58 protein-coding genes and 2 riboswitches (1 of these 60 cut by a window edge) are annotated in these 53,442 nt (G+C 63.5%); of the genes, 34 read left to right on the top strand and 24 right to left on the bottom strand.

Annotated features, from left to right (window positions below):
* Positions 1 to 171, bottom strand: the beginning of a protein-coding gene (gene mutY / locus FEZ63_RS22970) for an A/G-specific adenine glycosylase (protein ID WP_150949331.1). 945 nt of this gene lie to the left of the window's left edge; the window shows 171 of its 1,116 coding nt (coding positions 1-171); its start codon is at positions 169 to 171; the stop codon falls past the left edge of the window.
* A gap of 58 nt (positions 172 to 229) precedes the next feature.
* On the opposite strand from mutY, the gene FEZ63_RS22975 reads away from it, so the two are divergent.
* From FEZ63_RS22975 to FEZ63_RS23015, 9 genes are all read left to right on the top strand, one after another.
* Positions 230 to 742 carry a DUF721 domain-containing protein gene (locus FEZ63_RS22975; RefSeq protein ID WP_150949334.1) on the top strand — a complete coding sequence of 171 codons (513 nt, stop codon included), beginning with the start codon at positions 230 to 232 and terminating at the stop codon, positions 740 to 742.
* A 73-nt stretch (positions 743 to 815) separates the two neighbouring features.
* On the top strand, positions 816 to 1,454 hold the full coding sequence (locus FEZ63_RS22980; RefSeq protein WP_150949336.1) for a DsbA family protein: 639 nt from the start codon (positions 816 to 818) through the stop codon (positions 1,452 to 1,454).
* Positions 1,455 to 1,499: 45 nt separating this feature from the next.
* Positions 1,500 to 4,958 carry a chromosome segregation protein SMC gene (gene smc, locus FEZ63_RS22985; protein ID WP_150949339.1) on the top strand — a complete coding sequence of 1,153 codons (3,459 nt, stop codon included), beginning with the start codon at positions 1,500 to 1,502 and terminating at the stop codon, positions 4,956 to 4,958.
* A gap of 208 nt (positions 4,959 to 5,166) precedes the next feature.
* Positions 5,167 to 5,541, top strand: coding sequence for an AtpZ/AtpI family protein (locus tag FEZ63_RS22990; RefSeq protein ID WP_150949342.1), 375 nt, complete (start codon positions 5,167 to 5,169; stop codon positions 5,539 to 5,541).
* A 58-nt stretch (positions 5,542 to 5,599) separates the two neighbouring features.
* Positions 5,600 to 6,331 carry a F0F1 ATP synthase subunit A gene (locus FEZ63_RS22995; protein ID WP_420846325.1) on the top strand — a complete coding sequence of 244 codons (732 nt, stop codon included), beginning with the start codon at positions 5,600 to 5,602 and terminating at the stop codon, positions 6,329 to 6,331.
* Between the two features lie 55 nt (positions 6,332 to 6,386).
* Entirely contained in the window at positions 6,387 to 6,611 is a 225-nt protein-coding gene (locus FEZ63_RS23000) for a F0F1 ATP synthase subunit C (protein ID WP_150949349.1), read from the top strand.
* Positions 6,612 to 6,734: 123 nt separating this feature from the next.
* Positions 6,735 to 7,283: a F0F1 ATP synthase subunit B family protein gene (locus FEZ63_RS23005; RefSeq protein WP_150949352.1), complete on the top strand. Its 549-nt coding sequence runs from the start codon at positions 6,735 to 6,737 to the stop codon at positions 7,281 to 7,283.
* A gap of 10 nt (positions 7,284 to 7,293) precedes the next feature.
* Complete coding sequence (locus FEZ63_RS23010; RefSeq protein WP_150949355.1) at positions 7,294 to 7,779, top strand: F0F1 ATP synthase subunit B family protein; 486 nt, start codon at positions 7,294 to 7,296, stop codon at positions 7,777 to 7,779.
* Positions 7,780 to 7,849: 70 nt separating this feature from the next.
* Positions 7,850 to 8,506: an HAD family hydrolase gene (locus FEZ63_RS23015; RefSeq protein ID WP_150949358.1), complete on the top strand. Its 657-nt coding sequence runs from the start codon at positions 7,850 to 7,852 to the stop codon at positions 8,504 to 8,506.
* Between the two features lie 344 nt (positions 8,507 to 8,850).
* Here FEZ63_RS23015 and gcvPB read toward each other — a convergent pair whose 3' ends face one another.
* Genes gcvPB through gcvT form a run of 5 tightly spaced genes read right to left on the bottom strand, consistent with a single transcriptional unit; the run spans position 8,851 to position 13,801 of the window.
* Entirely contained in the window at positions 8,851 to 10,419 is a 1,569-nt protein-coding gene (gene gcvPB / locus FEZ63_RS23020) for an aminomethyl-transferring glycine dehydrogenase subunit GcvPB (RefSeq protein WP_201274267.1), read from the bottom strand.
* A complete protein-coding gene (gene gcvPA, locus FEZ63_RS23025) occupies positions 10,419 to 11,759 on the bottom strand; it encodes an aminomethyl-transferring glycine dehydrogenase subunit GcvPA (protein ID WP_150949365.1) in 1,341 nt (446 codons plus the stop codon). The genes gcvPB and gcvPA overlap by 1 nt, the downstream gene beginning before the upstream one ends.
* Positions 11,760 to 11,771: 12 nt before the next feature.
* Complete coding sequence (locus FEZ63_RS23030) at positions 11,772 to 12,245, bottom strand: OsmC family protein (protein ID WP_150949368.1); 474 nt, start codon at positions 12,243 to 12,245, stop codon at positions 11,772 to 11,774.
* A gap of 13 nt (positions 12,246 to 12,258) precedes the next feature.
* Positions 12,259 to 12,633: a glycine cleavage system protein GcvH gene (gene gcvH / locus FEZ63_RS23035; protein WP_150949371.1), complete on the bottom strand. Its 375-nt coding sequence runs from the start codon at positions 12,631 to 12,633 to the stop codon at positions 12,259 to 12,261.
* Between the two features lie 19 nt (positions 12,634 to 12,652).
* Positions 12,653 to 13,801 (bottom strand): glycine cleavage system aminomethyltransferase GcvT, encoded by a 1,149-nt coding sequence (gene gcvT, locus FEZ63_RS23040; protein WP_150949375.1) that lies wholly within the window; start codon positions 13,799 to 13,801, stop codon positions 12,653 to 12,655.
* Between the two features lie 54 nt (positions 13,802 to 13,855).
* Positions 13,856 to 13,956, bottom strand: a riboswitch (glycine riboswitch).
* A 1-nt stretch (position 13,957) separates the two neighbouring features.
* Positions 13,958 to 14,048: riboswitch (glycine riboswitch) on the bottom strand.
* 166 nt (positions 14,049 to 14,214) lie between these two features.
* Here gcvT and FEZ63_RS23045 point away from each other — a divergent pair.
* The gene (locus tag FEZ63_RS23045) at positions 14,215 to 15,522 is read left to right on the top strand and encodes a hemolysin family protein (RefSeq protein ID WP_150949379.1); all 1,308 of its coding nucleotides are present in this window, start codon (positions 14,215 to 14,217) and stop codon (positions 15,520 to 15,522) included.
* 30 nt (positions 15,523 to 15,552) lie between these two features.
* Here FEZ63_RS23045 and FEZ63_RS23050 read toward each other — a convergent pair whose 3' ends face one another.
* Both FEZ63_RS23050 and FEZ63_RS23055 read right to left on the bottom strand, forming a co-directional pair.
* Positions 15,553 to 16,143 (bottom strand): hypothetical protein, encoded by a 591-nt coding sequence (locus FEZ63_RS23050; RefSeq protein ID WP_244622949.1) that lies wholly within the window; start codon positions 16,141 to 16,143, stop codon positions 15,553 to 15,555.
* A gap of 33 nt (positions 16,144 to 16,176) precedes the next feature.
* Positions 16,177 to 16,650, bottom strand: a complete 474-nt coding sequence (locus tag FEZ63_RS23055; RefSeq protein WP_420846326.1) for an invasion associated locus B family protein — start codon at positions 16,648 to 16,650, stop codon at positions 16,177 to 16,179.
* Between the two features lie 373 nt (positions 16,651 to 17,023).
* Between FEZ63_RS23055 and coxB the strand changes: the two genes are divergently transcribed.
* From coxB to FEZ63_RS23090, 8 genes are all read left to right on the top strand, one after another.
* A complete protein-coding gene (gene coxB / locus FEZ63_RS23060) occupies positions 17,024 to 17,881 on the top strand; it encodes a cytochrome c oxidase subunit II (protein ID WP_150949386.1) in 858 nt (285 codons plus the stop codon).
* A 30-nt stretch (positions 17,882 to 17,911) separates the two neighbouring features.
* Positions 17,912 to 19,531: a cytochrome c oxidase subunit I gene (gene ctaD, locus FEZ63_RS23065; RefSeq protein WP_150949389.1), complete on the top strand. Its 1,620-nt coding sequence runs from the start codon at positions 17,912 to 17,914 to the stop codon at positions 19,529 to 19,531.
* 134 nt (positions 19,532 to 19,665) lie between these two features.
* Positions 19,666 to 20,622, top strand: coding sequence for a heme o synthase (locus tag FEZ63_RS23070; RefSeq protein ID WP_150949513.1), 957 nt, complete (start codon positions 19,666 to 19,668; stop codon positions 20,620 to 20,622).
* Between the two features lie 5 nt (positions 20,623 to 20,627).
* On the top strand, positions 20,628 to 20,783 hold the full coding sequence (locus FEZ63_RS25320; protein ID WP_201274268.1) for a hypothetical protein: 156 nt from the start codon (positions 20,628 to 20,630) through the stop codon (positions 20,781 to 20,783).
* A gap of 7 nt (positions 20,784 to 20,790) precedes the next feature.
* Entirely contained in the window at positions 20,791 to 21,390 is a 600-nt protein-coding gene (locus FEZ63_RS23075) for a cytochrome c oxidase assembly protein (RefSeq protein WP_150949392.1), read from the top strand.
* 94 nt (positions 21,391 to 21,484) lie between these two features.
* Positions 21,485 to 22,351, top strand: coding sequence for a cytochrome c oxidase subunit 3 (locus FEZ63_RS23080; protein ID WP_150949395.1), 867 nt, complete (start codon positions 21,485 to 21,487; stop codon positions 22,349 to 22,351).
* A gap of 145 nt (positions 22,352 to 22,496) precedes the next feature.
* The gene (locus tag FEZ63_RS23085) at positions 22,497 to 22,868 is read left to right on the top strand and encodes a DUF983 domain-containing protein (protein ID WP_244622950.1); all 372 of its coding nucleotides are present in this window, start codon (positions 22,497 to 22,499) and stop codon (positions 22,866 to 22,868) included.
* Positions 22,865 to 23,650, top strand: coding sequence for an SURF1 family protein (locus tag FEZ63_RS23090; protein WP_244622951.1), 786 nt, complete (start codon positions 22,865 to 22,867; stop codon positions 23,648 to 23,650). The genes FEZ63_RS23085 and FEZ63_RS23090 overlap by 4 nt, the downstream gene beginning before the upstream one ends.
* On the opposite strand, the gene FEZ63_RS23095 is transcribed toward FEZ63_RS23090, so the two are convergent.
* On the bottom strand, positions 23,615 to 23,968 hold the full coding sequence (locus tag FEZ63_RS23095) for a hypothetical protein (protein ID WP_150949401.1): 354 nt from the start codon (positions 23,966 to 23,968) through the stop codon (positions 23,615 to 23,617). The genes FEZ63_RS23090 and FEZ63_RS23095 overlap by 36 nt on opposite strands.
* Before the next feature lie 223 nt (positions 23,969 to 24,191).
* Here FEZ63_RS23095 and FEZ63_RS23100 point away from each other — a divergent pair, with 223 nt between their 5' ends.
* From FEZ63_RS23100 to FEZ63_RS23115, 4 genes are all read left to right on the top strand, one after another.
* On the top strand, positions 24,192 to 24,722 hold the full coding sequence (locus FEZ63_RS23100; RefSeq protein WP_244622952.1) for a GNAT family N-acetyltransferase: 531 nt from the start codon (positions 24,192 to 24,194) through the stop codon (positions 24,720 to 24,722).
* Between the two features lie 78 nt (positions 24,723 to 24,800).
* Complete coding sequence (gene thrC, locus FEZ63_RS23105; RefSeq protein WP_150949407.1) at positions 24,801 to 26,216, top strand: threonine synthase; 1,416 nt, start codon at positions 24,801 to 24,803, stop codon at positions 26,214 to 26,216.
* Positions 26,213 to 27,496 carry a M16 family metallopeptidase gene (locus tag FEZ63_RS23110; RefSeq protein ID WP_150949410.1) on the top strand — a complete coding sequence of 428 codons (1,284 nt, stop codon included), beginning with the start codon at positions 26,213 to 26,215 and terminating at the stop codon, positions 27,494 to 27,496. Before thrC ends, FEZ63_RS23110 begins: the two co-directional genes overlap by 4 nt.
* Positions 27,497 to 27,735: 239 nt before the next feature.
* Positions 27,736 to 30,570: an EAL domain-containing protein gene (locus FEZ63_RS23115; protein WP_420846327.1), complete on the top strand. Its 2,835-nt coding sequence runs from the start codon at positions 27,736 to 27,738 to the stop codon at positions 30,568 to 30,570.
* A 9-nt stretch (positions 30,571 to 30,579) separates the two neighbouring features.
* Here the strand turns inward: FEZ63_RS23115 and FEZ63_RS23120 are convergent, their stop codons facing one another.
* Positions 30,580 to 31,191, bottom strand: a complete 612-nt coding sequence (locus FEZ63_RS23120) for a YqgE/AlgH family protein (RefSeq protein WP_150949414.1) — start codon at positions 31,189 to 31,191, stop codon at positions 30,580 to 30,582.
* A 188-nt stretch (positions 31,192 to 31,379) separates the two neighbouring features.
* Here FEZ63_RS23120 and FEZ63_RS23125 point away from each other — a divergent pair, with 188 nt between their 5' ends.
* Both FEZ63_RS23125 and FEZ63_RS23130 read left to right on the top strand, forming a co-directional pair.
* On the top strand, positions 31,380 to 32,117 hold the full coding sequence (locus FEZ63_RS23125; RefSeq protein ID WP_162419829.1) for a protein-disulfide reductase DsbD domain-containing protein: 738 nt from the start codon (positions 31,380 to 31,382) through the stop codon (positions 32,115 to 32,117).
* A gap of 36 nt (positions 32,118 to 32,153) precedes the next feature.
* Complete coding sequence (locus FEZ63_RS23130) at positions 32,154 to 32,636, top strand: peroxiredoxin (RefSeq protein WP_150949420.1); 483 nt, start codon at positions 32,154 to 32,156, stop codon at positions 32,634 to 32,636.
* Positions 32,637 to 32,696: 60 nt separating this feature from the next.
* Here FEZ63_RS23130 and rnhA read toward each other — a convergent pair whose 3' ends face one another.
* Genes rnhA through ispH form a run of 3 tightly spaced genes read right to left on the bottom strand, consistent with a single transcriptional unit; the run spans position 32,697 to position 35,095 of the window.
* Positions 32,697 to 33,170: a ribonuclease HI gene (gene rnhA / locus FEZ63_RS23135; protein ID WP_150949423.1), complete on the bottom strand. Its 474-nt coding sequence runs from the start codon at positions 33,168 to 33,170 to the stop codon at positions 32,697 to 32,699.
* A complete protein-coding gene (locus tag FEZ63_RS23140; RefSeq protein ID WP_150949426.1) occupies positions 33,167 to 34,132 on the bottom strand; it encodes a homoserine kinase in 966 nt (321 codons plus the stop codon). Before FEZ63_RS23140 ends, rnhA begins: the two co-directional genes overlap by 4 nt.
* A 3-nt stretch (positions 34,133 to 34,135) precedes the next feature.
* Positions 34,136 to 35,095: a 4-hydroxy-3-methylbut-2-enyl diphosphate reductase gene (ispH, locus tag FEZ63_RS23145; protein WP_150949429.1), complete on the bottom strand. Its 960-nt coding sequence runs from the start codon at positions 35,093 to 35,095 to the stop codon at positions 34,136 to 34,138.
* 145 nt (positions 35,096 to 35,240) lie between these two features.
* On the opposite strand from ispH, the gene FEZ63_RS23150 reads away from it, so the two are divergent.
* From FEZ63_RS23150 to FEZ63_RS23160, 3 genes are read left to right on the top strand one after another with little or no spacing between them, the layout of a single operon-like run.
* Positions 35,241 to 37,088, top strand: a complete 1,848-nt coding sequence (locus tag FEZ63_RS23150) for a monovalent cation:proton antiporter-2 (CPA2) family protein (RefSeq protein ID WP_150949434.1) — start codon at positions 35,241 to 35,243, stop codon at positions 37,086 to 37,088.
* Entirely contained in the window at positions 37,088 to 38,467 is a 1,380-nt protein-coding gene (locus FEZ63_RS23155; RefSeq protein WP_150949436.1) for an MATE family efflux transporter, read from the top strand. The genes FEZ63_RS23150 and FEZ63_RS23155 overlap by 1 nt, the downstream gene beginning before the upstream one ends.
* Positions 38,468 to 38,490: 23 nt before the next feature.
* Complete coding sequence (locus tag FEZ63_RS23160) at positions 38,491 to 39,255, top strand: DUF937 domain-containing protein (RefSeq protein ID WP_150949440.1); 765 nt, start codon at positions 38,491 to 38,493, stop codon at positions 39,253 to 39,255.
* 66 nt (positions 39,256 to 39,321) lie between these two features.
* Here the strand turns inward: FEZ63_RS23160 and FEZ63_RS23165 are convergent, their stop codons facing one another.
* A complete protein-coding gene (locus tag FEZ63_RS23165) occupies positions 39,322 to 39,669 on the bottom strand; it encodes a DUF1127 domain-containing protein (protein ID WP_150949444.1) in 348 nt (115 codons plus the stop codon).
* Between the two features lie 209 nt (positions 39,670 to 39,878).
* Between FEZ63_RS23165 and FEZ63_RS23170 the strand changes: the two genes are divergently transcribed.
* Positions 39,879 to 40,769 carry a LysR substrate-binding domain-containing protein gene (locus FEZ63_RS23170; RefSeq protein ID WP_150949448.1) on the top strand — a complete coding sequence of 297 codons (891 nt, stop codon included), beginning with the start codon at positions 39,879 to 39,881 and terminating at the stop codon, positions 40,767 to 40,769.
* Here FEZ63_RS23170 and FEZ63_RS23175 read toward each other — a convergent pair whose 3' ends face one another.
* The 5 genes from FEZ63_RS23175 to FEZ63_RS23195 form a co-directional block, all read right to left on the bottom strand.
* Positions 40,770 to 41,741 carry a DMT family transporter gene (locus FEZ63_RS23175; RefSeq protein ID WP_150949450.1) on the bottom strand — a complete coding sequence of 324 codons (972 nt, stop codon included), beginning with the start codon at positions 41,739 to 41,741 and terminating at the stop codon, positions 40,770 to 40,772.
* A 150-nt stretch (positions 41,742 to 41,891) separates the two neighbouring features.
* A complete protein-coding gene (locus FEZ63_RS23180) occupies positions 41,892 to 42,602 on the bottom strand; it encodes a L,D-transpeptidase (protein WP_150949453.1) in 711 nt (236 codons plus the stop codon).
* Between the two features lie 70 nt (positions 42,603 to 42,672).
* Entirely contained in the window at positions 42,673 to 43,755 is a 1,083-nt protein-coding gene (gene arsB / locus FEZ63_RS23185) for an ACR3 family arsenite efflux transporter (protein WP_150949457.1), read from the bottom strand.
* 127 nt (positions 43,756 to 43,882) lie between these two features.
* The gene (locus tag FEZ63_RS23190; RefSeq protein WP_150949459.1) at positions 43,883 to 44,407 is read right to left on the bottom strand and encodes an arsenate reductase ArsC; all 525 of its coding nucleotides are present in this window, start codon (positions 44,405 to 44,407) and stop codon (positions 43,883 to 43,885) included.
* On the bottom strand, positions 44,400 to 44,756 hold the full coding sequence (locus FEZ63_RS23195; protein ID WP_150949461.1) for an ArsR/SmtB family transcription factor: 357 nt from the start codon (positions 44,754 to 44,756) through the stop codon (positions 44,400 to 44,402). Before FEZ63_RS23195 ends, FEZ63_RS23190 begins: the two co-directional genes overlap by 8 nt.
* 251 nt (positions 44,757 to 45,007) lie before the next feature.
* Here FEZ63_RS23195 and FEZ63_RS23200 point away from each other — a divergent pair, with 251 nt between their 5' ends.
* The 6 genes from FEZ63_RS23200 (at position 45,008) to FEZ63_RS25060 (ending at position 49,312) form a co-directional block, all read left to right on the top strand.
* Positions 45,008 to 45,781, top strand: coding sequence for an ABC transporter permease (locus FEZ63_RS23200; protein WP_150949463.1), 774 nt, complete (start codon positions 45,008 to 45,010; stop codon positions 45,779 to 45,781).
* Entirely contained in the window at positions 45,774 to 46,568 is a 795-nt protein-coding gene (locus tag FEZ63_RS23205) for an ABC transporter ATP-binding protein (RefSeq protein WP_162419830.1), read from the top strand. The genes FEZ63_RS23200 and FEZ63_RS23205 overlap by 8 nt, the downstream gene beginning before the upstream one ends.
* Positions 46,565 to 47,527 carry an ABC transporter substrate-binding protein gene (locus tag FEZ63_RS23210; protein ID WP_244622953.1) on the top strand — a complete coding sequence of 321 codons (963 nt, stop codon included), beginning with the start codon at positions 46,565 to 46,567 and terminating at the stop codon, positions 47,525 to 47,527. Before FEZ63_RS23205 ends, FEZ63_RS23210 begins: the two co-directional genes overlap by 4 nt.
* A complete protein-coding gene (locus FEZ63_RS23215; protein ID WP_150949467.1) occupies positions 47,524 to 48,147 on the top strand; it encodes a hypothetical protein in 624 nt (207 codons plus the stop codon). The genes FEZ63_RS23210 and FEZ63_RS23215 overlap by 4 nt, the downstream gene beginning before the upstream one ends.
* A complete protein-coding gene (locus tag FEZ63_RS23220) occupies positions 48,144 to 48,779 on the top strand; it encodes a hypothetical protein (protein WP_150949469.1) in 636 nt (211 codons plus the stop codon). The genes FEZ63_RS23215 and FEZ63_RS23220 overlap by 4 nt, the downstream gene beginning before the upstream one ends.
* A gap of 119 nt (positions 48,780 to 48,898) precedes the next feature.
* Complete coding sequence (locus FEZ63_RS25060) at positions 48,899 to 49,312, top strand: response regulator (protein WP_162419831.1); 414 nt, start codon at positions 48,899 to 48,901, stop codon at positions 49,310 to 49,312.
* Positions 49,313 to 49,318: 6 nt separating this feature from the next.
* Here FEZ63_RS25060 and FEZ63_RS23230 read toward each other — a convergent pair whose 3' ends face one another.
* The 5 genes from FEZ63_RS23230 to FEZ63_RS23250 form a co-directional block, all read right to left on the bottom strand.
* Positions 49,319 to 49,753 carry a c-type cytochrome gene (locus FEZ63_RS23230; protein ID WP_150949473.1) on the bottom strand — a complete coding sequence of 145 codons (435 nt, stop codon included), beginning with the start codon at positions 49,751 to 49,753 and terminating at the stop codon, positions 49,319 to 49,321.
* A 211-nt stretch (positions 49,754 to 49,964) separates the two neighbouring features.
* Entirely contained in the window at positions 49,965 to 50,726 is a 762-nt protein-coding gene (locus tag FEZ63_RS23235; RefSeq protein ID WP_150949476.1) for an ABC transporter permease, read from the bottom strand.
* Positions 50,723 to 51,649: an ABC transporter ATP-binding protein gene (locus tag FEZ63_RS23240; protein ID WP_150949478.1), complete on the bottom strand. Its 927-nt coding sequence runs from the start codon at positions 51,647 to 51,649 to the stop codon at positions 50,723 to 50,725. The genes FEZ63_RS23235 and FEZ63_RS23240 overlap by 4 nt, the downstream gene beginning before the upstream one ends.
* 416 nt (positions 51,650 to 52,065) lie before the next feature.
* Positions 52,066 to 52,683 (bottom strand): glutathione S-transferase family protein, encoded by a 618-nt coding sequence (locus FEZ63_RS23245; RefSeq protein ID WP_150949480.1) that lies wholly within the window; start codon positions 52,681 to 52,683, stop codon positions 52,066 to 52,068.
* A 31-nt stretch (positions 52,684 to 52,714) separates the two neighbouring features.
* The gene (locus tag FEZ63_RS23250; protein WP_150949482.1) at positions 52,715 to 53,347 is read right to left on the bottom strand and encodes a LysE family translocator; all 633 of its coding nucleotides are present in this window, start codon (positions 53,345 to 53,347) and stop codon (positions 52,715 to 52,717) included.
* Positions 53,348 to 53,442 lie beyond the last annotated feature (95 nt).

Here is a 53,442-nt window from a genome sequence, read left to right on the forward strand (position 1 = left end):
TACCGCTGTCACGGTGGTCTGCTGCAGCATGATCTCGGAAAGCCACACCCGATAAGGATCCGGGACTTCGCCGGCCTCGGCGCGCCAGGGCAGGCTGCGCCGGTGGCGGTCGTACCACGCGAGCAGATCTGGGCTTTGAGGCTTGGAGGCGCGCGGCGCGAGCGTTAGCATGAGGATGTGGATAGCGATCCTGATCGAATAATCCAGACCTGCTTTGGATCAAATGACCATGCGTAAGCCGAGACCCCGGGCGAAGCCGCTTGCCGATTTCGTCGATGTTTGCCTTGGCCCCAGCCTGGCCAGGCAAGGCTTTGCCACGTCCGACGTGATCGTTGCGTGGGCCGACATCGTGGGCGAGCGTCTGGCGGAATTCACGCAGCCCTTGAAGATCGAGTGGAAGCGCAAAGGGCCTAATGCCGACCCGGAGGCAAGGCCCGAGCCCGCGATTCTCGTGGTGCGCACGGAAAGCGCCTTCGCCCTGGAGATGCAGCATCTGGCCCCCATCGTCATCGAGCGCGTGAACACCTATTACGGCTGGCGCTGCATCGGCCGCATCGTGCTCAAGCAAGGACCGGTGCGGCGGGCCGAGAAGCAACGGCCCGTCGTGCCCGTTTTGAGCGAGGCGGACCGCAAACGGGTGAAGGCTGCGACCCAGCCCATCGAGGAGGATGCCCTTAGGCTTGCCCTCGACCGGCTGGGACAGGCCATCGTCGGCCAGCCCTCGGCGCGCACGAAAGCGTGACGAACGTGGGCTTGCCACAAAACCGATCTCCCTCTACCGCAAGACGAAATATCCTTCAGGAGCCTTTTCAACGATGATCACCCGGCGCCAAACGCTTCAGCTTCTCGGAACCGCCGCCGCAACCGTCCTCGTGGCATCGAGCCTGCCGGCTTTCGCCCAGAACGTCGCGGTCTCCGATCTCGCCGTCCCCGGCCCGCTCGGCGATGTCGCCCAGGGACCCGCGGATGCCAAGGTGACGATCATCGAATACGCGTCGTTGACCTGCTCCCACTGCGCCAACTTTCACAAGACGACCTATCCGGAGCTGAAGAAGCGCTATATCGACACCAACAAGGTGCGGTTCATCCTGCGCGAATTCCCCCTCGATCCGCTCGCCACCGCGGGCTTCATGCTGGCGCGCTGCGACGGCGAAGGAAAATATTACCCGGTCACCGATCTGCTCTTCGAGCAGCAGAGGAATTGGGCTTTTACCGAGAAACCCCTCGATGCCCTGCGGCAACTGATGCGTCAGGCCGGTTTTTCACAGGAGAAGTTCGAAGCCTGCTTGCAGGATCAGAAACTTTATGACGCGGTGAACGCTGTGAAGAACCGCGGCGTCGACCAGTTCAAGGTGGACTCGACCCCGACCTTCTTCATCAATGGTCAGCGTCATCCCGGAGCCCTTTCAATCGATGAGATCGAGAAGATCATCAAGCCGCTGCTCGGAGAGTAAGGTCTCCGCTCCTGCCCTTCCCGGGCGGGCAGGAAGGTCGCGTCGATGAAGCTGACTCGCCTTCGCATCGCCGGGTTCAAGACCTTTGTCGAACCGATGGACTTCCTGATCGAGACCGGGTTGACCGGGGTCGTCGGGCCGAATGGCTGCGGCAAATCGAACCTTGTCGAGGCGTTGCGCTGGGTCATGGGAGAGAACTCCCATAAGAACATGCGCGCCTCCGGCATGGACGACGTCATTTTCTCCGGTTCGGGAGGCCGACCGGCCCGCAACACCGCCGAGGTGATGCTCACCATCGACAATGGGGAGCGCACCGCGCCGGCGGCTTTCAACGACGCCGACATGCTGGAAATCTCGCGCCGGATCGAGCGCGAGGAAGGCTCGACCTATCGCATCAACGGCAAGGAAGTCCGCGCCCGCGATGTGCAGATCCTGTTTGCCGACGCGGCGACAGGCGCGCGTTCGCCCTCTCTTGTGCGGCAGGGCCAGATCAGCGAAATCATTTCGGCGAAGCCCCAGTCGCGCCGCCGCATTCTCGAGGACGCCGCCGGCATCGCCGGGCTCCATGCGCGCCGGCACGAGGCGGAACTGCGCCTCAAGGCGGCGGAGGACAATCTCCTGCGCGTCGAGGACGTGCTGCGCGAACTCGAAACCCAGGTCGACAGCCTGAAACGGCAGGGGCGGCAGGCCTCCCGCTACAAGAACCTGTCGGCCGAGATCCGGCGTCTCGAGGCTCTGCATTATGCCATCGGTTTCGCCGATGCGCGCGAACAGGCCGCGTCCTCCGAGCGTCAGGCCGCCGAAGACCTGAAGACCGTCGCCGACCGCACCGAGGAACAGACCAAGGCGGCGACGGCGCAAGCCATTGCGGCCCACGGCCTCCCGGCCCTGCGCGACGCGGAGGTCAAGGCGGCAGCAGCCCTCCAGCGCCTCACTCATGCCCGCAACGAACTCGAATCCGAGGAGCGGCGCTCCAAGGAGCGGGTGACCGAGCTCGAACGCCATATCGGCGACCTCAACCGCGATCTCGCCCGCGAGGCAGCACAGCGCACGGACGCGCAAGGCTCCATCGAGCGGCTGCAGGCGGAAGCCGACGAGATTGCGCTCACCACCGAGGGCGCCGGCGACGCGCGTGCCGAGAGCGAAGACCGGCTGCGCGTTGTCGAAGCGGAATTGGCTGAGGCCGAGACGTCGTTGAGCGCCCTTCAGGCCCAGACATCGGATCTCAACGCCCGCCGCGCCGCGCTTGAGCGCGCAATCCGCGAGGAAATGGAGCGCGCGGCTCGATTCGCTTCCGAGAAACAGCGAATCGAACGCGATATCGCGGCGCTTTCCGCCTCCTCCGACGATTCGCCGCCCGTCGATCTTTTGCGCGAAGACATGGCGATCGCCGAGGACGCGGTGCAACAGGCCGAGGAAGCGGTCCTGTCCGCCCGCGAAGAACTCGCCGCCGCGCGCGACGCCGAGAATCGCCTGCGCCAGCCTCTGAATGAGGCCGAGCGCAAGGCGCAGCAGCTTGAGACCGAGGCGCGCACGCTGGCGAAACTTTTCACGTCGGAAACCGGCGACCTGTGGCCGCCCGCCCTTGACCAGATCACCGTCCAGAAGGGCTATGAGACGGCTCTGGGTGCGGCTTTAGGCGATGATCTCGACGCCTCCACCAATCCGTCCGCCCCCGCTCACTGGGCCGAAACCGGCGCGGGTGAGGACGATCCGCGCCTGCCCGAAGGTGCCGTCGCGCTGGCATCGGTGGCGCGTGCGCCGGCAGCCTTGCAGCGCCGCCTGAAGCAGGTCGGCATCGTCAGCAAAGCCGATGGTTTGCGGCTGCGCGGAACATTGAAGCCCGGCCAGCGCCTCGTCTCGCCGGAAGGCGATCTCTGGCGCTGGGATGGTTTCACCACTGCGGCCGAAGCGCCCTCCGCCGCTGCGCGGCGGCTTGCCGAAAAGAATCGCCTCGGCGATCTGGAACTGGAGGCGGCGGAAGCGCGCGAAGCGGTTGGGCATCTTCGCGCCGAGGCGGAAGAATCGCTCGATGCGGTGCGGCGCGCAGCCGCCCACGAAATGCAGGCGATCGAGGCCGCCCGGCAGACCCGCCAGGCCCTCGACGGCGCCCGCGCGCGCCTTGCTCAAGCCGAGCGGCGCGAGGCGGAGCTTGGGCAGCGGCGCTCCGCTCTGCAGGAGGGTCTCGCACGGCTGTCCGCGAGCGAGAGCGAGGCCATCGAGCGCGTCCGCGATGCGGAAGGCGCGCTGGAGGATCTGGCGCCCGGCCCCGATCTCGAAAACCGGCTTCTGGAAGAGCGCACGCGCGTGGCCGAGCGCCGGGCCGCCGCCTCGGAAGCCAGGGCCGCGCTGCAATCGCTTGTGCACGAAGCCGAGTTGCGTCGCCGCCGGCAGGAATCCATCGCAGCCGATATTCGGCTCTGGACCGACCGCACCGAGCGCGCCGCCCGCGCGCTGGAAGACCTCGGCGAGCGGCTGGAACGGGCCCAGGACGAGCACCAGCGCCTGCTGGAAGCGCCCGACACCTATCTGGCGCGCCGCCGCGCCCTGATGGCTGAGGTCGACGAGGCTGAACTGAAGCGCAAAGAGGCAGCCGATCATCTCGCCGACGCGGAGACCAATCTCGCCGAAACCGACCGGACCGCGCGGGCGGCGCTCGAGGCCCTTGCGGCGGCGCGCGAGGCCAGGGCCGGATCGCAGGCGCGGCACGAGGCGGCGGTCCAGCGCCTCACCGAGATCACGCACAGCATCGCCGAAAATCTCGAGACCACCCCGGCCGGGCTGATCGAACTCGCCGGGCTGCAGGAAGGCGTCGAATTGCCGTCGCAGCACGAGATCGAATCAAAGCTGCACAGCCTCAAGAGCGACCGCGAGCGCCTCGGCGCCGTGAACCTGCGCGCCGACGAGGAGCTGACGGATCTCGAAGGCAAGCACACGGGCATCGCCACCGAACGGGACGATCTGGTGGAGGCGATCAAGCGTCTTCGGCAGGCCATCGGCAGCCTCAACCGCGAAGGCCGGGAGCGGCTGCTTGCCGCCTTCGACGTGGTCAACGGCCACTTCAAGGAGCTCTTCACGACCCTGTTCGGCGGCGGCACGGCGGAGCTGACGCTGGTCGATTCGGACGATCCGCTGGAAGCCGGCCTCGACATTCTCGCCCGGCCGCCCGGCAAAAAGCCCCAGAGCATGACGCTGCTGTCGGGCGGCGAGCAGGCCCTGACGGCGACCGCGCTGATCTTCGCCGTGTTCCTCACGAATCCTTCTCCCATCTGCGTTCTCGACGAGGTCGATGCGCCCCTCGACGATGCCAATGTGGAGCGCTATTGCGACCTTCTCGACAGCATGTCGCGCCAGACCGACACGCGCTTCGTCGTCATCACCCACAATCCCATCACCATGGCGCGGATGGACCGCCTGTTCGGCGTCACCATGGCCGAGCGCGGCGTCTCCCAGCTGGTCTCCGTCGACCTGCAGAGCGCCGAGCGCATTCTCGAAACGGCGTAAGGCTTTCGGGGCTCGTCACAGTTCAGCCTCAAAATGCGAGCCGAGATCCTTCGCGGCTGCGGTAATCCGGTAGTTTTTTTAATTATTTCAAAGACTTAAACGTTTCCCACATTGCCTTGACAGGGGGGACCCCCGCTCATATGTTGCGCGCGGCTTTCGGGGCCAGGCCGGAAGACCTTTTCCCGCGCTGCTTGAGGAGGAGAACGCCATGGCGGATCCAACGAAGCGGGGCGATGAAAACGGTCAGAAGCCGGACAGCTCCGGCGACGCCGATCTTTCAGCGAGACTGAAGTCACTCGATGCACGGCTTGAAAAAGTGGCCGTGCAGCGCCGGGAGACGAAGGAAACGCAAACCCGCAAGACGTCGGATTCGAATGCGCTCGGCCAGGCTTTGAGGCTTTCGGCGGAGTTCATTTCCGGAGTTGCCGCGGGGGGAATCATCGGATGGATCGTCGATCGGCTGTTTGAAACGTCCCCATGGGGGCTTGTCGTCTGCATCATCCTCGGCTTTTGCGCCGGGATGCTCAATTTGTTCAGGGCGGCCGGGTTGATGAAATCCGCGCCTCACGATCAAAAGCGGTGACGGGTTCCAGACGAAGACGACCTTGTGACTTTAAGGCAACTAGCGAAGCGAAGAGTGGATCATGGCGAGCCCGATCGAACAATTCCAGATCAAGCCCATCATTCCCGCCATTGGTTTCACCAATTCGTCCCTCTTCATGGTCGGCGCCGCGGCTCTGATCGTCGGCGGCCTCATGTTCGCCAGCCGTAAGCGCGCCATCGTTCCGGGCCGTTCCCAATCCATCGCCGAAATCCTCCACGAGTTCGTTGCCGGCACGCTGAAAGACGCGACCGGGCAGGAAGGCATGAAGTTCTTCCCGCTCGTCTTCTCGCTCTTCATGTTCGTGCTGACGGCCAACCTGCTCGGGATGATTCCGGGATTCTTCACCGTCACCAGCCACGTCATCGTCACCTTTGCGCTCGCCCTGCTGGTGATCGGCACGGTGGTGGTCTACGGCTTCATCAAGCACGGCACGCATTTCCTCGGGCTCTTCTCGCCGCCGGGCGTGCCGGGATGGCTGCTTCCCTTCATCGTGGTGATCGAGATCATCTCGTTCCTGTCGCGTCCGATCTCGCTGAGCCTGCGTCTCTTCGCCAACATGCTCGCGGGCCATATCGCGCTGAAAGTTTTCGCAGGCTTTGTCGTTGCGCTTCTCGGCGCGGGCGGCGCCATCGCGTTCCTCGCTCCGCTCCCGCTTCTCATGGCGGTTGCTCTCATGGCGTTCGAGTTCTTCGTCGCCGTTCTGCAGGCCTACGTCTTTACGGTGTTGACCTGCATCTACCTGAACGACGCGCTGCACCCAGGCCACTAGGTCTGCGCCGAGTTACACCCTGCCTTCCCGGTCAACACCCCTCAAGGAGATCACGATGGATCCGGTTGCTTTCAAATACCTCGGCGCGGGCCTTGCCTGCATCGGCATGGGCCTCGCCGCTATGGGCGTTGGGAACATCTTCGGTAACTTCCTCTCGGGCGCCCTGCGCAACCCGTCGGCTGCCGACGGTCAGTTCGCACGCGCCTTCATCGGCGCGGCGCTTGCGGAAGGTCTCGGCATCTTCTGTCTCGTCGTCGCCCTCGTTCTGCTGTTCACCTAATTTTTGGAACGGTGACCGGGATGGCAAAGCGCGTTTAGTGTTTTGCCCGGACTACGGTGACGGCGGATCTTCCGCCGTCATTCGGCTTTTTTAAAGACTTCCATCCGTGACAGGATCGGCACCATGGCTCAGGCTCAGACCACAAACGCCACAACCGAAGCGCATGGCGGCGCTCACGAAGATGTCGGCTTTCCGCCGCTGAAGACGGAAACCTTTGCCGGCCAGCTCGTCTGGCTCGCGATCACCTTCGTGCTGCTCTACGTTCTGCTTTCGCGGCTGGTTCTGCCGCGTCTTGGCGGCATCCTGGAAAACCGCCGCTCGACGATCGCCACCGATCTCGACGACGCGGCCGCCATGAAGCAGCGCGCCGAGGATGCGGGAACCGCCTACGAGAAGGCACTGGCCGAAGCGCGCTCGCGCGCTCAGGGCCTCGCTCAGGAAACCCGCTCCAAGCTTGCGGCGGAATCGGATGCCAAGCGCAAGGTGCTCGAAGCTGAGCTCGCCAAGCGCCTCGCCGAGGCCGAAGCCACCATTTCCGCCAAGAAGGCGCAGGCCATGGGCAATGTCCGCGGTATCGCGTCCGACACCGCGACCGCCATTGTCGAGCGCCTGACCGGCAAGGCTCCGAGCGCGCAGACGATCCAGGCGGCCCTCGATGCCGTGAAGGCCTAAGGAGTTTACGATGCTCGCCAGCGCAGAATTTTGGGTTGCGGTCGCCTTCGTTATTTTCTGGGGCGTGATGTTCTATTACGGCGTGCCCGGCAAAGTGATGGGCTCGCTCGACAAGCGCGGCAAGCGCATTGCCGACGAATTGGCCGAGGCCAAGCGCCTGCGTCAGGACGCCGAGGCGCTGTTGAAGGAATATGAGCAGAAGCGCGGCGCCGCCGAGCGCGAAGCCGCCGAGATCGTGTCGCTTGCCCGCGACGAGGCCGAGCGCCTCGCGAGCGAAGCGCAGGAGAAGATCGCCGATTTCGTGAAGCGCCGCACCGCATCCGCGGAGGCGAAGATCGCCCAGGCGGAGACCCAAGCCACCGCCGAAGTGCGCGCTGCGGCGGTCGATGCGGCCGTCAAGGCATCGGAACGCGTCCTGCGCGAAGAACTGAAGGGCCCGGCGGCCACATCCCTGCTCGAGCGCAGTCTCGGCGACGTGCGCACGAAACTGCAGTAGAACCGGCTTATCCGTCGTTTTTTAATCAAGGCCGCCGCCGAGGCGGCCTTTTTTCTTTGGGGGACTTCGCTTGCTGGTCATTTTCGATTGCGACGGTGTCCTGGTCGATTCAGAGACGCTCGCCTGTCAGGTCGATGCGGAATTTCTGACATCGCTGGGCATCCCCTACACGCGGGACGAGATCATCAGTCAGTTCGTGGGCGTCAGCCTGAAGGACATGATCCCGCGGATCGAGGCGGAGCGCGCCTGCACGTTGCCGGCCGACTTCGCCGAATCCCTGAACCGCACGCTCTTCGCTCGCCTTGAGAGCGACCTTCGGCCGATTGCCGGGGTGCGCGATGCGATTCTGGCCCTGCCCCATCGCCGCTGCGTCGCGTCCTCATCGACGCCGGACCGGATCGCGCTCTCGCTGCGCCTCACCGGTCTTAACGATCTCTTCGACAACGTCTTCAGCGCGAGCGAGGTCGTGCGCGGCAAGCCGGCGCCGGATCTCTTTTTGCATGCGGCAGCGCGCATGGGCGTTGCGCCACCCGATTGCCTCGTCATCGAGGATTCGATCGCGGGCGTTCAGGCAGCCGGTGCGGCTGGAATGCGCGTGATCGGTTTTGCTGGTGGCGGACATTGCGGGCCGGATCATGCCGGGAGATTGCGTGAAGCCGGTGCGCTGAGCGTCATCGACCGGATGGCGGAACTTCCGGAGACGTTGCGCGCCTTCACCTCTCCCTGAGGAGAGGTCGAGCGAAGCGAGGGTGAGGGGGTGAGACCTTTCCGGACAGCGCGCAACCCCTCACCCGGACCTGCGGTCCGACCTCTCCCACGGGAGAGGTGAAGAGCAGCGCCCCCACCTCTCTCCAGCGGGGAGAGGTCGAGCGAAGCGAGGGTGAGGGGATGAGACCTTTCCGGACAGCGCGCACCCCTCACCCGGACCTGCGGTCCGACCTCTCCCACGGGAGAGGTGAAGGGCGGCGCCCCCCACCTCTCCTATGGGAGAGGCGAAAGGCGTAGAGCCGAAGTCCAAAGAAATGGCCGGGACGAGCCCGGCCATCACACGCTTTACAAAGCTTGAAAGCCCTATTCCGCGGCCTCGGCGAACGGCGCGGGCTTTGTCCATTTGAGCACCGGGGTGCGGGCCGCGCGGGTCTCGTCGAGACGCCGGCGGGGCGCGTGATAAGGGGCGCCGCTGAAGCGCTCGGTCTCGCCCTTTTTCGCCGACATGGCGAGATCGCGCAGCGCCGCGATGAAGAGATCGAGCGAGGCCTTCGATTCGGATTCCGTCGGCTCGATCAGCATCGCACCGTGAACGACGAGCGGGAAATACATCGTCATCGGATGATAGCCCTCATCGATCATCGCCTTGGCAAAATCGAGCGTAGTGACGCCGGTATCCTTCAGCCACGCATCGTCGAACAATACCTCGTGCATGCAGGGCTTGTCGCCGAATGGCTGCGAGAACAAATCGGCCAGGCTCGCGCGAATGTAATTGGCATTCAGCACCGCATCCTCGGAGGCCTGCTTCATGCCGTCCGAACCGTGCGACAGCATATAGGTCAGCGCGCGCACATACATGCCCATCTGACCGTGGAACGCGGTCATGCGTCCGAACGGCTGCTCAGTCGCATCCTTCGCCTGCTCGACCAGCGTCAGCACGCCATTCTCCGCAGTGATGAACGGCACCGGCGCGAAGGGCGCGAGCCGCGCCGACAAAACCACCGGTCCGGAGCCGGGACCGCCGCCGCCATGGGGCGTCGAGAAGGTCTTGTGCAGGTTGATGTGCATGGCGTCGATGCCAAGATCACCCGGCCGCGCCTTACCCACGATGGCGTTGAAGTTGGCGCCATCGCAGTAGAAATACGCGCCCGCGTCATGGATCGCCTTGGCGATTTCCACCACCTGGTTCTCGAACAACCCGCAGGTGTTGGGGTTGGTCAGCATGATCGCCGCGACGTCCGGGCCGAGCAGCTTCTTGACGTCGTCCACATGCACCCAGCCATCGTCGCGCGCCGGCACGGGACGCACCGTGAAGCCGATCAAGGCGGCGGTCGCCGGGTTGGTGCCATGAGCCGAATCGGGCACCAGCACCACGTTCCGGGTTTTGCCCTCACCCTTCGCCTCGATAGCGGCCTTGATGGCCATCATGCCGCAAAGCTCGCCGTGGGCGCCGGCTTTCGGTGACAGCGCGACTGTGGTCGTGTTGGTGAGCGTCACCAGATAACGCGACAATTCGTCCATCACTTCAAGCGCACCGCGGACGGTCGAGACCGGCTGCAGCGGATGCACGTCCGAGAAGCCGGGCAATCTGGCCATGCGCTCGTTGAGGCGCGCATTGTGCTTCATGGTGCAGGAGCCGAGCGGGAACAGGCCGGTATCGATGCCGTAATTCATCTGGCTGAGGCGCACGTAATGGCGCATCGCCTCGGGCTCTGAAAGCCCCGGCAGGCCGATCGCTTCCTTGCGCTCGAGCCCCCCGAGACGCGGCGTGAAGGCTTCCGGCTCGTCGAGATCGACACCGGTCGTCTCATGGTGGCCGATCTCGAAGATCAGTGGCTCGATCTGCGCCAGCGCCTTGTTGCCGGTGAAGGTCGGATGCGCGTTGGTGCCGGCTTCTCCAGCCGCGGTGGGACGTCCCTGACGGTTCAACATCACAGAACCTCCTTCAAGGCGGCCACAAAGGCCGCGCGGTCATCATCGGTGTTCACTTCGGTCGAGGCGACGAGCAGCAGGCGGTCGAGGCCCGCACCCGGCAGCAGGCGCGAAACAGGCACGCCCGCGAGCACGCCCTTCTCGGCCAGGCGTTCGACCACTTCGGCGGCGGGCTTTGCGAGCATTACGGTGAATTCGTTGAAGAAGGTCTGGTTGAGAACCTCGACGCCCTTCACGCCCGCGAGCTGATCCGCAAGTTTCACGGCGTTCGCATGGTTGATGCGTGCGAGGCGCTTGAGACCGGCTTCGCCGAGCAGCGTCATGTGAATGGTGAATGCGAGGCAGCACAGGCCCGAATTGGTGCAGATGTTCGACGTCGCCTTGTCGCGGCGGATGTGCTGCTCGCGCGTCGAGAGCGTCAGCACGAAACCTCGATTGCCGTCGGCATCGGCGGTTTCACCGCACAGCCGTCCCGGCATCTGACGAACGTATTTCGACTGCGTGGCGAAGAGACCCACATAGGGGCCGCCGAAATTCAGCGCGTTGCCGATCGACTGGCCTTCGCCGACCACGATATCCGCCCCCATGCTGCCGGGCGATTGCAGCAGGCCGAGCGACATCACTTCGGTGAACACGGCGATGAGCAGCGCGCCATGCTGGTGCGCCTTGTCGGCGATGGCTTTGAGATCGCGCACGTTGCCGAATACGTCCGGTGTCTGCACGACCACGCACGACACGCTGTCGTCGATGCTGGCGAGCAGGTCCTCGGTCGCGGAAACGTCGGGTGCAAGCGCCACCACATCATCGCTCGCCATCTTGGAGAGCGTCTGGACCACGTCCACGTAATGCGGGTGCAGGCCGCCCGACAGCACCGCCTTGCGGCGCTTGGTGACGCGATGCGCCATCAGCACCGCCTCGCCGGTGCCGGTCGAGCCGTCATACATCGAGGCATTCGCCACATCCATGCCGGTAAGCGCTGCCACCTGCGTCTGGAACTCGAACAGATATTGCAGCGTGCCTTGGGCGATTTCCGGCTGATACGGCGTGTAGCTCGTCAGGAATTCCGAACGCTGGATCAGGTGATCGACGGTTGCCGGAACATGATGCTTGTACGCGCCCGCGCCGACGAAGAACGGCACCGACGATGCCGGCACATTCTTCGCCGCCATCCGCGACATGATGCGCTCGACCTCCAGTTCACCCTTGCGGCGTGGCAGATCCAGCGGCGCCTTCAGCAGTACGTTACTGGGAATATCGGCGAACAGGTCGTCGACTGTGTTGACGCCGATGCGTGCGAGCATCTCGCCGCGATCGGTGTCGGTCAGGGGAAGATAGCGCATGCGCGAAAACCCTTAGTGCGAAGGAAGGCCCGCCACGACAATTTCCGTCAGTACGGAATTGGCGATGAAACATTCCTGGTGAGAGAGATGATGAAGATCGGCAATCTGTTCGGGCGTCGGGATCTTTTCGCCGGAGAATTCGATGACGGGATCGAGGGTGACCTTCGAGACGTACAGCTTGCCGCCATCGTTCTTCGTCATCAGTCCCAAGGCCTTGTCCTCATAGCGATCCACCACGAACCTCTTCTTCGCCGCGATGGAGAGAAACGTCAGCATGTGGCAGCTCGAAATCGCCGCCACGAAGGCTTCTTCGGGATCGACCGCGTTCTCGAGCGAGTAAGGCAACGGCACGACGGACGGCGATGCCGAAGCCGGGACCTCGATGCCGCCATCGAAGCTCCAAACATGACCACGGGTGTAGCGGCCGTCGGAGAAGCTCTCGCCGTTGCGCGCCCAACGAATCGTAGCCCGGTATTCGTGCGTCATCGCCGTCAGGTCCTTACGAAATGGATTTCACGAATTCCTGGTATTGTTCCTCGGTCATCAGCGCGTCGAGTTCGCTTGCGTCCTTGACCTTGAGTTTCAGGAACCAGCCGCGACCGGCCGGATCTTCGTTGACGGTGCCGGGGGTCGCTTCGAGTTCGCCGTTGACCTCGACCACCTCGCCGGAGACCGGCGCATAAATCTCGCTTGCGGCCTTCACGCTCTCGACGACGGCGGCTTCCGCCCCCTTCGCCAGCGATTTGCCGATGCTCGGCAGCTCCACATAAACGACGTCGCCGAGCTGCGCCTGCGCGTAATCCGAAATGCCGACGATCCCGGTATCGCCCTCGAGGCGGATGTATTCATGGTCTTTGGTGTAGCGCGTGGTCATGTTCTGTTTCCCTCAGGGTTTAGCGCTTGTAGCGGTGTGGTGCGAAAGGCATGGCGGCGACCTTGGCCGGCATCGGCTTGCCGCGAACGACAAGATGGAGATCGGTGCCGACAGAGGACACATCCCGCGAAACGTAGCCCATCGCCACCGGACCGTTGACAGTGGGACCGAATCCGCCCGACGTCACGATGCCGACTTCCCGCCCATCCGGTGTGGCGATGATCGCCCCTTCGCGAGCCGGCGCCCGACCCTCGGGCTTCAGGCCGACGCGAACGCGGGAGGGGCCGTCCTTGATTTCCTGCTGGATCCGCGCGGCGCCCGGAAAGCCGCCTTCCTCGCGGCGGCGCTTCTGGATGGACCAGATCAGGCCGGCTTCGATGGGCGACGTGGTGGGGTCGATATCGTGACCGTAAAGGCAAAGGCCGGCCTCGAGGCGGAGCGAATCGCGCGCGCCGAGGCCAATGGGCTTGACCTCCGAGTCCGCGAGGATGGCGCGCCAGAGTTCGGCAGCCTTGTCGGCCGGAACGGAAATCTCGAAGCCGTCTTCGCCGGTGTAGCCGGATCGGGAAACGTGGCAATCGAGGCCCGCCACCTTCATCGTCCGGGCCGCCATGAAGGTCATGCCGGCCGTTTCCGGCGCGAGCTTGGCCATCACCTCGACCGCCTTCGGCCCCTGCAGCGCAATCAGCGCGCGGTCGTCAAGGCGCTTCAGCGTGACGCCGTTCGGCAGGTGAGCCTGGATGTGGGCGTAGTCCGCATCCTTCATCGAGGCGTTGACCACCAGCATCAAGCGGCCGGAATCGCCCTCGTCCGCCGAGCGGCTGACCATCAGGTCGTCGAGAATGCCGCCCTTGTCGTCGAGAAGCTGCGAATAGCGCTGCTGGCCCGGCTTGAGGTTGAGAATGTCTGCGGGAATCAAGGTTTCCAGCGCCCGCGCTACCGTCTCATGGCTCTTGTCCTCGGCGATGAGGAGGGCCTGTCCCATATGGGAGACGTCGAACAAACCCGCATGCTCGCGGGTCCAGTTATGCTCGGTCAGAATGCCGGTGGGGTACTGGACCGGCATGTCGTAGCCGGCGAACGGCACCATGCGCGCACCAACGGCGACGTGCTCGGCATGCAGCGGGGTCTTAAGGAGCGTCTCGTCGGCGTGGACTGGCTCAGCCATGGAATCCCTCAAAAGGCGCGTTTCATCGGGCCTTCAAAGACCCGTGCTTACGCCCCCTCTGTCCCATGACCTGAGAGATTTCCCCCACCGCCAAGAAGCGGCAAGGTTACGCCCGTCGGTGGGCGACGTTACCAACGTCGCCGCTTTCCAGAGTGCCAGCTCCCCGCGGTCCTTTTGCCTGAGCGTTTCCGGGGCGGTTGCGCCTTCGGCGCCGGGCTCGAAGCCCGGTCTCTTCCGCGGGGATCAGCGGCTGACAACCTCTGGCGAGGAATCGCCGTTCTGTCAATCAAACAGGCGGCCGCAAGCGGCCTTCACTTCACAATTGACGGCCCTATCCCCAAGCCTCATGCTAACGGCCCATTTCACAGAAGGGGAGAAACGCGGCCTGATGCGGTCGGCAGCTCCTGAGATCGTTGTTCGAACTCATTGTCGCTATCTGCCTCATCGCCCTCAACGGCGTTTTTGCCCTGTCTGAACTTGCCGTCGTTTCCGCCCGCCGCCCCCGTCTCAAAGCCATGGCCGAAAAAGGCCGTCCAGGCGCCAGAATCGCCCTGAAGCTGATGGAGGATTCCGGGCGTTTTCTCTCGACGGTGCAGATCGGCATCACCCTCGTGGGCATTCTGGCGGGCGCGTTCTCGGGCGCGGCCCTCGGCGCCCGGCTTACGCAGGTTCTGGCGGAGAACGGCGTGCCGCCAGGGGCCTCCGAGCCATTGGGCTTCGGCATCGTCATCGGCCTCATCACGTTCTTTTCCATCGTGATCGGCGAGTTGGTGCCCAAGCAATTCGCCTTGCGCAACCCTGAGACCGTCGCCTGCGCGGTCGCACCCCTGATGATGCTCATCTCGAAGATCGCCGCCCCCGCGATCTGGCTCCTTAACACCTCGACACGGCTGATTTTCCGTCTCTTCGGATCAGGCTCCGAGGGCGACAATACCGTAACGGAAGAAGAGCTCAGGATGCTCGTCGGCGAGGCTGAGAGCGCCGGCGTGATCGAGGAAGAGGAGCGGCGCATGATCGGCGGCGTGCTGCGACTCGGCGACCGGCAGGTGCGGGCCCTCATGACCCCCCGGACCGACGTGGACTGGATCGATCTTGCCGACGATGAGGATATGATCCGCGATCTCCTGATCACCACCCCTCACTCTCGCCTGCCGGTCAGCGAGGGTGATGCCGACAACATGATCGGCGTGGTCCAGTCGCGGGAGCTCCTGGCGGCAATCCTGTCCGGCGAGCCGCTCGATGTGCGCAAGCACGTGCGCGTCGCGCCCGTGATCCCCGACACCCTCTACGCGCTGGACGCCCTCTCGTTGCTCCGCGACGCCGAGGTCCCGATGGCGCTCGTGCATGACGAATATGGCCATTTCGAAGGTGTCGTGACGCCGGCCGACGCGCTTGAGTCGATTGTCGGGGCCTTCCGCTCCGACGCCGAGACGCCGGAGCCGGATGCGGTGCGCCGCGAGGACGGCTCCTGGTTGCTCGCCGGCTCCATGCCGGTGGACGAGATGGAGGAAATCATCGGCATCTCGCTGCCCGAGAATCGCAGCTATCACACCGTCGGCGGCCTCGTGATCAGCGAGCTTCAGCATCTGCCCGTCGAAGGCGAGCATGTGGACGCCTTCGGCTGGCGATTTGAGGTCATCGACCTTGACGGACGTCGGATCGACAAGATTCTCGCCTCATCGCAGCTTCAGAGAGCAGGCTCGGCGCCCCCTCGGCCGTAGGAGGGGCGACGCCGCCGCGGAGGGCTTGGTCTAGCCGCGGGTCCGCCGGCCGGAAACGGGGCCGCTGCCGCCGAGGCCGACTTCGATCTCGAAACTGCTGGCGTCCCGCGCCGGCACGAGGATGCCCTCCTCGACGACCGAGAACGTCCCCTGGGATTCGCCGGGCGGGATCGTGACGCTCAATCGACGCGAGCGGTTGGCGATGACGGTCGAACCGCTCTTCACCGCGATATGGACCGGCACGTCATAGCGCCCCGGAGACCCGCCGGCACCGAGGAGCGCGCGACCCTCGACGCCGATCTTGACGATGGTCGAGCCGTCGGGGTTTCCGACGCATTCGCGGGCGATCTGGCCGAGCGCGATCTGGCTGCGCAAGGCGCCTTGTTCACCGACGCGACCGCCCGCAAAGGCCTGGATCGATGATCCGCCCTCGGCGATCTCGACGGACGGGCAATAGACGTCCTCGATGGCGGTCTTGGCCGGCGGCGGCACGGTGGGACCGGCGAACAGGAGCGCGTTGCCGAGGCTCGATCCACCGGCGCCCGGTGCACCGCATCCCGCGAGCGCCGAGACGCCCAGAAGGGCGAGCGCCCAACCTGCCTTGCGGCTCAATCCACCCATGATGTCCCCCAAATCCTGATAAGTGACGGTGCTTTAAGGCAGAGCCTCGAACCCGGCCGCGAAGCCGTTCAGCGAGACCGGAATTCCGATGCCTTCTTCGGGCGTCTGGAACACGATGAAAGTCGCGGTCTTGCCGGACTTCATCTGATTGATCAGGTTGTCCTCCATCACCACTTCGGCGACGCAGCCCGTCGTCAGGCAGCGGACGAAACCGGCGCGGCCGATATCGGCCTCATCGATTTTCAGGCCGAGACCCGACGGCAGCAGAATACCAAGCGGCGCGACGATGCGCAGGAGACGGCTTTTGCCGTCCGCAGTTTTCAACACGATTATCACGAGCGTGATGTTGGGCCGGTCTTCGGCCGCCACGTTCTGCACGAGGGCGCATTGCTCGGTCGTCGCCCCGGCCGGCGTCTCGCAGCGCATCTGCCAGTCGCCGAAGGTGTTCTTGACCATTCCCTGGGCGCCGGCGGCACCGGCGGCCATCGCGGCGGAGAGACCCATCATTGCTGCCAGCGCGCAGCGAACCCATCGTGACCTGCCCATAGGCACCTCCGTTTGCGAGCCCCGCAGACGATTTCTGCAAGGGGCGGCGGCCTAATAGCCGAACCGATCCATCTTTGGACCGTTCGGACCATGGCTGGGGCGGCGATGTCAAGCGAGAGCGGCGCAGCTTCTCGTCGAAATGGCTTTTTGGCCGTTATGACGCATAAATTGCGACGCTTGCACCGTTGCGCTCCTGCGCGTCCTGTGGTCATAGACGCTGGATGAAGGTGATGGCGTAAGGCTGGGCACCGCTTTTTGCGCGCGCTTGTCCCGTCCATCCCGATGGTTTCGTGGCCGCTCATCGGCCACTCTATCTAGGAGCTTTGGAACACCGATGCGGATCGAGACGTCAGGACTTCGATCGGCGATCCCCCTCCTCACGGCGGCGGTCGCATTTGTGTCAGGCAACAGTGCGGCGATGGCTGGCACCGGCATGCCTACCCCTTGGGAAATGGGCATGCAGGGCATGGTGACCGAAGTCGGTCGCGACCTCTCCAACTTCCACACCTGGCTCGTCTGGCTCATCGCGGCGATCTGCCTTTTCGTGCTTGTGCTGATCGTCGTCATCGCGGTGCGTTTCAACGAGGCCAAGAACCCCGTTCCGTCGAAGACCACGCATCATACCTGGCTTGAAGTCGCCTGGACGATCGTGCCGGTGCTCATCCTCATCGCCATCGCGATCCCGTCTTTCCGCCTGCTGCGCCTGCAGTTGATCATCCCCCCGGCCGATATCGTCGTGAAGGTCACGGGCTATTCGTGGTACTGGGGCTATGAATACGCGGCCGATCAGGGCGGCGGATTCAAGTTCGATTCGAACATGGTCGATGCGAAGGACCTGAAGCCGGATCAACCGCGTCTGCTCACCGTCGACAACGAGATGGTCGTTCCGGTGAACAAGACCGTCAAGGTCCAGGTTACCGCCGGCGACGTGTTGCATTCCTTCACGGTGCCGTCGTTCGGCATCAAGGTCGATGCGGTGCCGGGCCGCCTGAACGAGACATGGTTCAGGGCAGAGAAAGAGGGCGTCTATTACGGACAATGCTCCGAACTCTGCGGCAACGGACACCCGTATATGCCGATCACGGTGCGCGTCGTCAGCGAGCAGCAATATGCCGCCTGGCTGACGGAGGCGAAGCAGAAGTATGCTTCGGTCGACGGCACCGCCCCGCTCAAGCTCGCTACCGCACAGTAATATCGAAAGAAGGACCACAGAGGTCTCATCATGGCACACGCAGCTGACGCCGCTCATGCGGATCACCACGACCACGTTCCAACCTTCTGGCGCCGATGGTTTCTGTCGACGAACCACAAGGACATCGGGACGCTGTATTTCATTTTCGGCTTCATGGCGGGAATCGTCGGCGGCGCCTTGTCGATCCTCATGCGCCTCGAGTTGCAGGAGCCAGGCCTGCAATTCTTCTCGAACCCGCAATCCTTCAACGTCATCGTGACCGGCCACGGTCTCATCATGGTGTTCTTCATGGTGATGCCGACGCTGATCGGCGGATTCGGCAACTGGTTCGTGCCGCTGATGATCGGCGCGCCCGACATGGCGTTCCCGCGCATGAACAACGTGTCGTTCTGGCTTCTCGTCGCGGCTTGGGCTCTGTTGCTCTGCTCGCTGTTTGTCGAGGGTGCTCCCGGCTCGCTCGGCTTCGGCGGCGGCTGGACGGTTTATCCGCCGCTCTCCACCACGGGCCACCCCGGCCCGGCGCTCGATTTCGGCATCCTGGCGCTTCACCTTGCGGGCGCCTCGTCGATCCTCGGCGCCATCAACTTCATCACCACCATCCTCAACATGCGCGCACCCGGCATGACGCTGCACAAGATGCCGCTCTTCGCGTGGTCGATGCTGGTGACGGCCTTCCTGCTGCTGCTGTCGCTGCCGGTGCTCGCAGGCGCCATCACCATGCTGCTGACGGATCGTAATTTCGGCACCACCTTCTTCGATCCGTCGGGCGGTGGCGATCCGATCCTCTATCAGCACCTGTTCTGGTTCTTCGGTCACCCCGAAGTCTACATCATGATCCTGCCGGCCTTCGGCATCGTCAGTCACATCATCTCGACCTTCTCCAAGAAGCCGATCTTCGGCTATCTCGGCATGGCCTACGCGATGGTGGCGATCGGCGTCGTCGGGTTCGTGGTGTGGGCACACCACATGTTCACGGTCGGCCTGTCGCTGCAGACCCAGGCGTATTTCGTGTTCGCCACCATGGTGATTGCGGTTCCAACGGGCGTGAAGATCTTCTCGTGGATCGCGACCATGTGGGGCGGTTCGATCCGCTTCACGGCGGCGATGCTGTGGGCCGTGGGCTTCGTGTTCCTGTTCACGGTCGGCGGCGTCACCGGCGTCGTGCTGGCGAATGCGGGTGTCGACCGCTACATGCACGACACCTATTACGTGGTCGCGCACTTCCACTACGTGCTGTCGCTCGGCGCCGTGTTCGTCATCTTCGCCGGCATGTATTACTGGTTCCCGAAGATCACCGGCTACATGATGCCGGAATGGATCGGCAAGACGCATTTCTGGATCGCGTTCATCGGCTCCAACCTGCTGTTCTTCCCGATGCACTTCCTCGGCCTTTCGGGCATGCCGCGCCGCTATGCGGATTATCCGGATGCATTTGCGGGCTGGAATCTGGTGTCATCGATCGGCGCCTACATTTTCGCCGTGGGTGTTCTGCTCTTCGCCTTTGGTGTGATCTACGCGTTCATGCGCAAGGAGAAAGCGGTCGGCAATCCGTGGGGCGAAGGCGCCACCACTCTCGAATGGACGCTGCCCTCGCCGCCTCCGTTCCACCAATTCGAAACCCTTCCGCGCATCGCGGATACGGGTCACTAGAAAACGGACGGGCGGCACCTGCCGCCCGCTCCTCCCCCGAGGACTTGGACACGGATCCCAAGTCTTCCGGTGAGGAGTTGATATCGAGAAGCACAGGGTCCCGAATTATCCGCCCGCTTCGAAAGACCGCCATGATGACCATTGTGACGAACAGTTTGACGGAAGAGCACAACGAGACCCTGGTCACATCCGGGGTCTCAAAGGGCGACGTGTCGGATTTTTTCGCGCTGCTGAAACCGCGCGTGATGTTCCTCGTGGTCTTCACCGCGCTTGTCGGCATGGTGGTGGTCCATCCTGACATCCACCCGGTCGTCGCCTTCGCGTCCCTCCTGATGATCGCCATCGGGGCCGGCGCGTCGGGCTGCCTCAACATGTGGTGGGATGCGGATATCGACGCGATCATGATCCGCACCCGCAAGCGTCCGATACCAGCCGGCAAGATCGCGCCGGGCGAAGCGCTAGCCTTCGGCATGACCCTGTCGGTCGGCTCGGTCATCGTGCTCGGCCTGGTCAGCAATGTGCTGGCCGCCAGCTTGCTGGCGTTCACGATCTTCTTCTACGCCGTGATCTATTCCATGTGGCTCAAGCGCTCGACGCCGCAGAACATCGTCATCGGCGGCGCTGCCGGCGCGCTCCCGCCGATCGTCGCGCAGGCGGCCGTCACCGGGCATGTCGGCTGGGAAAGCATCATTCTCTTCGCCATCATCTTCATTTGGACGCCGCCGCATTTCTGGGCGCTCGCATTGGTGAAATCGAGCGATTACGAGCGCGCCGGCATACCCATGATGCCGAACGTGGCGGGGCCTGATTCCACCCGCCGACAGATTCTGGCCTACACCGTCCTGCTCGCGCCGCTCGGCCTCGCACCCGTGGCTTACGGGTTCGGGGGGTTGGCCTACGCCATCGTTGCGACCCTCGGCGGCCTCGGCATGCTGGCGCTCGCCGTGCAAGTTTTTCGGCTGCGCGAGGGCGAGCCCGCCATGCGCGTGGCGCAGCAGCTCTTCGGCTTCTCGATTCTCTACCTGTTCGTGCTGTTCGCGACGCTTCTCGCAGAACATGGGCTCGGCTTCTTCCGTCCGGTTTTCGGGTGATCCAAATGACCAAGCCGGCTTCCCGTCTCAGCCCCGAAGAACAGAAGCGCCGCCGCAAGCGGTCGCTCGCTCTGGCGCTGAGCTTGGGCGCGCTCGTTCTGTTGTTTTACGTGGTCACGATTGCGAAGCTCGGACCGGGCGTCCTGCAACGACCGATGTGAGGTTGTGATGACAGATACACAGGATTCTCAACGCAGCAACCGCCGCACCGTCGTCGCGTGCGCCGGCGTTGTGGTCGGCATGACCGGGCTCGCCTATGCGTCGGTGCCGCTCTACGACCTCTTCTGCAAGGTGACCGGTTTCAACGGGACGCCGATCCAGCGCGCGGATAACGGCTCGGACGTGATCGACAGGACAGTCGCGGTGCGCTTCGACGCGAACGTCGTTCCCGGCCTGAACTGGAGCTTTGCGTCGGAGGTGCCGGAGGTGAAGGTCAAGCTCGGCGAGACGACCACGGTCCTCTACAAGGTCACCAATAACGGCTCGAAGGCGACGACCGGCATTGCGACTTACAATGTGCAGCCGGACCTCGCCGGCCCTTATTTCTCGAAGCTCGAATGCTTCTGCTTCACCGAGCAGACATTGCAGCCGGGCGAAACCCTCCAATCCGCTGTGGTCTTTTATGTCGATCCTCGCCTTGTCGAGGATGGGGACATCAAGGACATCAGCTCCATCACGCTCTCCTACACTTACTTCCCCTCCAAGGGAGGCAAGCCGGTCGAGGAAACGTCCTCAACCTCAACCGCAACCACACCGATCGTTCAATAACGGCGTGACAAGCTGGGCGGAAACGTCCTAGAGCATGTCCGGAAAACTGGCAGCTCTCAAGCGATCACTCCTTCGGAGCACGGAGACGACAAGAATGGCCGAGGCCCACGCGAAACACCACGACTACCACCTTGTGAATCCGAGCCCGTGGCCGCTCATCGGTTCGATCAGCGCCTTTCTGATGGCGGCCGGTTTCGTGGTCTGGTGGAAGGGCATGACGATTGCCGGAACGCAATCGGGCGGATTCATCTTCGGGGCCGGCATCATCGGCGTGCTCTTCACCATGTTCAGCTGGTGGAACGATGTCATCAACGAGGCCAATAGCGGCGAATTTCATTCCCGCGTGGTCCAGTTGCACCATCGCTACGGAATGATGCTGTTCATCGCCTCCGAGGTGATGTTCTTCGTGGCGTGGTTCTGGGCCTATTTCGATGCTGCGCTCTATCCCAACGACCCGATGCAATATGCCCGGGTGGAGAGCCTCGGGGGTGTCTGGCCGCCGAAGGGCATCCAGACCTTCGATCCGTGGCACCTGCCGCTGCTCAACACGCTGATTCTGCTGACCTCCGGCACCACCGTGACCTGGGCGCACCATGCGCTTCTCGAAGGGGACCGCAAGGGCGTCAAGGTCGGCCTCTGGCTGACCATCCTTCTCGGGCTGATCTTCAGCTGTGTTCAGGTCATCGAGTACAGCCATGCCGGCTTCGGATTCACCGGCAATATCTACGGCGCGACCTTCTTCATGGCGACGGGTTTCCATGGGGCGCACGTGTTCATCGGCACGATCTTCCTGATCGTCTGCCTGCTGCGCACCTATCGTGGAGATTTCACGCCGACTCAGCATCTCGGTTTCGAGTTCGCCGCCTGGTACTGGCACTTCGTCGACGTGGTGTGGCTCTTCCTGTTCGCGGCGATTTACGTGTGGGGCTACGGCGGCCCGGTCGCCACGGGCGGCCACTAGGCTCCTCTCGCACAAATCAGTTCAACGGGGGGCGGCGAGAAGCCGCCCTTCGCATTTCTGGCTAGTCGCCCATGTGAAGCCTATGGTCGGCGCCGAACGTCTGCGTCGCGAATGTCCGCTCGCGGAGTTTTTGGAGTTTTCAACCGTGGCCCATGATTCTTCCGCGCCTGACCCGATCATCGCCGGTCTCAAGGGGCTATGTCCTCGCTGCGGCAAGGGCCACGTGTTCAAAGGCTTTCTCACGATCCGGCCGAAATGCGAGGTCTGCGGCCTCGACCTCACCTTCGCCGATACCGGCGACGGCCCCGCCTTCTTCGTGATGTCGATTGTTGGAATTACGGTCGTCGGCCTGGCGCTGTGGGTGGAGTTCACCTACGAGCCTCCAATCTGGCTGCATATGGTCATGTGGTTTGCGCTGACGGGCGTCCTGAGCCTTGCTCTCGTGCGTCCCCTCAAGGGCGTTCTCGCGGCGCTGCAATTTCACCACAAGGCCGAGGAAGGGCGCTTCGAGAAGTGACCGTCGCGACGTCAACCCGCTGGCGTTCGCTGGCCGCTCCCGCGATTGCGGCGCTCGTCGCGCTAGCGATGCTGGTCACGCTCGGAACCTGGCAGCTCCAGCGCAAGGTGTGGAAAGACAATCTCGTCGCCCAGATCGAAGCCCGCGCCTATGGCGCGCCCGGCGAGATCATTCCCTCATCAGCTTGGCCCGACTGGAACCAGGCGCAGGATGAATTCCGCAAAGTTCGGGTGCAGGGCACGTTTCTGCATCAATTCGAGACCCCGGTTTACGGCCTCGCGCCGGGCCAGCGCGGCGCTCCGGTCCAGGGTTTCTACCTCATGACCCCGTTGCTGATGGCAGACGGCGCCGTGCTGATGGTCAATCGCGGATTTGTCCCGACCGAGCTGCGCGAGCCCGCCTCCCGGCCGGAGAGCCAACCCGGCGGCGTGGCGACGGTGACCGGACTCGTGCGCGCGCCGGAAGAGCGCAACGCTTTCACGCCGCCCGACGACCCCGCTCGCAAGACCTGGTTTGCCCGCGACCCGCAAGCAATCGGCCGCGCCAACGGGCTCGATCGGGTGGCCCCCTTCTACATTGAGGCAGATGCGGCCCCGAATGCGGGCGGTTGGCCGAAAGGCGGCCAGACGCGGCTCAGCCTGCCTAACAACCACCTGCAATACGCGTTCACGTGGTTCGGCATCGCGCTGACGCTCCTCGGCGTGTTCGGCGCTTTCGCGTGGCGCAAGCTGAAAAGCCCCGCGTCATTAGAGTTGAAACAGCACGAAAAATCCAAAGCCTAGGATCACGAGGCCGGCGCTGACGATCTTGGCCACGTGGAGATATCCGAGCAGCCTGCGCGATTCCGCCTGATGCGCGGCCCGTTCCGCCCGTGACATTGCCTCCCTGGCCTTGAACTGCTCGGCATAGAGGGAGGTGGTCATATAATTGCTGGTCGCCCCATCCTTCTCGACCTCGATGCGCTGGGCCACGAAGCCGACGAGGAGACCGAGGACGCCGAGCCCGAGAAATCCGGCGACGGCGAACGCCACCACCAGGACCAGGCCGAGCACGCCGACGAGAAACGGCAGAAGGATCCAGTCGAGCCGCGTCATCCTCATTCGGCCACCGCCCTCAGGATTCGAATTGGCAGATCGTCGCCAAGACTGTATCACTTCTCGCATGTTCACGCTTTCGATGGCCGTAACTCACCTCTCGACGCGCCTGGCAGGGCGTGCGGGAGAGATGTTGCGCATCGTCTAGCGTCGACATTTCCCTCGAACCCTGCGGAGATGAGCAGGGTTTAAGTCCATGCCGCCTCCGCTGAAAAAACGGAGAGCCCCCGTGGACCACGACCAGCAAACCCGCCTTCGAAAACCGCCCACCGATACACTCGTGGTCCGCGCCACGCGGCCAACCGATTGCGAGGAGCTTGCCGCCCTCGCCTGCCTTCCAGGCTACCGCTGGGGCACGCTGCGGCTGCCCTATCAAACTCCGGAGGAAACGCGGAGATTCATCGAGAACCGCCCTGCTGGAAGCGTCTCGCTGGTGGTCGTGCTCGACGGCCGGATCGTCGCGAATGGCGGAATCGATTGCGCGGGCGGGCGCCGCGCTCATGCGGCGAGCCTCGGAATGGGTGTCCACGACGACCACCAGGGGCGCGGCATCGGATCCCATCTCCTGTCCGAGTTGTTGGGCGTCGCCGACAATTGGCTGAACCTCCGGCGCATCGAACTCACCGTCTACGTGGATAACCTGGCCGCCATCGCGATCTACAAGCGCTGCGGTTTCGAGATCGAGGGAACACACCGGGACTACGCCTTTCGTGACGGCGCGTTCGTGGACGCGCACGCCATGGCGCGGGTCCGGCGCTGATCCGCTCAGGCCTGCTCCTTATCCCTTGTCCTTGCCGGTCGCGGCTCATAATGTCCGCGAAAATTCAGGAGATCTGACGTGCTCCATGTCTCGACCCGGGGCGAAGCCCCCGCGCTCGGCTTTTCCGATGCCCTCCTTGCCGGTCTGGCGCGGGACGGCGGCCTCTACCTGCCCAAACACTGGCCCACGCTCTCGCCCGAGACGATCAGGGGCTTTTCCGGCATGTCCTATGCGGACGTGGCGAAGGCCGTGCTCGCCCCGCTGGTCGATGGCGATATTCCCGAGGCCGATCTCCATCGCATGATCGACGAGGCCTATGCGGGCTTTCGTCATCCGGCCACCTGTCCGCTGGTGCAACTGGACGACAACCTGTTCGTTCTCGAGCTTTTCCACGGCCCGACGCTGGCGTTCAAGGACGTGGCGATGCAGTTGCTCGGCCGCTTGATGGATTATGTGCTGCGAACCCGGGGAACGCGCGCCACCATCGTTGGCGCGACCTCAGGCGATACAGGAAGCGCGGCGGTCGAGGCGTTCAAGGGTCTCGATCAGGTCGATGTGTTCATTCTCTACCCGCACGGACGCGTTTCGGACGTGCAACGGCGGCAGATGACGACGGTCGCCTCTCCCAACGTGCACGCGCTCGCCATCGAGGGAACGTTCGACGATTGCCAGTCGATGGTGAAGGGCATGTTCAACCACGAGCGGTTCCGTGATGCGCTGCATCTTTCGGGCGTCAATTCGATCAACTGGGCCCGTATCGCCGCACAAGTGGTCTATTATTTCACCGCCGCAGTGGCGCTCGGCGCGCCGGATCGGCGGGTGTCGTTTTCCGTTCCGACGGGCAATTTCGGCGATATCCTCGCCGGCTGGGTCGCCAAGCGGATGGGCTTGCCCATCGAGCGGCTGATGATCGCCACCAATGCCAACGACATCCTGGCCCGCACCCTGGAAACCGGCTCCTACGAGATCAAGGGGGTGAAGCCCACCGACTCGCCCTCGATGGACATCCAGATCTCGTCCAATTTCGAACGCCTCCTGTTCGAGGCCTACGATCGGGACGCCGGCGCTGTTCGCGCCGCGATGGCCGGATTGTCGCAATCGAAATCCTTCACGCTTCAGGATCAGCCTCTGGCGCGCATCCGGGCGGAGTTTTCGGCAACGGCAGTCGATGAGGCGGGCGTCGCGGCGGAGATGGCCGAAAGCTATCGCGCGACCGGCTATGTGCTCGATCCGCACAGCGCGGTTGGCACCAGCGCCGGGCGGGCGCTCCTGCAAAGCCGGCCTGAAACGCCCGTCATCGCCCTTTCGACGGCCCATCCGGCCAAGTTCCCGGAGGCGGTCGAGCGCGCCACCGGTCTGCGGCCTCCCCTGCCGCCGCACATGGCGGACCTCATGACGCGAGACGAAACGTTCACGGTGTTGCCGCACGACCAGAAAACCGTCGAGACCTTCATTCGCGACCGGGCGCGGGCTGCGGCAGGCGTCGCCGCATGAACCAGCACCTTGTCCGCGCCGGGCGGATCGACATCACCCGGCTTGCCAACGGCCTGACCGTCGCGACCGAGCGCATGCCGGAAATCGCGACCGCGACCCTCGGTGTCTGGGTCGGCACCGGCTCCCGCCACGAACAGGCGCACGAGCACGGATTGTCGCATCTCATCGAACATATGGCGTTCAAAGGAACGGCACGCCGCAATGCGCGCCAGATCGCCGAGGATATCGAGAATGTCGGCGGCGACATCAACGCCGCGACGAGCGTCGAATATACCAGCTACACGGCGCGGATGCTGGGCGAGAACGTCGACGTGGCCCTCGATGTCCTCGGCGACATTCTGATCAATTCGGTTTTCGATCCCGCGGAACTGGCGCGTGAAAAGGGCGTGATCCTGCAGGAATACGCGTCCGTCGAGGATACGCCTGACGACCTCATCTACGACGCGTTCATGGAATCGGCCTATGCGGGCCAGGCCATCGGCCGCCCCATTCTGGGAACCCCCGACACCATCAAGGCTTTCGACGAGGCGACCATCCGGGCGTTTCTGGCCCGCGAATATGTTCCCGCCAAGATGGTCATCGCCGCAGCGGGCGATGTGGAGCATGCTCGCATCGTGGATGCGGCCGAGCGCCATTTCGGTGCCATGCCGGCGACGGCCGAACGGGAGCCTGAGGCCGGCCGCTACACCGGCGGCGAACGGCGGATTTCCCGCAAGCTCGAACAGGCCAATCTCGTTCTGGGACTGCCGGGGCTGTCCTTCAAGGATCCGGGCTATTACGCCGTCCACCTGTTCGCGCACATCCTTGGCGGCGGGCTAACCTCGCGACTGTGGCACGAGGTGCGCGAAGTCCGCGGCCTTGCCTATTCGATCGACGCCTTCCACTGGCCCTTCTCGGATTGCGGCCTTTTTGGCGTCGGTGCCGGAACGGCGGGCGCGGACGTCGCCGAATTGATGAAGGTGACGTTGGGTTGCATGCGCGAGGCGGCCGAGGATATCAGCGACGTCGAGATGGTCCGCGCCAAGGCGCAGATGAAGGTGGCGCTGCTTACCGCGCTGGAGACGCCCGGCGGTCGCATCGAGCGCATCGCCCGCCAGCTCCTGTCCTGGGGCCGCATCGTTCCCAGCGAGGAAATCGTCGCAAAGGTCGATGCCCTGACGGCCGGGGAGATCCACGCGGCCGGGCGCTCCCTGCTTTTGGGCGCCCCGACGATGGCGGCCATCGGACCCATCAAGGGCCTGCCATCGGTGACCAAGATCGCCGCGGGACTGCGCCCCTGACAGCCCGCCATGCCGTTAGGTCAATTGCTGCGTCCTCAATCCCGCCGCAAACGGACTCCATTGCGTGTAGCTCAAGCTCGGCCTTCGTGTCCTGCGGACAAGTCGGGCCCGTTGTCGAGATCGCCTTGCCCTCAAGCCTCCTGACCGATACCAATCCCGTTCCATTCATGCGGCTCGGACGAAAGACGGAAGCGTTGCGGATCGTTTCTTTCGCCATCTCTTTTTTCCTGGCGGCCCTCATGTGGCTCGCCCTGCCCGGCATCGGACAAGCCGTCGAATCCGTGCGCGTGGATCCTGCGACGAAAGCGATCGACCTCGTGCCGATGGTCGAGCGCTATCGGTCGGACGGTGACGAGATCCGCATTTCGACCGCTCCCGGCCGGGACGGGATCGTGCGGCGCATCGCCGTGAAGGCCCGTGAATCAGGCACGCGGCCGGATTGGATCGTTTTCGCGCTCACCAACGACACCGACGAACAGGTCGACCGCCTCCTCGTCGCGCCGCATTTCCGGCTCACCGGATCGGGAGTGATCTGGCCCGACCTCGGATCGACCCGGATCGAGGCCATCACCGCAAGCCAGGGCATCAGGCCGGAGCGCGACGACAGTCCGGATGCCGATATCTTTTTGGTCACGCTCGATCCCGGCACGACCGTTACGTTCGTGGCCGAATTGCGCTCGGCCGAGCTGCCGCAATTGCAGCTCTGGAACGCGGACGCCTACAAGGACCGGGTCAACGGCCTGACGCTTTACAAGGGCATCATCATCGGCATCGCCGGACTTCTCGCCCTGTTCCTCACCATCGTGTTCGTGGTGAAAGGCGCGCTGATCTTCCCCGCGGCCGCCGCGCTTGCGTGGGCGGTGCTTGCTTATGCGTGCATCGATTTCGGTTTCTTCCAGCGCATCTTCCCCATCACCGAGAAAGCCGAGCAGGTCTATCGCGCCGGCGCCGAAGCTGTGTTGGCCGCAACGCTGCTGGTGTTCCTGTTCGCCTATCTCAACCTCAATCGCTGGCACGTGCGGTACAGCCATGTGACGGCTTTCTGGCTTGTGTTCCTCGGCGCCCTCGTGGGCCTTGCGGTCATCGATCCGCCGGTCGCCTCGGGCGTCGCCCGGATCTCGATCGCCGCCGTTGCGGGCATCGGCTTCATCCTGGTTCTGCATCTGGCAACGCATGGCTATGACCGCGCCATCATGCTGGTTCCGACTTGGCTCCTGCTGATCGCCTGGGTCACGGCCGCATCCTTTACGGTGACCGGACAATTGCTGTCGGATCTCGTTCCGCCGGCACTGATCGGCGGGCTGGTGCTGATCGTGATGCTCATCGGTTTCACCGTGATGCAGCATGCCTTCGCCGGTGGCGCTTTCGCCGTCGGTCAGGCGAGCGACACCGAGCGACGGGCGCTTGCCCTTTCGGGTGCCGGCGACATCGTGTTCGACTGGGATGTCACCTCCGACAAGATCTATGTCAGTCCCGAAGTCGAGCATCAGCTCGGGCTGCGCCGCGGCGCGCTCGAGGGCGCGGCCTCGGACTGGCTCGACCTGATTCACCCGTTCGACAAGGATCGTTACCGCACGTCGCTCGATGCGGTGATCGAGCAGCGACGCGGTCGCCTGTCGCAGGATTTCCGACTGCGGGGATCCTCCGGCGCGCATCACTGGTTTCGCCTGAAGGCCCGCCCCGTCATCGGCACCGACGGCGAAGTCATCCGGGTGGTCGGGACATTGTCCGACGTGACGGAGGCAAAGACCGCCGAGGAACGCCTCCTGCACGATGCGGTCCACGACAACCTGACGAGCCTGCCGAACCGCCAGCTCTTCTATGATCGTCTTGAAACCGCCCTCACCTTCGCGAGTCAGGACGATTCACTCAGGCCGACTGTTCTCGTCGTCGATATCGACCAGTTCAAGACGACGAACGATGCGGTCGGCTATGCGGCGGGCGATTCGATCCTGCTGACCCTGTCGCGTCGTTTGAACCGGCTTCTGCGGCCGCAGGATACCTTGGCGCGGGTTTCTGGCGACGAGTTCGCCATCATCCTGCTCTCCGAGCGCGAACCGGATCGCATCATCTCGTTTGCCGACATGGTGCGGCGCGCAGTGACGACGCCGATCACCTACGCGGAGCGCGAGATCTTTCTGACCGCGTCCATCGGCCTGGCCCTGCACGATCCGCAAATCGCCGCCCGGCGCGAGGAAGTGCTGCGCAATTCCGAGATCGCCATGTCGCATGCCAAGCGCCACGGCGGCGACCGCATCGAGGTGTTCCGGCCGAACATGCGCTCCGACAGGAGCGATCATTTCACGATGGAGAACGACCTCCGGCAGGCGCTCGACCGCAACGAGATCCGCGTGCTGTTCAAGCCCATCGTCCGCCTTGAGGATCGCACCATCGCGGGCTTCGAGTCGATGCTGCGCTGGGACCATCCGCGCCTGGGCCGGGTCGGCCCGGAAGATTTCATGTCGATCGCCGAGGAATCCGGCCTGATCGTCAATCTGGGGTTTTTTCTGCTCGAACAGACGGCACGCGAACTCGCGGCGTGGCAGAACGCACTCGAAGTCGAGCCGCCGATTTTCGCCAGCGTCAACATGTCGAGCCACCACCTTCTTCGCCACGATCTCCTGCAGGACGTGAAGGCCGTGATCGCCCGCACGGGCGTGCTTCCCGGCTCGCTGAAGCTGGAGATGAACGAGAGCCTCGTGATGGAGAATCCCGAGTACTCCGCCCAGATTCTGACGCGCCTGCGCGACCTCGGCGCCGGGCTGTCGCTGGACGATTTCGGCACCGGATATTCGGCGCTGTCCTATCTGCTGCGCTTCCCGTTCGACACGATCAAGATCGACGAATCATTCGTGCGGCAGATGGCCGACAACAAGCCGGTGATCCTGCGCTCCATCATCAAGATGGCGCACGAACTGGGAATGGAGACCGTCGCCGAAGGCGCCGAGACCGAATCGGAGGCGATCGAGCTCTATCAGCTTGGCTGCGAATACGCGCAAGGTCCGGTTTTCGGGGAGCCGATGTCGATGCTGCAGGCTCGCCAACTGGTCGGAGCGGCTCCCGAGGCCGCCTGAAGTCAAACCTCAGGCGTGGCCGGCTTCCGTCGACAACATCGCCGGCTCGACCCCGATCCGCCGTAATGCCTCGTCATAGCGCGCATCGACTGCGGTGCTAAACAACAAGTCCGTGTCGGCCGGGCAGTTGAGCCAGCCATTGGCCTGGATTTCGTCCTCGAGCTGGCCGGCGGACCAGCCCGCATATCCAAGCGCCAGGATGGCGTTCTTCGGCCCCTCTCCCCGAGCGAGAGCGCGGAGAATATCGACGGTCGCAGTGAGGCAAACGCCGTCATCGATCGGCAGCGTCGATTGCGCCATGTGGAAGTCGGGGGAATGCAGCACGAAACCGCGGGTGGTCTCGACCGGTCCGCCGATCAGGACCTGCATGGAGACGAGCGTTTCGGGCAGCCGGATGCGATCCGAGTCCGGGATGATTTCGAGTTGCACCAGAAGGTCCGGGACGTTCACGTTCGGCGCCGGCCGGGTCAGAACGATCCCCATGGCGCCTTCCGCCGAATGGGCACAGAGATAGATGACGGCGCGGGCGAAACGTTCGTCCACCATCCCGGGCATCGCCAGCAGCAACTGGCCGTCGAGGTAGCCTTCAGCCATGTCCGACTCGTTATGCGAAAACGTCATCTGTCGATCTCTGTCCTGGCTCTCCACATCACGGGATCGTGGATAGCCTTCGCGGCCTCAAAGCTCGTAAAGGGAAGCCTCACACGCGGTCCCGGGTTCCAATGGTATTTCACTTCCGTATTCTTTCGGCGTTTTTTTGTCTCAGCCTCGGTCTTGTGCCGGCCTTCAGTCAGGACTCCCAAGGCTGGGTGCAAGGCCTTCATTCGCGCGTGCAGCTCGTCTCCGGCGATAAGGAGGCCGGGCGGGCGCTCGCCGGCATCGAGATCGCGCTGGATCCGGGCTTCAAGACCTATTGGCGCGACCCTGGCGAAAGCGGGCTGCCGCCCCGGTTTGATTGGTCCGGTTCCGAAAATGTGAAGTCGCTGGACATCCGTTGGCCGGCACCCTCGCGCTCGCAGGACGCAGCCGGGATTTCCTACGTTTATCATGACAGCGTTCTCCTCCCGGTCATTGTGGAGGCCGAGGACCCGGCCAAGCCCATTCGCCTGTCGCTGAGCATCGAGTACGGCATCTGCAAGGACATCTGCATTCCCGCCAACGCAAAGCTCGAACGCGTCCTCGGCACCGGGCCGTCGCGGCAATCCGACATCGCCGCCGTCTTGAGCAGCAAAGTACCCCGGGTGCAGGCAATCGGTGCGAACGGGGACCTTTCGATCCTGGCGGCGGAATCCGGTTCACAAGCCGAATCGGGCTTTACCGCTGTTTTGCGGGCCCCCGCCGGATTGTCACCCACTTTGTTCGTGGAGGGGCCGGAGGGCTGGTATTTCTCGACCGCACATCCCGATGACCAGAACCGCATCGCGGTGACGCTGGACGAGAAGCCGAAGGATGCTGCCGGTGATGTATCCGTCAGGCTCACGCTGGTTGCAGGAGAAAAGTCCGTGGAGAGCGTCGTCAGGCTCGACGCCAGCGGGAAGCCACGCTAGGGAAGGGCAATCATCCCCCCGTTGGAGACATAACCGATGACGATTCAGGTCGGAGAGAGCCTGCCGCAAGTAACCTTCCGCATCATGACGGCGGACGGACCGGTTGCAAAAACCACCGATGACCTCTTCAAGGGCCGCAACGTCGTCCTCGTCGCCGTTCCAGGGGCCTTCACGCCGACCTGCCATCGCAACCACCTGCCCGGTTACGTGGAGAACCAGCAGGCCATCAAGGCCAAGGGCATCGACGCCATTATCGTGACCGCCGTGAACGACGTGTTCGTGATGGATGCGTGGTCGAAAGCGGCCGGCGCCGAGGGTCTCGAGTTCATCTCCGACGGCAATGGTGATTTCGCGCGCGCCCTCGGCCTCAGCATGGATGGGTCGGGTTTCGGTCTTGGCACCCGCTCGCAGCGCTATTCGATGGTGGTCGAGAACGGCATCGTGAAATCGCTCAACGTCGAAGACGCTCCGGCGAAAGCGCAGATCTCCGGCGCAGAGAATCTTCTCAAGAACCTCTGAAGCCTCTCTCGAAGCTGCCGTCGCTCAGCGTAAAGGTGAGCGACGGCAGCTTCGCTCTCTTCACGCTCTTGCGCCCGCATCCTTCGCCAACTGCTTGAACGGCTGCATCGCCGCAACCGCGAGTTCGTCGACCCGGATGTTGGTCTCATCGGTAGCGTGGCCCTTGACCCAGTGCCAGGCCACTTGATGACGCGAGGCCGCCTCTTCGAGATCGCGCCACAGATCCTCGTTCTTTACCGGCTTGTTGTCCGCCGTGCGCCACCCACGCCGCTTCCAGTTGGCCATCCACGACGTGATGCCCTGACGGACATATTGCGAATCCGTGTAGAGATCGACCGCGCATTCCCGCGTGAGAGACTTCAACCCCTCGATCGCAGCTCGCAATTCCATGCGGTTATTGGTGGTGTGCGCCTCGCCCCCCGCGATTTCCTTCTCGCTTCCCCTGAACGACAGAATCGCCGCCCAGCCTCCCGGGCCGGGATTCCCCGAACATGCGCCATCGGTGTAGATCTTGACCCGTTCAGGCGCGCTCACGTGACGAGTCCGTATTCGCGGGCGTTTCGCGCCTGCCGGTGAAAGTGAAGTTTGCGATCATATTCCAGCGGATCCTTCGGCTTCACCAGCGCGCCGGGCGGGACGTTCAGCCAATCGACCAGCCGGGTCAGCATGAAACGCATCGCGGAGCCGCGGCAGAGTACGGGAAGTGCGTCGATTTCGGATGCTTCGAGCGGACGGACCGCCTGATAGCCGGACAGGAGTCCCCGCCCCTTGGTCAGATTGAACGAGCCATCCGCCTCGAAGCACCACGCATTGAGGCAGATCGCAACGTCGTAGGCGAGCGCATCCGTGCAGGCGAAATAGAAATCGATCAGGCCCGAGACCTCGCGGCCGATGAAGAAGACGTTATCGGTGAAAAGATCGGCGTGGATGATTCCGTTCGGCAGATCCGTCGGCCAGTCCCGCTGCAAGGCTTCGAGCTCGCGCCGCGTCCGCTCCGCAAGTCCCGTCGACACCCGGTCGGCCTGCGCCTCGGCTTGGGCGAAAAGCGGCGGCCAGCCGTTCACCGACAGTGCGTTCGGTCGCGACATTGCAAAGTCGCGACCATCGAGATGCAACTGCGCCAACGCAGACCCGAGCGCTGCGCAATGCTGCGCCGTCGGCCGGCGAACGGCGATGCCGTCGAGGAATGTGAAGATGGCGGCGGGCCGTCCGGCAAGGCGACCGAGCGTCTCGCCGCTCCTGCTTTTGAGCGGAAGCGGGCAGTTCAATCCCTTGGTGGCCAGATGCTGCATCAGGCCCAGAAAAAACGGCAGATCAGCCTCGTTCACCCGCTTTTCATAGAGCGTGAGGATGTAGGAGCCTTGCGTCGTGTGGAGGTAGTAGTTGGTATTCTCCACGCCCTCGGCGATGCCTTTGTAGGACAGGAGGTCGCCAATATCGTAGCCCGCGAGAAACGAGAACAGTTCCTCGTCGAGAACCTCTGTGTAGACCGCCATTGCCTATTCCGCTGCCTGCTCGCGCAATTCGCGCGGGAGCGGAAAGAACACGCTCTCATCCGCCGTAGAGACGCTCTCGACCGAGACCGCAAAGCGTTCCGCGAAAGCATCGATGATTTCTTCGACCAGAACCTCCGGCGCCGAGGCGCCGGCGGTGATTCCAAGACTGCGAATCCCGCCGAACAGCGACCAATCGATGTCCTCGGCGCGAAGCAGCAGGCGCACCAGCGCGCAGCCCTCGCGCTCGGCCACTTCCAGCAGCCGCTGGGAGTTGGACGAGTTCGGTGAGCCGACGACGATCATCGCATCGACCAGCGGTGCCACGCGCTTGACCGCGCCCTGGCGGTTCGTGGTTGCGTAGCAGATATCTTCCTTGTGCGGCCCGACGATGGTGGGATAGCGCGCCTTGAGGGCCGCCACCATCTCGCTCGTGTCGTCGACGGACAGCGTCGTCTGCGTCACGAACGACAGATTGTTCTCGTCCGGCAGTTCGAGAGCCGCGATATCGCCGATCGTCTCCAGCAGGGTCGTGGCCCCTGCCGGCAATTGCCCCATGGTGCCGACGACTTCCGGGTGGCCCGCATGGCCGATCAGCAGAATGTGCCGGCCGCGCTTGTGGTGCGCCAGCGCTTCCCGGTGAACCTTGGTGACCAGCGGGCAGGTGGCGTCGATGGCGAAGAGCCGGCGCGCCAATGCCGCCTCGGGGACGGATTTGGGCACCCCGTGGGCCGAGAAGATGACCGGCGCATCGCCGTCCGGCACCTCGTCGAGTTCCCGGACGAAGACCGCGCCTTTCCGTTTGAGATTCTCCACCACGTACTTGTTGTGAACGATCTCATGCCGGACATAGACGGGCGCGCCGTGCAGCGTCAGCGCCCGCTCGACAGCATCGATGGCGCGGACGACGCCGGCGCAGAACCCGCGTGGGGCACAAAGCAGGATGTCGAGGGGCGGCTTGGTCATAATGGGGCGATGTGGCGAGACGAACCCCGCTCTGTCAAGCGGCAACGCCTTATTGTGGACTGTCGGCTGTCGTCAAGAAACGCTCGCGCTTGACCCCGAGTCACCCTAGAAAGGTCGGCGCCAGTTCACATTCCTGCGAAAAAAGATGGCCGATCCAGCCTCACACGTCAGCTTCCTGCCTCCCATTCTGACGTTCTGCGGCGCGGCAGTCGTTGCCGTGCCGTTGTTCCGGCTGCTTGGCCTGAGCGCGGTGCTGGGATACCTCGCGGCCGGCGTCGTCATCGGTCCCTCCGGCCTCGGGCTGGTCGGCGAGCCGGAGACCATCGCCACGGTGGCGGAACTCGGCGTCGTTCTGCTCCTCTTCATCATTGGGCTCGAGCTCAAGCTTAGCCATCTCTGGTCGATGAAGCGGGACATTTTCGGATTGGGGCTCGCCCAAGTCGTCATCACCGCCCTTTGCCTCGGAAGCTGCGCGTTCCTGATCGGCTTCGCGCCCAACGCTTCCATCGTGACGGGTATGGCGCTGGCGCTGTCATCGACCGCCATCGGCCTCCAGATGCTGAACGAGCGCAACGATCTTCAGGCGGCCTACGGCCAGCGGTCCTTCGCCGTTCTGCTGTTCCAGGATCTCTCCGTCGTCCCGATCCTTTTCATCCTGCCCGTTCTCGCGAGCGGCGCCGCCGCCCTGGAAAGCGGCTCGATGGTCGATCGGCTGACAAATCTCGGGACGGCCATCGCGGCGATTGCCGCCGTCGTGCTGATCGGTCGCTATGGCCTGAACCCGTTCTTCCGAGTGCTTGCCCGCAGCGGCGCCCGCGAGGTGATGACCGCGTCTGCGCTGCTGGTCGTGCTCGGTGCGGCGCTCCTGTTGCAGGAAGTCGGCCTCTCCATGGCCATGGGGGCATTTCTCGCCGGGCTCCTGCTGGCGGAATCGAATTTCCGCCACCAGCTCGAGGCCGATATCGAGCCGTTTCGCGGGATCTTGCTCGGCTTGTTCTTCATGAGCGTCGGCATGTCCATCGACCTGTCGCTGTTGCGCCAGCAATGGCTCGTGCTGGCCATCGCGGCGCCGGCGGTGATCATTTCCAAATCACTGATCATCATCGTGGTGTCCAGGATCTTTGGCGCCAATGGCCGCGACGCGCTCCGGTCGGGGGCACTCCTGTCGCCCGCCGGCGAGTTCGCCTTCGTGCTGCTTCCGGTCGCGCTGGGGCTTGGCCTGCTGGAGCCGGCCGAGGCGCAATTAGTCACCGCGCTTGCGGCGATCACAATGCTTCTAGGGCCAATTACGGCAACGCTTCTGGAAAAACTGCTGAGGCGCACATTCGTCGCGGTACCGGAAACGAACGCCATCGTCGGCGAGCAGAGCGAGTTGTCGAGCCGCGTGCTGGTGATCGGCTTTGGGCGCTTCGGGCAGATCGTCAACCAGGTTCTGCTGACGCAAGGAATCCACCCGACCGTCATCGACAATGATGTGGAGCGCATCCGCGACGCGGGGCGCTTTGGATTGCAGGTCTATTACGGCGACGGCACCCGCCTTGACGTCCTGCGGGCGGCGGGCGCCGAAAAGGCCGAGATGATCTGCGTCTGCACCGATCACCCCGACGTTACGGTGAAGATCGTCGAGATCATCCACGAAAACTTTGCCAATGCGCGGAGCTTCGTGCGCGCCTATGACAGAATTCGCGCCATTGAGCTTCTGAACATGGACGTGGATTTTCAAGTCCGCGAAGCCTTCGAATCCTCCCTCGCGTTCGGGCGCGCGGCCCTGGAGGAACTCGGCATCGATGCCGAAACCGCCGCCGAAACGGCCAATGACGTGCGCAAGCGGGACACAGCGCGCCTCATCCTTCAGAAGGCCGGCGACACCATGGGCGGCGCAGAACTCGTGGCCGGTGCGAAAATCGCGCCCGAGCCGCTCGTCACCCCAGCCGCCAAGGCCCGCGGTCTCACCGCCGAGACGCGAGACATCCTGGGCGAAGGGGCATTCTGATGAATCGGCCCCGCAGCGAGACCTCGTCGTCCGAGGATTCCGGCCCGCCGCGTTTCGTCGTCGGCTCGACGATGCGCCATGTGCTGGTCATGACCGGCACGGGTGCTGCCGGTCTCATCGCGATCTTCATCGTCGATCTCGTGTCGCTGCTCTACATCTCGTGGCTCAAGGACCCGAGCCTTACGGCCGGCGTCGGCATCGCCACGGTGGTGATGTTTCTCACGATCTCGATCAATGTGGGCTTGATGATCCCGATCGGCGCGCTGGTGTCGCGTGCGCTCGGTGCGCGTGATCGCCAAAGAGCCCGTGAACTGGCGACCTCCGGCTCCGTCCTGATGGTGGTCGTATCATCCCTCGTCAGCCTGATGCTCCTCCCCTTCCTGCCGCCGCTCCTGACGCTGCTTGGGGCGACCGGACAGACCCACCAGGTGGCGAAGGAGTTTCTGTGGATCTCGCTGCCGACCAATGGGGTGATGGCGCTCGGCATGGGTCTGTCGACGGTCCTGCGCGCCGCGGGCGATGCCCGGCGGAGCATGTATGCCACGCTTTCAATCGCCATCGTGACGGTGGCGCTCGATCCGGTGCTGATTTTCGGCCTCGGCCTGAAAGCGAACGGCGCCGCCATCACGATCGGGATAGCGCGGTTCGTCTATGTGTATGTGGCCTACCTCTATCTGATCCGCCATCACAGCCTTCTGGCGCGCCCGAGCGTCCAGGGCGTGATGCGGGACGCACGACCGTTCTTCGCCATTGCGATACCCGCCATCCTGACCAATATCGCGGCCCCGGCGTCCAACGCGTTCTTCACCAGCATCATGGCGCGTTTCGGCGACGAGGCCATTGCGGCGTCGGCGATCATCGATCGCGTCACGCCGGTCGCATTCGGCGGGCTGTTTGCCCTCGCGGGAGCGATCGGGCCGGTCATGGGCCAGAACTGGGGGGCGCGCAATTTCGAGAGAGTGCGCCAGACCCTGCGGGACTCGCTTCTGTTCATGGTCGTCTACGTGCTGGTCGTCTGGCTGGCGCTCTACCTGCTTCGCGCGCCTCTGACACTTGCCTTCAATGCGCCGCCGCTGACGACCGACATCGTGCAGTTCTTCTGCCAGATCAGCGGATTCATCTGGTTTTTCATCGGGCTGGTTTTCGTCGCCAACGCCTCGTTCAACAATCTCGGGTTCCCGCTCCTGTCGACCTTTTTCAACTGGGGCCGTGCCACCCTTGGCATGATCCCCTTCGCGTATGTGGGCGCGGAAATGGCTGGGCCGAAAGGCGCCCTCCTGGGCATCGGGGCCGGTTCGGTGGCGTTCGGCATCGGCGCCGCTATCACTTCGTTCTGGACAGTCAGACGGTTGGAGCGTCAAGCTACCGTGCCACTGTAGGAAGCGCGGAAGAGGAGACGGCGATGTTCGACTGGTTCGACTTCATGCGTCAAGCGCAGCAAAGCGCCGGAACCGCCATGCTGGCCCAACACTTCCATCTCGACAGGGACCAGACGCAAGCCGCCATGGCTGCATTCCTTCCGGCCTTTGCCATGGGCATGCAGCACGCGATGGGATCGAAGCGCGACGATGGGACGGTCCGGGATCTGTTCGGCGGCGCCTATCACGATCTCTGGCTCAATGCCGCGCAGGCGTTTTCACCCAGTTCGCAGCGGAACGGAAAACAGATCCTCGATCGGCTTTTCGGTTCTGACGATGTCAGCCGCCGTGTCGCGCATCAAGCCGCCGACATGACCGGCGTGAATGCCGATGTGATGCAGCAGATGCTGCCCGTCCTCGCCGGCATTTACGCCGGCGGCCTCTATCACTGGATGTCGGGCCAAACGAGGGCCATGAACAAAGCGGCGCAACCCGCCCGACCGGAACCGCCCGACTTCGCCGAATCCTGGGCGCGCATGTGCGCTGCGTGGACCGGGGCAGAGCCTTCGAGACCGAAGCCGGCCCCGTCGCCCTTCGAGGCGATGATGGCAGGCTTCCTTCCGTCGTCTGCTCCCGCGAAGGAAGAGGACCAGCCCCCGGCCGAACCTTCGGCCCCGGACCAAAAGCAGGATAGCCCTCCCGCCTGGGAGGAAATGATGGAAAAGGGGCGCGATATGCAAAAGCAATACCTCGCCTCCCTCCAATCCATCTTCGACGAGGTTGAAAGCGCCGGGGCGAAAAAGCGCTAGGGCAAGATGCCGAAAACCCGTGCAGCGGACGATGCCTCGGACGAGTCCATCCGAGGGCATCGTGAGCTAGGCGCAGCACTCGTGCGAATTCGCCAGAGGAACTTTAGGGCGGGCGCGGGTCATGGGCTTCACCGGTTCTCGCGGGGATCGGGGCTCATTCCATCGAACCAGAAAGACGGCGCGGTCCCGGAAGAAGGGCTCCGCGAGAGCGCCTTCGACCTCGCTCCGCGTCAGCCCGATATCCTTCAACATCCGGTCATCGAATTCCGCCAGACGACGGACCTCGCGCCGGTGCCGCCAGCGCGTCGCAAGCCCGACGACCACGGCCCCGAAAGCTCCTCCGGCGCGCTGGAACAAGGTCGTCAGCGAGGTCGCGCGTGAGGCGGGCGAAAGTGTATGGGTCAGGTTGGTCATCGCAAGTTCTCCAAGAACATCCGGAGGCACAGTTCACCCACCGAACCATCCCGAGTTCAGGGGCGTCTCAATTCACTCCAAAGGACAGCGCATTGGAAAATCGGCTGACTTTCCAGCACCTTGAGAAAATATAGCATTGAACGTTTCATCACTTGAAGTGATTGTTTGAGATAGGTATCATTCACGCTATTGATACTGAGAGAGCGACGATGCACCTTCTGGATATCGATCAGTTGCGGACCTTCGTGGCGATTGCCGACACCGGTTCGTTCACCCGTGCGGCGGATGTGGTCCACAAGACCCAGAGCGCCGTTTCCATGCAGATGAAGCGTCTGGAGGAGCGGGTCGGGCGCGCGATTTTCGAGCGCGACGGCCGTCTCTCGAAGCTCACCGACGAAGGCGAGCGCCTGCTCGATTATGCCCGCCGGATCGTGCGGCTGAACACCGAATGCATGGCCTCGTTCAACGACAACGAGCTCGTCGGGCGGGTTCGCCTCGGGCTGCCGGACGATTACGCCGATCGCTACCTGCCTGAGATTCTGGCGCGGTTTTCGCGCTCCAATCCCAAGGCCGAGGTGACGGTGATGTGTGAGCCGACCCATAACCTGATCGAGCGCGTCCAGCACGGCGATATCGATCTTGCCATCATCACCCATGTGGATCGCCGCGGACCGTCCGAAATCGTGCGCATCGAGCAGCTGTTATGGGTGACGTCGGCGCGTCATTCGGTCCATGAGGAAACCCCGATTCCGTTGGCGCTGGGGCGTCCCAATTGCGACTGGCGCCATTCGGCGACGGAAGCGCTGGAAAGCGCCGACCGCCCGTTCCGCATCCTCTACGTGGCGTGGCATTCCACCGCGGTCGGTGCGGCGATTCTCGCCGGGCTCGCCGTATCGGTTCTGCCCGAAAGCGCCGTGCGGCCGGGGATGCGCATCCTCGGGCCGTCGGATGGATTTCCGGCCCTGCCGTCCTGCAAGATCGGGCTTATCCGGTCGCGTCGCGAGGAGAACCCGCTGGCCGATGCGCTCGGCTTCCACATCAAGCAGTCGCTGGACAATCTCGGCGCCACGCGCCCGCTGCTCGCGCCGGCCGCCGAATGATTACGCTTTGGCGGCGGGACGGCGCAGCACGAGGACGTTGCCGATGAGGGCGAACACCACGCCGATCACCGCAAGTGGCGTCCACACATAGCCCTCGACCGCAGTCGAGACCGCGAGCGCCACGATGGGAAAGAGCACCGTCGTGTAGCCCGCCCGCGCCGGCCCCAGGCGTCGCAGCAAGGTGAGATAGGACGCAAACGCCAGCACCGACGCGCCGATCGCGAGATAGACCAAAGAACCGATATATTTGAAGGTCGGTTCGATGATGAATTCGTTGCCGCGCAAAAGATTGATCGCCAGCAGGATCAGCGACCCGTAGGTCATCGCCCAGGCATTGGCCGAAATCAGCGGCGCGCCGCGGCGCTGGACCACGGTCGAAATCATGTTGCCGGAGCAGAAAAACAGGGTGCCCAGCACGCAAAGGCCGAGCCCCCACAGAGCACCTGCATTGAAGCCCGCCCCGGCGATTTCGGGCCAGAACAGCAATCCGATTCCGGCCGCGCCCAGCACGGCTCCGAGGGCGACGCGTGCGTCCACCCTCTGGCGGAAGATAACGATGCCCAACACCATGTTGAAGATCGATGCGAGCGAGAACACCACGGAGAGAAGCCCCGACGGAACCGTCAAGCCGCCATAGTAGAAGCACAGGAAATTGAACGAGAACAGACAGCATCCAACGCCAAAGAAGCGCAGGTGATCGGCGGCCGGGAATCGCACCCGCATGCCCGAGACCACCACCCAGCCCCAGGTGCAGGCCGCTGCCAGCAGAAAGCGCCACAGCACCGACATTTCCGGCGCCACGACGCCGAGCTGTGCGCGGATCCCGATCCAGCTCACGCCCCACAGAAAAACCGTGGCGATGTAGAGCCCGAGGGTGGTGCCGTCGAGCCGAGCGGGCGCGGCGTTCGCCGTCGCGGCGGCTGGATCCTTCTGTGCGGGCAGGAGGTCGGCCCGATCGGCGGCATGCGACATGAAATGATCCAGTGTTGACGCTTCTCCATATAAAGCCCGATCCATCACATCAAATGATGAATTATCATCGATCAGGCGTCGGGCTTTGATAGGAGCGTCCGTCAGTGGCGGTTCCGGTAAAAAAATGGTCCAGCCGCCGACGCGACGGCGCTAGCTGCTCCTACGCGCCGCGGAATTGTTGCGCCGGGGCCGTTTCGAGGGCGACAGCACCACCACCTTCGTCCCGACGTCGATGCGTCCATAAAGATGCATCGCGTCCTGGTTGATCATCCGGATGCAGCCGGACGAAACGCTTTTGCCGATGGTCCACGGCTCGAAGGTCCCGTGAATGCGGAAGAGCGTGTCCCGGTTGTCCTTCCAGAGGTAGAGGGCGCGCGCACCCAAGGGATTTCCGGGCCCGCCACGCATGCCAATGCCGCTCCGCAGCTCGCTCATCTGCTCGAGGAGCTCGGGCTGACGAGCGAACATTTCCTTGGGCGGGTACCAATCCGGCCAGACCTGCTTGTCGCCGATGGTTGCCATGCCCGACCAGCTGAACCCCGCGCGCCCCACTCCCACGCCGTAGCGCGTCGCCATGCCGCCCTCGCCCACGAGGTAGAGATAATGCCCTGCGGGATCGACCACGATGGTGCCGGGCATTTCCGCCGTCTCGTAGGGCACGTTCGCCCGCAGGAACGCCGCGCCGATCCGGGACAGATCCACGGCTGGGACCGGGTAGAGATCCTCCACGGCCGCATACACGGCCCCGAGCTCCGGCCGCGCCACCAGCGGCTGCGCCTGGCTCCCCGTGATCCGCCATCCACCGAGAGCGGCCGGTGTCGCAAGGCCAAGCAGGAAAACCCGACGGCTAGGATGCTTCATGTCCACGCTCCCATCTCACCTGAGCCATTTAGGACGGGAAAATGGCGCGACTAGGAGCAAAGGCCGTGCTTCACGACCGGGTGCTGGTTGGAGCCTGCGACACCGCAGGCACATCGGGGCTGGCCCGCGGATTGTCGCGCTCGTACCAACCGCGGCTTCCGTTCACGATCCAAACGACCGTGAGCATGACCGGAACCTCGACCAGTACGCCGACGACAGTCGCCAAAGCGGCGCCGGAATTGAAGCCGAAGAGACTGATCGCCGCCGCCACCGCGAGTTCGAAGAAATTGCTCGCCCCGATCAAGGCCGACGGGCCGGCGACGCAATGCTGCTCGCCGACAAGACGATTGAGGCCATAGGCAAGGCCGGCATTGAGATAAACCTGGATCAGGATCGGCACGGCCAGCATGGCGATGATCATCGGCTGCGCGATGATCTGTTCGCCCTGAAACCCGAACAGCAGCACGAGCGTCGTCAGCAACGCGACCAGAGAAAGCGGTGAGAGAACCTGGAGAAGACGTGCGAGCGCAGCCTCGCCGCCCCGGGCGAGAGCGCGCCACCGCAACACTTGCGCGAGGATCACCGGAATGACGATGTAAAGAATGACGGACAGCACGAGCGTGCCCCACGGCACGGTGATGGCCGACAGGCCGAGGAGCAGCCCCACGATCGGGGCGAAGGCCACCACCATGATGACATCGTTGAGCGCCACCTGACTGAGCGTGAAATGCGGCTCGCCTTTCGTAAGATTGCTCCACACGAACACCATCGCGGTGCAGGGTGCGGCCGCCAGGATGATAAGGCCCGCGATATAGCTGTTGATCTGCTCGCCCGGCAGGTAGGGACGGAACAGCCACGCGATGAAGAACCAGGCGAGCGCCGCCATCGAAAATGGTTTGACGGCCCAGTTGATGAAAAGCGTGACGCCGATGCCGCGCCAATGACGACCCACTTGCCCGAGTGCGGCGAAATCGATCTTCAGCAGCATGGGGATGAGCATGAACCAGACCAGCAGCGCCACGGCTAAATTGATGCTGGCAATTTCGGCCGCGCCGATGATTTGAAAGACGCCGGGCCAAACATGCCCAAGCGCGATTCCCGCCACGATGCAGAGAAAAACCCAAACGGTGAGGTAACGTTCGAAAATCGACACAGCCTGAATTCCGCTAGATCACGATGCCTTTGGCCGGAATCGTCCAAAGGCATAAGACGTGATCGATCTCAATATGTTGGAGCATGATGTCGTCCGAAAACCGTTACACACTTTTTGGCATCATGTTCTAAGCGATGGTGGAAGGAGCGGACGTACCCTCCTGGCTGCCGATCGCGTCCAATCGGGTCCGCAGAGACGCAGCATCGAGGCTTGAAATTGGCAGGCTGATGAACGCCGTGATGCGATTTTTCAGGTACCGCAACGCCGTGACGAAGGCGGTTTCCTTTTGGATGTCCGTGCCTTCTATGGCCGCGGGATCTTCGATCCCCCAATGCGCCGTCACCGGATGGCCTGGCCAGAACGGGCACGCTTCGCCGGCCGCGCTGTCGCAGACAGTGAAAACGAAATCCATCACCGGAGAATCGGCTTCGGCGAAAACGTCCCAGCTTTTGGAGCTCAGGCCTTCTGCCGGATAGCCGGCCTCTTTCAGCACTTTGATCGCAAGGGGATTGACCCGCCCCTTGGGCTGGCTTCCGGCGGAGAATGCGCGAAAACGCCCCATCCCCTCCTGGTTCAGCACCGCTTCGGCAATGATCGAACGGGCGGTGTTGCCCGTGCAGAGAAACAGGACGTTGTAGACGCGATCAGGCATGGGATGATCCTTGGGCTTCGCAGCAAGGTGTCAGATCGGCGACCAGCGGACCGCAGATTTCCGGTCGGCCGCCGCAGCAATCCTTGAGGAGAAAAGTCGTGACCGCCCGAAACCGGTCGAGATCGGCTCGGTAGATGATGGATCGGCTTTGTCGTTCGGCGCGGATCAATCCGGCGCGTGTCAGGATGGCAAGATGCGACGACATCGTGTTGTGCGGGACCGCAAGCGCACGGGCCACCTCCCCCGCCGCCAAGCCCGCAGGCTCGTGACCGACAAGCAGGCGGAACACATCGAGACGGGTGGATTGCGCGAGAGCCGCCAGGGCGAGGATGACCGTTGTATTTTCCATATGTCGAGACTTATCGAAATATCTGACATTGCGCAAGTGCCAGGATCGCATGGGGAGAGCGGACGGATTGAGGGTTGAAAATAGCGGGAGAGCGTCTGCCAGCCCCTCGGACCATCCTGCTCGCCTCGCAGCCGCTATAATATTAAGACACTTCCAGTTTAGAACTATTCTTATTCTAATTTTTACTTGATGTGTTGCCTTTTCGGATCGACTTAACTAACGGTCACGCCATTAAAGTGGCCATCACCCAAATGAAATTTCGCCTGAATATTCCGGGGATGCTTGTGTTCATCCTCGTGATCCTGCTCTGGTCGATCACCTCAGCCAGCCGGATCGTGTCGCCTTTTCTGTTGCCTTCGCCCGCCACGGTTCTGGCGACGGGCTGGGAGACGCTTTGCGACGGCACGCTGATCCACAACGCGCTCGTCAGCATCCGCCGCATCCTGCTCGGCTACGCATTGGCGGTGGCGGTGGCGGTGCCGCTCGGGCTTGTGTTCAGCGTTTCGAGCGGATTGCGGAAGGCGTTCGAACCGCTGTTGGATTTCGTGCGGCAGATCCCGCCGCTCGCCATGATGCCGCTTCTCATCCTGTGGCTCGGCATTGGCGAGGCGCAGAAGATCGGCGTCATCGTCCTTGCGTGTTTCTTCCCGATTTTCCTCGGTGTCATCGGCGGCATCGCGCAATGCGACCCGAAGCTCATCGAGGTCGGACGCGCCTGCGATTTGAATCGCTTCGCGCTGATCCGTCGCGTCGTCCTCCCTGCCTCCCTTCCCTCCGTCGTCGTCGGATTGCGGGTTGCGCTCGGTTTTGGCTGGCGCGCCGTGGTTGGCGCCGAACTCGTCGCATCCTCGGCCGGCCTTGGCTACATGATCGTCGATGCGGAGAACCTCGCGCGGACGGATATCGTGCTCGTCGGAATCCTGGTCATCGGATGTCTCGGGATGCTGGCGGATGTCGGCATTCGCGCCCTCATCGGCCGGCAGGCGCCCTGGCTTACAGCCCGCACGGAACTTCGTCTTGCTTGAAACACGCGCCCTCGGAAAGACCTTTGCCATCGGCGGCCGTGAGATCGTGGCGCTCGCCGAGGTCGATCTCGCGCTCGCGCGCGGCAGCTTCACGGTCATCATCGGTCGGTCCGGCTGCGGGAAATCGACGCTGCTGCGGGTTGTGGCGGGCCTCACGGAGCCCACATCCGGAGCCATCCGCTACGCGCATGAAAAACGCCCGACGATCGGAAGCGTGTTCCAGGAGCCGCGCTTGATGCCGTGGCTGAATGTCGAGGCCAACATAGCGTTCGGTCTCATCGGCAAGCTGCCGAAATCCGAGATCGACGACCGCGTGACGGAGGTGCTGGACCTCGTCGGCCTCAAGGCGTTTCGCGACGCGCAGCCTGATCAGCTCTCAGGTGGGATGGCAAGCCGTGTGGGCCTTGCGCGCGCATTGGCGATGAAGCCCGACATCCTGCTGTTCGACGAGCCCTTTGCCGCCCTCGACGCTTTCACGCGGCGCAACCTGCAGCAGGAACTCTCAGCGATCTGGCGCACAAGGCAGCCGACCATTCTCTTCGTCACTCACGATGTCGAGGAGGCCGTGGTGCTCGGCGATGTGATCCTGCACATGAGCGAAGGCCGGGTCGTCGATCGCATTCCCGTTCCGCTCGCTCATCCGCGAGAGCCCACCGATTCCGACGTGGTCTCGATCCGAAGCCGCGTCCTGCAGCGACTCGCGGCACCGGCAGCTTTTCATCACGGCAACGTCGTGCCGCTTCAGCCACCCCTTTCCATCGCCGTTCCCAAGGAGAAGATATCGTGACGAAACTATTGCAGCGCGCCATCCTCGGCATCGCTCTCACGGTGATGCCGGCGCAGATCGTCAACGCGGCGGACAAGCCGGAGGTCGTGCGCATCACCTATGTGGCATCGCCGTTCAACGTGCCATCCATCGTCATGCGTGCGAAGGGCTACCTCGAGGAAGCCTTCAAGCCCTACAATGTTCGCATCGAATCCCCCGAGATCACATCCGGCGCGCAACAGGTGCAGGCACTCGCGGCCGGCGAGATTCAGATCGCAAGCGTGCTCGGCGGAACGTCGGCCATCCTCGGCAAGGCGAACGGCGCCGACGTGAAGGTTATCGGCGCCTATAGCCGAAGCCCCAAAGCGTTCAATGTCATGACGGGCGCGAACGGACCCGCCGACATTGCCGGCCTCAAGGGCAAGGCGATTGCAGGGCCGAAAGGCACGACGTTGCATCAATTGCTCGCCGCAGCACTTGCCAAACACGGCATGTCGCTCGCCGACGTCGAACATGTGAACATGGATCTTGGCGCGGCGCGGGCAGCGTTGCTTGCCGGCAAGGTCGACGCTGCGACGCTTGCGGGAAACAACGCCCTCGTCGTCGAAAAATCGGGCGGCCGCATTCTCGTCACCGGCGAGAACCTCATCGCACCCACAACGGTCATCGGCGTGCGCGGGGAGTTTCTGCGCGACCATCCCGATCTCGTCCAGGCCTATCTGTCGGCGCATCGCAAGGCGATGGATTTCATGGCGGAGCATCCGGACGAGGCGCTTCAACTCGCAGCCGACGAGCAGAAGATCTCGATCGAGGACGCGCGCCGGATGATGACCTTCTATGACTTCTCGCCGCGCATGTCCGATCGGGATGTGGCCAATCTCAACGACGAGCAAGCCTTCATGGTCTCGGCCGGAATGCTGAAGAAGACCATCGATATCAAGGCCGACCTGATCGCGCCCGGGGCGTTCGAAATCAAATGATCGACGCACTGCTTCTCGATTGCGAGCAGACGGAGGGCGGAGTCGACATTCTGATGAAGCGCCCCGATCTCGGCTCTCGCATCGATGTGCTGCCACTCTACGAACTCGAACGCGCCGAGCTTCGTCGCTACCGCGGATTGCTGCTCGGCCTCCACGTCGATCAGCGTTATCTCGCTACTCGCCGAAACCAGATCGACAGCTATCTGGCCGGCGGCGGCACGATCGTGTTCTGCGGGCACATGGCCACTCCGTTTCTTCCGGACGTATCGACCTATCGTCCAATCGCGAATTACGGCGTCGCCGATCTCGCGGTGAAGCGCATATCGGCGCATCCTGTCTGGGAAGGCGTCGATACCGCCGATCTGACCTTCCGGCGCGGCGTTTCCGGCTTTTACGGTCGCGGCTCGCATGAACCGCCGGGCGGCGCGCAGGTCATCCACGGCCTCGGCGCCGACCTGCACCCTGTCGATTTCGAACATCGCCCTGCCGGCGGCGGCCGCCTGCTCGTGCATGCGGGGGCGGATCTCTGGGGCTATCTCGATTCCGAAACCAGCGCCGCGCGGATGGCGCCGCAATTGCTCGATTGGTTGCGCGTGCCGTTTCACGGAGAGAAATCATGACGGTCGCGGTTCTGGACGGCGGCTCGTACTACCACCACGATGTGATTTATGGCGATCGCTTCCGGCACCGGTTCGACCGCGCGATCTATGCGCCCGATCTGGTGGAGGACGATCTCGAGGGTGTCTCGGCGCTGATCGTGGCGGACAGGATTAGCCCGACGGTGCTGCGCGCGAAGCGGCGCATCTTCCATCGTTATCTGGCTGGCGGCGGGACCCTGATCGTGCTGGGAGAAAACCAGGCGCAGACTTGGGCGCCCGGCGTCAAATGGACCTTCGTCCCGACCAATTTCTGGTGGTGGCTGGATCGCGGCACCGATCCCGGACATCGCGTACCGGGGCTAGACCACGAGATCTTCCAGCATGTGACCTCAAAAGACGTGATCTGGCATTTCCATGGTCTGCTTCATCCGCCCGCAGGAGCCATCCCGCTGGTGACGATCGCGCCGGAAGCCGGCGGTGGGCCGGATGGGTCGATCCTTTACGATCACCCCGGAATCGCCAGCGGCAAGGGGCGAATGATCGTGACGACGCTCGATCCGTTCTATCACACCGGCAGCTATTTCATGCCGGCCGCCGCACGTTTCCTCAACGGCTTGCTCGACTGGACCGATGCAACGTTTCGCGCCCGCTAAGACCGCAACGGCGCCCAAGTCACGTTTTTGAACCAGCACGCGATTCGCATTGTTTTTTTGCGGAGGCAGTATCATCGTGGCTTGACGGGTGCAGTGATCCGCAAGCGGGAGGGCGTCTATTGCAAAGCTTGACCGGAATTTCGTCCGACCGCGTGCCTTCCGTTTCGTCCAATCCCTGTTGCCTGATCGTCGAGGATCAGGTGCTGATCGCACTCTCGATCGAAGCCTATCTCGAGGAAGCGGGCTATGACGTCGTCGGCCCGATGATCAGCAGCGCCGATGCGCTCGAGTGGCTGCGGACACACACCCCGCAGGTGGCCATCCTCGATTACAGCCTGAAAGATGGCGCCTGCACCGAGCTTGCGGGAAAACTGGTCCGGCGCCAGATTCCGTTCATGGTCTATTCCGGACATCCCCGCCGGCCCGACATCGCGCCGGAATTCGCCGCCGCCCCCTGGGTCATGAAACCTTGCACGCGGGAAGAAATTCTCTCGACACTTCAGACGCTGACACATCGCCCTTCTGCACCATGAGCCTGCTCACGGCGGGTTGATGCGATACGTCTCGTGACAAGCGTTGCAGTTGGCCCCGACCTTCTGGAGGCTCGCCTGGAAGGAAGCAGCATCGGTCGTCGCCCGTGCGGCATCGCTCGCGTCCCGGACCATTTTGGCCGCCGCCGCGCGGAAGCCCGCCATATCCTCCCAGATCCGCGGGGAGGCGCGGGTCTCTCCGCCGGTGCGGCTGTTATCGGGAAACAGCTCGGGGAAACGCTCCAGCCGGCTGGCGATGCCGGTGAAAACCTCCCGCGCCTTCGCCAGATCGAACGGGGCTTCGCCACGAACCATCTGCGTAGCCGTTCGGGTGGCCGCGCCGTTGGCTTTCATAAGATCCTTGCGTTCAGCGATCGGATTGGATTGCGCCACCGCGCCCGCTGCGATGGCTACGCCGACCAGGACACCAACCAAGCGGATCATTGCCGATCTCCGTCGATTCCAAGGCCCAAGTGTCAGCCTCCGGATGGTCACCGGTCCAATTTATCCGCTCGCCGCCGAAAAATCCCGCGTCCGGGACGAAATTCCGGGCAAACACCCCGTTTGAGCTTGCCTTAGTCCGGAAGAGCAGGATCCTCCTGTCGCCGGTGGCGGCTCGAAGCTCAAAACCGCCAAGCGTATCGAGAACGATGGCTCACGATTTCAGCCGGTAGCCCGTCCTGAAGATCCACCACACGGTGATCAGGCACAGGGCCAGGAACGCCAGCGTCATCGTCAGGCTGACGCCGATGCTCACATCGGACACCCCGTAGAAGCTCCAGCGAAACCCGCTGATGAGGTAGACGACCGGGTTGAAGAGCGTGACCGTCCGCCAGAGCGGCGGCAGCATGTCGATGGAATAGAAACTGCCGCCGAGGAAGGTCAACGGCGTCACGATCAGCAGCGGGACCAGCTGCAGCTTCTCAAACCCGTCAGCCCAGATGCCGATGATGAAACCGAACAGGCTGAACGTGACGGCGGTGAGAACGAGAAAACCCAGCATCCAGATCGGGTGATTGATCTGCAACGGAACGAAAACGGCCGCCGTCGCCAGAATGATGAGGCCGAGGATGACGGATTTGGTCGCCGCGGCGCCCACATAGCCTGTGAGGATTTCCACGAACGAAACTGGCGCCGACAGGACCTCGTAGATCGTGCCCGTGAAGCGCGGAAAGTAAATCGCGAAGGAGGCGTTCGATATGCTCTGCATGAGCAACGTCAGCATGATCAATCCCGGCACGATGAAAGCGCCGTAGCTCACGCCGTCGATATCCGCCATGCGCGAACCGATGGCCGATCCGAAGACAACGAAATAAAGCGAGGTGGACAAAACCGGCGACACGACGCTTTGCAGCAGCGTGCGCCCGGCGCGTGCCATCTCGAACACGTAGATGGCGCGAATGGCGTGAAAATTCATCGGTTGTCCTTTACCAGGCTGACGAAGATATCCTCCAGCGAACTCTGCTCCGTGTGCAGATCCTTGAAAGCGATGCCTTCGCGCGCAAGATCCTGCAGCAGCGCCGTGATCCCGCTGTCTTCGATCGCCGCATCATAGCTGTAGACCAGTTCCGTGCCGTCTTCCGACAACGCAAGCTGGTAGTTCGCGAGCGAGTCGGGAAGGCGCGCGAGCGCCGCCGGCAATTGCACCGTGAGAACCTTCTTGCCGAGGCGACGCATCAACGCGGTCTTTTCTTCGACGAGGATCAGCTCGCCCCTGCTGATCACGCCGATCCGATCGGCCATTTCCTCGGCCTCTTCGAGATAATGCGTGGTCAGGATGATGGTCACGCCCGAATCGCGCAAAGCCCGCACCACGTTCCACATGTCGCGTCGCAATTCCACGTCGACGCCGGCGGTCGGCTCGTCGAGGAAGAGGATCTGCGGTTCATGCGAGAGAGCTTTGGCGATCAGAACTCGGCGCTTCATGCCGCCCGAAAGCGTCATGAGCTTGCTGTCCCGTTTGTCCCACAGGGAGAGATCGCGCAGGATCTTCTCGATATAGGCCGGATTGGGGCCCCGGCCGAATAGACCGCGGCTGAAACTCACCGTCGCCCACACGGTCTCGAAGGCGTCGGCGGTCAGTTCCTGCGGCACAAGGCCGATCTTGGCCCTCGCCGCGCGGTAATCCCGCACGATGTCGTGCCCGTCGGCCCGCACCGACCCTTCCGTCGGGTTGACGAGCCCGCAGATGATGCTGATGAGCGTCGTCTTGCCGGCGCCGTTGGGGCCCAGAAGCGCAAAAATCTCGCCGCGGCGGATTTCAAGGTCGATGGCCTTCAGCGCCACGTGACCGGACGCATAGGTTTTGGAAAGTCGGGAGACGGATATGACGGGATGCATGCGGCAGGACTAACCGATCAGGAAGACGGCGGGATGAGATACGTATCCTCTTTCTCCGCCGTTGCAAGGTTGCGACTGAATTGCCGCCTCGTGCCGCTTGGAACGGGCGGCGGGATCGATCGTCTCAGGCAGGCAGCCCGGCCCTCAGCGAGCCCTCGCCGAACCGCCGCAGATAATCGGGGCTCGCCGGCACGATGCCGAGCAGTTGCGACACGCTGACGTCGGGAAAGGCATCACACAATCGTAGGAGTCCAGGTTCTCCGGGCACTTGCGCCGCGCACGTTCGATTTCGCTCGATCGGATGCTCGGCTCGATGTGGTGGTCCGACCGAGGCATGGGCGCGCTCGTGCGTCGTTTCAAAACATCCTGCGGGCTGACGATAAGCCTTTCCGGCGGGCAAATCGACCCTCAGCGGCTCACGCCGGCTTGTTGACCGCCGCGACGCGCTTGTAGGCCGGCCTTGCGGTCAGGCGCGCCACGTAATCGTCGAACACCGCCTCGCCCTTGAGGCCGGGGGCGCCGAACATCATCGCCCAGTTGATCTCCGAACCCACATAAAGGTCCGCCGCCGTGAATTTCTCTCCCAGCAGGTACGGGCCCTTTTCAAGGGCGTTTCTCAGGGTGTTGAGGACATCCTCGTAGGAGCCGTAGCCGACTGCGGATTTGCGTTCCACCTCCGGGCGCTTGAACATCTTGTCGAGCAGAGCGGGCTCGATGCAGCCGGCGCCGAAAAAGAGCCAGCGGTAATAGGAGCCGCGCGCCGGATCGTCGATGGCGGGCGCGAGCCCCGCCTTCGGAAACGCATCCGCGAGATAGGCGATGACGGCCGCCGTCTCCGTCACCACGGTGCCGCGATGGGTGATGGTCGGCAGCTTGCCCATCGGGTTGATGGCGAGAAATTCGGGGCTCTTGTGCTCGCGTTTTTCGAAGTCGATCAGCTCGATGCGATAGGGTGCGCCCACCTCCTCCAGCATCCAGCGCGCCATCTGCGCGCGCGACATGGGATTGTAGTAGAAAACGATTTCGTCGCTCATTGAAGTCGACCTCCGTTTGTGATGAACCGTTTCAGCGGCGCGCTTCTGTCGCCATCCTGACGGCGAGCCCCGCCAGGACCGTCCCCATCAGCCAGCGTTGCGCCACCGCGAAGCCCGGACGATGGGCGAGGAAATACGCGATCGAGCCGGCCATGACGGCGATCATCGCGTTGACGGTGATGCTGATGGAAATCTGCGTGAAGGCGAGCAGCAGCGATTGCGCCAGCACGTCGCCCCGCGCCGGATCGATGAATTGCGGCAGCAGCGACAGGTACATCACGGCGATCTTCGGGTTGAGCAGGTTGGTGACAAACCCCATGGCGAAGAGTTTGCGGCCTGAATCCTTCGGCAGGTCGCGCAAGGCGAAAGCGGAGCGCCCGCCCGGCCTCACCGCCTGCCAGGCGAGGTAGAGCAGGTAAAGCGCGCCGCCAAACCGCAGGGCGTCATACGCATAAGGAACCGCCAGCAGCAAAGCCGTGATGCCGAACGCCGCGCACAACGCGTAGACCACAAAGCCCAAGGCCACGCCGCCGAGCGAAATCAGGCCCGCGACCCGCCCCTGGCTGATCGAGCGGGACACGAGATAGATCATGTTCGGCCCCGGCGTCAGCACCATCCCGAGCGCGACCAGGCCGAAGGCGACAAAACTGTGAAGGTCGGGCATGGCGGGAGGGCGTCTTTCCGGGCAGGCAGCAAGGCGGCGCATGATGCCCCCAGCCCGGCCCCGCTGCAAGGGCCGCCCCCTCGCCTCTCTTGATG

The sequence above is a fragment of the Microvirga brassicacearum genome, from assembly GCF_008757455.1.
Taxonomy (GTDB): domain Bacteria; phylum Pseudomonadota; class Alphaproteobacteria; order Rhizobiales; family Beijerinckiaceae; genus Microvirga; species Microvirga brassicacearum.

What these genes read in the sequence shown, in the direction of transcription:
- FEZ63_RS23070 (WP_150949513.1), top strand. Translation starts at nt 19,666, where the DNA reads ATGACCATTGTGACGAACAGTTTGACGGAAGAGCACAACGAGACCCTG.
- FEZ63_RS23150 (WP_150949434.1), top strand. Translation starts at nt 35,241, where the DNA reads ATGGCCGATCCAGCCTCACACGTCAGCTTCCTGCCTCCCATTCTGACG.
- gcvT (WP_150949375.1), bottom strand. Translation starts at nt 13,801, where the DNA reads ATGGCTGAGCCAGTCCACGCCGACGAGACGCTCCTTAAGACCCCGCTG.
- FEZ63_RS25320 (WP_201274268.1), top strand. Translation starts at nt 20,628, where the DNA reads ATGACCAAGCCGGCTTCCCGTCTCAGCCCCGAAGAACAGAAGCGCCGC.
- FEZ63_RS23220 (WP_150949469.1), top strand. Translation starts at nt 48,144, where the DNA reads ATGACGGTCGCGGTTCTGGACGGCGGCTCGTACTACCACCACGATGTG.
- FEZ63_RS23180 (WP_150949453.1), bottom strand. Translation starts at nt 42,602, where the DNA reads ATGAAGCATCCTAGCCGTCGGGTTTTCCTGCTTGGCCTTGCGACACCG.
- ispH (WP_150949429.1), bottom strand. Translation starts at nt 35,095, where the DNA reads ATGACCAAGCCGCCCCTCGACATCCTGCTTTGTGCCCCACGCGGGTTC.
- FEZ63_RS23080 (WP_150949395.1), top strand. Translation starts at nt 21,485, where the DNA reads ATGGCCGAGGCCCACGCGAAACACCACGACTACCACCTTGTGAATCCG.
- ctaD (WP_150949389.1), top strand. Translation starts at nt 17,912, where the DNA reads ATGGCACACGCAGCTGACGCCGCTCATGCGGATCACCACGACCACGTT.
- gcvPB (WP_201274267.1), bottom strand. Translation starts at nt 10,419, where the DNA reads ATGTTGAACCGTCAGGGACGTCCCACCGCGGCTGGAGAAGCCGGCACC.
- FEZ63_RS23030 (WP_150949368.1), bottom strand. Translation starts at nt 12,245, where the DNA reads ATGACGCACGAATACCGGGCTACGATTCGTTGGGCGCGCAACGGCGAG.
- FEZ63_RS23075 (WP_150949392.1), top strand. Translation starts at nt 20,791, where the DNA reads ATGACAGATACACAGGATTCTCAACGCAGCAACCGCCGCACCGTCGTC.
- FEZ63_RS23130 (WP_150949420.1), top strand. Translation starts at nt 32,154, where the DNA reads ATGACGATTCAGGTCGGAGAGAGCCTGCCGCAAGTAACCTTCCGCATC.
- FEZ63_RS23115 (WP_420846327.1), top strand. Translation starts at nt 27,736, where the DNA reads ATGTGGCTCGCCCTGCCCGGCATCGGACAAGCCGTCGAATCCGTGCGC.
- FEZ63_RS23010 (WP_150949355.1), top strand. Translation starts at nt 7,294, where the DNA reads ATGCTCGCCAGCGCAGAATTTTGGGTTGCGGTCGCCTTCGTTATTTTC.
- FEZ63_RS23195 (WP_150949461.1), bottom strand. Translation starts at nt 44,756, where the DNA reads ATGGAAAATACAACGGTCATCCTCGCCCTGGCGGCTCTCGCGCAATCC.
- FEZ63_RS22975 (WP_150949334.1), top strand. Translation starts at nt 230, where the DNA reads ATGCGTAAGCCGAGACCCCGGGCGAAGCCGCTTGCCGATTTCGTCGAT.
- FEZ63_RS23005 (WP_150949352.1), top strand. Translation starts at nt 6,735, where the DNA reads ATGGCTCAGGCTCAGACCACAAACGCCACAACCGAAGCGCATGGCGGC.
- smc (WP_150949339.1), top strand. Translation starts at nt 1,500, where the DNA reads ATGAAGCTGACTCGCCTTCGCATCGCCGGGTTCAAGACCTTTGTCGAA.
- FEZ63_RS23155 (WP_150949436.1), top strand. Translation starts at nt 37,088, where the DNA reads ATGAATCGGCCCCGCAGCGAGACCTCGTCGTCCGAGGATTCCGGCCCG.
- FEZ63_RS23190 (WP_150949459.1), bottom strand. Translation starts at nt 44,407, where the DNA reads ATGCCTGATCGCGTCTACAACGTCCTGTTTCTCTGCACGGGCAACACC.
- FEZ63_RS23165 (WP_150949444.1), bottom strand. Translation starts at nt 39,669, where the DNA reads ATGACCAACCTGACCCATACACTTTCGCCCGCCTCACGCGCGACCTCG.
- FEZ63_RS23235 (WP_150949476.1), bottom strand. Translation starts at nt 50,726, where the DNA reads ATGAATTTTCACGCCATTCGCGCCATCTACGTGTTCGAGATGGCACGC.
- FEZ63_RS23250 (WP_150949482.1), bottom strand. Translation starts at nt 53,347, where the DNA reads ATGCCCGACCTTCACAGTTTTGTCGCCTTCGGCCTGGTCGCGCTCGGG.
- FEZ63_RS23170 (WP_150949448.1), top strand. Translation starts at nt 39,879, where the DNA reads ATGCACCTTCTGGATATCGATCAGTTGCGGACCTTCGTGGCGATTGCC.
- FEZ63_RS23215 (WP_150949467.1), top strand. Translation starts at nt 47,524, where the DNA reads ATGATCGACGCACTGCTTCTCGATTGCGAGCAGACGGAGGGCGGAGTC.
- FEZ63_RS23000 (WP_150949349.1), top strand. Translation starts at nt 6,387, where the DNA reads ATGGATCCGGTTGCTTTCAAATACCTCGGCGCGGGCCTTGCCTGCATC.
- FEZ63_RS23055 (WP_420846326.1), bottom strand. Translation starts at nt 16,650, where the DNA reads ATGATGGGTCTCTCCGCCGCGATGGCCGCCGGTGCCGCCGGCGCCCAG.
- FEZ63_RS23160 (WP_150949440.1), top strand. Translation starts at nt 38,491, where the DNA reads ATGTTCGACTGGTTCGACTTCATGCGTCAAGCGCAGCAAAGCGCCGGA.
- FEZ63_RS22990 (WP_150949342.1), top strand. Translation starts at nt 5,167, where the DNA reads ATGGCGGATCCAACGAAGCGGGGCGATGAAAACGGTCAGAAGCCGGAC.
- FEZ63_RS23140 (WP_150949426.1), bottom strand. Translation starts at nt 34,132, where the DNA reads ATGGCGGTCTACACAGAGGTTCTCGACGAGGAACTGTTCTCGTTTCTC.
- FEZ63_RS22980 (WP_150949336.1), top strand. Translation starts at nt 816, where the DNA reads ATGATCACCCGGCGCCAAACGCTTCAGCTTCTCGGAACCGCCGCCGCA.
- FEZ63_RS23240 (WP_150949478.1), bottom strand. Translation starts at nt 51,649, where the DNA reads ATGCATCCCGTCATATCCGTCTCCCGACTTTCCAAAACCTATGCGTCC.
- FEZ63_RS23110 (WP_150949410.1), top strand. Translation starts at nt 26,213, where the DNA reads ATGAACCAGCACCTTGTCCGCGCCGGGCGGATCGACATCACCCGGCTT.
- gcvH (WP_150949371.1), bottom strand. Translation starts at nt 12,633, where the DNA reads ATGACCACGCGCTACACCAAAGACCATGAATACATCCGCCTCGAGGGC.
- coxB (WP_150949386.1), top strand. Translation starts at nt 17,024, where the DNA reads ATGCGGATCGAGACGTCAGGACTTCGATCGGCGATCCCCCTCCTCACG.
- FEZ63_RS23245 (WP_150949480.1), bottom strand. Translation starts at nt 52,683, where the DNA reads ATGAGCGACGAAATCGTTTTCTACTACAATCCCATGTCGCGCGCGCAG.
- FEZ63_RS23050 (WP_244622949.1), bottom strand. Translation starts at nt 16,143, where the DNA reads ATGGGTGGATTGAGCCGCAAGGCAGGTTGGGCGCTCGCCCTTCTGGGC.
- FEZ63_RS23120 (WP_150949414.1), bottom strand. Translation starts at nt 31,191, where the DNA reads ATGACGTTTTCGCATAACGAGTCGGACATGGCTGAAGGCTACCTCGAC.
- FEZ63_RS23230 (WP_150949473.1), bottom strand. Translation starts at nt 49,753, where the DNA reads ATGATCCGCTTGGTTGGTGTCCTGGTCGGCGTAGCCATCGCAGCGGGC.
- FEZ63_RS23175 (WP_150949450.1), bottom strand. Translation starts at nt 41,741, where the DNA reads ATGTCGCATGCCGCCGATCGGGCCGACCTCCTGCCCGCACAGAAGGAT.
- FEZ63_RS23095 (WP_150949401.1), bottom strand. Translation starts at nt 23,968, where the DNA reads ATGAGGATGACGCGGCTCGACTGGATCCTTCTGCCGTTTCTCGTCGGC.
- FEZ63_RS23200 (WP_150949463.1), top strand. Translation starts at nt 45,008, where the DNA reads ATGAAATTTCGCCTGAATATTCCGGGGATGCTTGTGTTCATCCTCGTG.
- gcvPA (WP_150949365.1), bottom strand. Translation starts at nt 11,759, where the DNA reads ATGCGCTATCTTCCCCTGACCGACACCGATCGCGGCGAGATGCTCGCA.